Genomic DNA, 57,671 nt, shown 5'->3' with positions numbered 1-57,671 from the left:
TTGAAATGTTTGCTTGTTCGTCAATTGAATTTGTCGCTTCTTGAATTTCTTGTTGAACATCTGTTGCTGTTTCTACAATGTTTTCAATAGATGCGGTGACTTGTTCCACTCCAGCTGACATTTGTTCTGTTGCCGCAGATATTTCTTGAATTTCTTCTGAAACAATGTCTGTTTTTTGGACAATTCGTTCAAAGGTTTGAGCGGTGTTTGTAATCACTATGCTTCCTTCTTTAATATCATCAGCTCCTTGCTTCGTTACTTCCTTCACTTCTTGTACTTGGTGCTGGACATGGCTAATCAAGTCGCTCACTTGTTTCGCTGCTTCATCTGCTTGTTCAGCTAGTTTTCGAACTTCCTCTGCAACGACGGCAAATCCTCGCCCAGCTTCTCCAGCTCGTGCTGCTTCAATGGCGGCATTTAGAGCAAGTAAATTTGTTTGCGATGAGATGGCGCTAATCGCTGCAACGATATGTCCAATTTGTTCAGAATATGACGTGAGATTATTCACTTGTTTGTTAATAAGAGCGAAAGATTGTTCGATTTGCTTCATTTGTTTTACGGTTTGTTCAAGTTGCTCTTTTCCTTGTTTTGCCTCATCGGACATTTCTTTCGCTGAATCAGCTACTTCCGATGTCGACTCGGCTAGTTTTTGAACTCCAGTCGCCATCTCCTCCATCGCCCTCATACTTTCAAGCAATGCTTCAGTTTGTGACGCCGTTCGTTCTGTAATTTCACTCATTACCTCATGCACATATGTGCTTGCTTCACTATTTTGTTTTGCGTTTGTCGCGATATGGCTGGCTTCGTTTGATAATTGGTTGCTTTCATCAGACAATGTTCTAATTTGCTCGCGAAGTTGATTTACCATTGTTTTCATCGCTTTTGTTAATGTGCCGATTTCATCGTTATTCGGTAATGCTTCGATTTGAATATTTAACCGACCTTGAGCGATTTGTTCCGCCATATGTGCAGCATGACGTACAGGAAGCAAAATACGACGTAGTGTGAAAATGATAAAGAGCGCGAGTAGTAAAATTAAAGCTGAAATTCCAATTGCTCCGTCCACGAATAGTTTTTCAATACGTTGAAATGCAGTGCTAGATGGAACGGATAAAACGAGCGCCCAATCCTTTTCAAACAAAGATAATTCGATAGGTGCAAAAGCGCGCAACATATCGTCTTGAAGAAGTTGTGAGTAAATTTCATCAGTAAAATGCTCCCCACTTGCGATGCGCTTCAGCACAGTTTTTCCTTTATCAAGTGTAATGGTTTTTCCGATGAACTTTTCTCCTGCGCCACTTGCAATAATCGTGCCATCACCAGTGATAAAGTTTAAAAACCCGCCGAGTGGTTTTTCTTTGCTTACGAGTTGTTGTAAAAACGACACTTCAAAGTCGACCCCGACAATACCTAAAAACTGATTTGTTTCAGGGTCAATGAGAGGGAGAACGAGCGATGTGAGCAACACGCTTTTTCCGTTCACTTCATATGTGTACGGTTCAAGCAATAACGGTTTTTTAGTATTTTTTGGCGTTAAATAATAATTCCCTGGCGCCTCTTTATCATAATCACGGCTTGCTTCTACAATGATTGCTCCATCGCTACGGACAACATACGGTACAAAGCGGCCTGTTGCATCATGTCCTTCTTTATTAACGTACATCGCATCTTTTCCATCAAATGCATTTGGCTCCCACAACGTATAAATGCCGAGTAATTGCTCATTACGCTCAAGTAAATGGTGCATATGTTCCAATATTTGTTCGCGGTTGAGACCATGTCTTTTTGCAAAAAGCATATACTCCCCAAACGATTGTACAACTTTTTGCGCTCCATTAAATATTCCTTCAACTTTATGAGCGTATGAAGCCGTTTTTTCTACGGCAACCGCTTTTGTAAGCTCTTTTTCCTCTTTTAAAACTTGGTATAGCATTGTGCCTGTAGCGGTAATAGATATAATTGCAACAATTATTGAAAGTAAAAAAGCTGTTCGAAAAATAAGACTGCGGTCTTTCCATCTTTTCATATGATATACCCCCCCCATATAGATCCAAAGTTCTATTCTTTCACATAGTAATATAGTATTATACAGCAAGTCATCGTACAAGAGTAAAAGAGGCTATTTCGCCTCTTTTACAATTTCTTTATAAACTTTCTCTTTATCAAACCCTTTTTCGCCCATGCCGAATGTGTCGATGACGCGGTTGTTTTCGTCTAAAAAGTATGTGAGTGTTGTATGAATAAGCATGCCGTTTCCAGGATCGCGATATAGGAAGTTAAACGCGTCCGCTACTTTTTTTGTATCTTCTTCACTACCTCGTAAAAAAATCCATCCTTCATTATCACTTTCTACTCCGAACATGTTCGCATACGTTTGCATCACTTGTTGTGTGTCGCGTTTTGGATCGATCGTAATTGTAATAAATTCGACTTTCTTTTTAAATAAACCGTCTTTTTCAAGCTGTTCTTTTAACTGTTTCATTTGAAATGACGTACTTGGACAAATGTCCGGACAGTTTGTGTACACAAACTCGAGTAGACGTACTTTCGGTTCCATGTTATTGAATGAATACGGTTTTCCCCACGCGGTTTCCATCGTCACGTCTTTTGGAAACTCCATTTGATCTTGGCGGTAGTAAGAAAAATAAAAGATGCCTATACCAATACAAATCGCAAGTAAACTAAAAAAGCCGATATATAGTTTTTTCAACGTGCATCCCTCCCACTTTCATCATACATAATCAACGTGTTAATGAGGAGAACGGGGCGTGACAATTATTTGAATTTTTTTCGTTGTTCTAAATGGCGAATGAAAAACTAAACTAATAGTAACGATGGACAAGGGGGAAGGGGCAATGAGAAAAATCGCTTTTTGGACGTTATTCCTTTATGCAATGTACGCGCTCTTTTTTGCGTTTTATTTATTTCAATGGACGGACTCATCCATTCCAGCACAATATAAAGGAACGAGCGCTGATCCTGCGACGTTTTTAACGAAAAAAGAACTGATGCTTGCTGAACAGTTTTCGGAAGTAAAAAACTTTTTATTTTTTTTATCCGTTCCATATGAGTGGGTCATTTATATTTTTGTGTTGCTGTTTGGTTTATCGGCGCGCTTTCAACAGTGGGCGGAGGCGACGACGAAACGGAGGTTTATGCAAACGGCGATTTACGTCTTTTGGTTATCGCTTCTTGTACAAGTCGTGACGTTTCCGCTTAGCTATGCAAGTTACTACATGGCGAAAATGTATCATATTTCAACCCAAACGTTTTCGAGTTGGATGCGTGATGAACTGATTGATTTTTGGGTGAACTATGCGATCATGGTTGTCATTGTGTATGTATTATATGCGCTTATGCAAAAATTCGAAAAACGATGGTGGATATACGCGTGGCTTTGTTCCATTCCGTTTACGCTTTTTTTAACGTTTATTCAACCTGTGTTTATTGATCCGCTTTATAACGATTTTTATCCGCTGAAAAATAAACAGCTAGAAGCAAAAATTTTAGCGCTAGCGGAGAAAGCAAACATTCCAGCCGACCACGTATTTGAAGTGAACATGTCGGAAAAAACGAATGCGTTAAATGCTTATGTAACGGGTATTGGAGGCAACTCGCGCATTGTATTATGGGATACAACGCTTGAGCGGTTAAACGAAGATGAAATTTTATTTATTATGGCGCATGAAATGGCGCATTACGTCATGAAACATATTTATTGGGGAATTGGATTATATATTGTTGTTACATTTATCGGATTGCTGTTGACGAATCGATGGATGAAACGAATGATTGGACGTTTTGGCGCGCTTTGTCGCATTGAAAAATGGAACGAACTTGCTTCTTTACCGATGTTTTTACTATTGATTTCGCTATTAAGTTTTGCGGCAAGCCCTGCGATGAATGCTATTTCCCGTTATGAAGAGCATGCGGCGGACAAGTATGCGATTGAACTGACGAAAAATAAAGAAGCAGCGATCTCGACGTTTCAACAGTTGACTCGCTCTAGTTTAAGCCAAGTGCATCCACCTTATCTTGTCAAACTGTTTCGTTACAGTCATCCGACCATTTTAGAGCGCATTATTTCTTTAGAACAAAAGTAGGAAAGGCAAATTTTTTTTGAAAAAAATTCATAAAAATACTTTCTTTTCTGAAAATTGTGTTATATAATAAAAACGTCAAAAGGAAAAAGTGTATTATAACAAGAAGGGTGGGAGATGTATCAAAGCTCGTACATAGAGAAAAGAGCGTCATAACTTTTTGGGGGTCATGTGCACGGTTTGAACAACGGGTTTTTATTCAATACAAGGGGGAGAATATATATGGGGAAATTTGAAGAACGTGTAAAACAATTAGAAGAAAGTTGGCAATTGGATGAACGGTGGAAGGGCATTACGCGCCCGTATAGCGCAGAGGATGTCATTAAATTGCGTGGTTCGCTTGACATCGAGTATACGCTAGCGCGTCGCGGAGCGGAAAAGCTTTGGAACTTATTAAATACGGAAGACTACGTTCATGCGCTTGGGGCGTTAACAGGAAATCAAGCGGTGCAACAAGCAAAAGCTGGTTTAAAAGCGATTTATTTAAGCGGTTGGCAAGTCGCAGCCGATGCGAACTTAGCAGGTCATATGTATCCTGACCAAAGCTTATATCCAGCAAACAGCGTGCCGCACGTTGTGAAACGCATTAATCAAGCGCTTCAACGGGCTGACCAAATTCAATATGTGGAAGGAAAAGAAGATATCGACTATTTCTTGCCGATCGTTGCCGATGCAGAAGCAGGATTTGGGGGTCAATTGAACGTCTTCGAACTGATGAAAGCGATGATTGAAGCAGGAGCAGCAGGCGTCCACTTTGAAGACCAATTGTCTTCTGAGAAAAAGTGCGGCCATTTAGGTGGAAAAGTGTTGCTTCCGACACAAACAGCGATTCGCAACTTAATTGCGGCGCGACTTGCGGCAGATGTCATGGGCGTCCCAACCGTATTAATTGCGCGCACAGATGCAAACGCAGCGGATTTAATTACAAGCGACATCGATCCGCGCGATCAAGAATTTATTACAGGTGAGCGTACGCCAGAAGGCTTCTTCCGTACGCGTGCCGGATTAGACCAAGCGATTGCGCGCGGATTGGCATATGCACCGTATGCTGATTTAATTTGGTGCGAAACGAGCGAACCGAACTTAGAAGAAGCGCGTCGTTTTGCGGAAGCGATTCATGAAAAATTCCCAGGCAAATTGCTTGCGTACAACTGCTCGCCTTCCTTCAACTGGAAGAAAAAGTTGGACGACGAAACGATCGCCAACTTCCAAGTGGAGCTCGGAAAAATGGGCTACAAATTCCAATTCGTTACGTTGGCTGGTTTCCACGCCCTCAACTACAGCATGTTTATGTTAGCACATGGCTATCGCGATCGCGGCATGGCTGCTTACTCCGAATTGCAACAAGCGGAGTTTGAGGCAGAAAAATATGGCTACACAGCTACACGCCATCAACGTGAAGTCGGAACAGGTTACTTTGACGAAGTATCGCTTGTCATTACGGGCGGTCAAGCATCAACTGTGGCGCTAAAAGGCTCGACAGAAGAAGAACAATTTACAGGTGCATAAAATAACATCCCCTCGAAAAAAACGAGGGGATTTTTCATGAAAATTTCGTATATTTATGGTATAATATTGTCGAAATATGTATATAAGGGAGGGAGCGGTATGCTCATCGTCGAGTATCTGTATTTGACGCGCTATACGATGGGGCTTTTTCCGTTTTTTCACGATAAGCAAATGTGGACGAAAGTGTTAGAGGAAGATGGAGAAATTATCGTCAAACAAAAGCCAATGGAAATTATTGAGCAAAGTTGTTTGTATTATGGCGCAAGTTTAAGAGGAAGAAAAGATGGAGCGAGACATATTATCGGTACTTCGCATAAAGCACCGATTGCAATCGAACCAACGAACGAAATTTTCTTTTTTCCAACGATCTCCCCAATGAATCCTCAATGTGTATGGCTGTCGCATTTACATATTCGTCATCATGAGCATGTTCAAGGTGGAAAAACGCGCATTACGTTTTCAAATGGTAAAAGCTTAGAGGTATGTATTTCGCATCATTCATTCGTGAACCAACTACATCGCACCGCTCAGTTGCGAACAAAAATGAACGAACGAATCGAAGCACGCGAAAGGAAAATGATGTATTTATTATATTTACGGGAAAAGGAATTGTCGTAGTAGTTTTCTCTTTTCCTCTAAACTTGTACAATATAAACATCAGCATGTGGCAAAGGGGTTACAGTATGAGTTTAGAGGAATTAAAGCAATGGCTCACAGTAAAACATATGCTCGACATGTTAGTACAATATCGTTCGCTCGGCGTTATTCCAGGTATCGTGCTACCAATGTCAGAGGCGTTTTTGCCGTTTTTGCCGCTCTTTGTTTTTGTGATGGCGAACGCAGCGGCATTTGGGCTTTGGAAAGGATTTTTCATTTCATGGCTTGGAACGAGCGCAGGTTCGCTTCTCGTCTTTTTCCTTGTTCGAAAAATCGGGAGGCAACGATTTTTCTCCTTTTTACATCGCCATCCGACGATTCGTCGCATGATGCATTGGATTGAGCGACGTGGCTTCGGTCCGCTCTTTTTACTGCTTTGTTTTCCGTTTACGCCATCTGCGGCGGTCAATGTTGTTGCAGGGCTATCGGGCATTGCGGTACAACAATATGTGCTTGCCGTGTTGCTTGGAAAAATGGTGATGGTCTTTATGATTAGTTTTATCGGCTATGACGTGGAGGCATTAATTCGCCAACCGCTCCGCGCCATTTTTGCAGCAATCGCCATTTTTCTTCTTTGGTACATCGGAAAAAAAGTCGAGCAACGTTTTGCGGTGCACGATGGAAAATAAAGAAAGGATGAACGATATGGCTGTACGCTTCATGATCGGGCGCTCTGGAAGCGGAAAAACGACAATGTGTTTAAAAGAAATGATCGATCAACTCGCACAAAAACCAGATGGCGATCCGATTATTTATCTCGTTCCTGAACAAATGACGTTTCAATCGGAGTACGCGTTAATAAACGGTAGCCTCAAAGGAATGATTCGAGCACAAGTATTTAGTTTCACGCGCCTTGCTTGGCGTATTTTTCAAGAGACAGGCGGCATGAGCCGCCATCATTTAACGCAAACAGGCGTACATATGTTGCTAAGGAAAATTGTTGAACAGCAAAAAGAGCAGTTAACGTTGTTTCGGAAAGCGGCGGATAAACGCGGCTTTATTGAACAACTTGAACAAATGTTGACAGAATATAAACGGTATTGTGTGACGCCAGCGACGTTAAAACAAACGGAAGAGCAGCTGCGCCGCCATGCGACCGCAAATGAAACCGTGCTTGCCGATAAATTAAAAGATACAGCGATGATTTTTGAGCAATTTGAACAACAGATGGCGCATCATTACGTCGATTCGGAAGATTATTTACGGTTGCTTGCCGAAAAAATTCGCCATTCTTCTTATATGAAACGCGCGCACATTTACATGGACGGTTTTTATGAATTTACGCCGCAAGAATATATGGTCATCGAACAATTATTTATTCATTGCCCGCATGTGACCGTTGCACTCACGTTAGATGCCCCGTATGAGCAACTGCCGGATGATTTGCATGTCTTTCGCAGTACGTGGCGGACGTATGCGCAATTGCGCGATATCGCATTGCAAAATGGGGTACCGATTGAAAAAGTAGAACAACTTCGTCACAACGTCCGCCATAAACATGAAGAACTCTGTCATCTTGAAGCACATTACGATGATCGACCTGTCTGTAAGTGGGAAAAACAAACGGAAACGATCGTCATTGGAGAAGCGACTACACGCCGAGCGGAAATGGAAGGCATTGCACGTGAAATCATTCGACTTGTACGAGATGAAAAGTATCGCTATCGTGACATCGCTTTATTGATTCGTAACGTAGGAGATTATCGCAACGTGTTAAAAACAGTGTTTGCCGACTATCGCATTCCGTATTTTATTGACGAAAAAGAACCGATGCTCGATCATCCGTTTATTGAATGGTTGCGCGCAAGTATGGAAGCGGTGCGGACAAATTTTCGTTATGAAGCGGTGTTTCGTGCTGTGAAAACAGATTTCTTTTTTCACCTCGATCAGTCTGTACATGATATGCGCATGGCGATGGATCAACTTGAAAACTATGTGCTTGCTTCTGGCATCCAAGGGGATAAGTGGACGGAGCATTGGACGTATCGTAAATATAAAGGGCTAGAAGGTGTGCATGCACCTCAAACTGATGAAGAAAAACGATATGAACAACAATTAAACGAATGGCGGAAACTTGTCATTTCACCATTATTGGTTTTACAACAGCGGTTAAAACAAGCAAAAACGGGGCGTGAGCAATGTGAAGCGCTATATGCATATGCAGAACACCTTCAAATTCCGCAAAAATTAGAACGGTTGCGCGATGAAGCGGAAGAAAGAGGTGATCTGTCCGCAGCTCGCCACCATGAACAAGTGTGGCAAGCGTTTATTGACTTGCTCGATCAATACGTTGAAATATTAGGGGATGAAACGCTTTCGCTTGAAACATTTTTAACGATTATCGAAACGGGATTTGAAAGTTTGCAGTTTTCTCTCGTGCCACCGGCAACGGATCAAGTATTAATTGCGCATTTCGATCGTTCGCGCCTTTCGAATATTCGTTGTACGTTTCTTGTAGGGGTAAATGAAGGCGTCATTCCGATGCGTAAAAATGATGACGGCATGTTGTCGGAAACGGATCGTGAATTGTTGCATCATTATTCTTTACATGTTGCTCCGGCAAGCCGTGAGCGGTTGCTTGATGAGCCGTTTTTGCTTTATTTAGCGCTTGTTAGTCCGTCTGAACGTTTATATGTGACGTATGCGCTTTCTGACGAGCAAGAAAAAACGTTGTTGCCATCGATGTTCATAAAACGGCTGACCGATATGTTCCCGAACGTGACAAAAATGCAATGGGGGACGGATCCGTTTTTACTCCCACTACAACAACAGCTGACGTATGTGACAAACGATGTGGCAACGCTCGGTCCGCTCGTGCAACAACTTGAAGCGTGGAAGCGACAATATGCCATTGAGCCGATATGGTGGGATGTATACAATGCCTATGTACAACATGAACAATGGAAAGAACGAATGGCGGTCGTTGTACGTGCGTTATTTTATGAAAATCGCGCGAAACGTTTAAATAAGCAGCTTGCGAAAGCGTTATATGGAAAAAAAGTGAAAGCGAGCATTTCACGTATGGAGACGTTTAACCGTTGTCCGTTCGCTCATTTTGCGGCGCACGGCTTAAAGTTAAAAGAACGGACGGTTTTTCAATTGAAGGCGCCAGACATGGGACAGTTGTTTCATCAGGCGTTAAAAGTGATCGCCGATCGTTTGCGTCAAGAGCAACTTCCGTGGAGTCAATTATCAAAACAGCAATGTGAACAGTTGTCGTACGAGGCGGTGGAGCAAATTGCCCCGTACATTCAACAAGAAGTGTTGTTAAGCACACACCGCTACCGATATATGAAGAAAAAGTTACAGACGATTATGACGAAAGCGACGACCGTATTAAGCGAGCACGCCAAGCGAAGCGGCTTTGTGCCGATTGGTGTAGAATTAGGGTTTGGTGATGGAGAACCGCTCCCACCGCTTACATTTACATTGTCGGACGGAACCGTATTGCAGTTTGTCGGTCGCATTGATCGCGTCGACCAAGCAACGAGCGAACAAGGGGTGCTTCTCCGCATTATTGACTATAAATCAAGGCAAAAGACGCTCGATTTAACGGAAGTGTATTACGGTTTAGCGTTGCAAATGTTGGCCTATTTAGATATTGTGCTTGAGTATGCGGAAAAGCTCGTTGGTACATCGGCGTTTCCAGCTGGAGTGTTATACTTCCCGATTCATAATCCGACGATAAAAGTGAATGAATGGCTCGATGAACATGAGTTAGAGAAAAAGTTTTTAGAACAGTTTAAAATGGGCGGATATGTATTAGCAGATGAAAAAACGGTTCGCTTAATGGATGAGCATGTAGAGCCGGGGACAAGCTCTCTTATCGTTCCTGTCCGTTTAAATAAAAATGGAACGTTTGCGCAACATTCAAAAGTGTTAACAGAGCAACAATTTACGATGTTACGGCAACATGTACGTCGCTTTATTGTTGATGTTGGCGAACAAATGATCGAAGGTGTGACGCATATTGCACCGTACAAACAAAAAAATAAAACCGCATGTCAATATTGTGAGTTTCGCGATGTATGCCAATTTGACGAAGGGATTGATGCGGAACAATATCGCGTATTAACACCGAAACAGATTGATGAATGGTTAAAGGAGTGATTGTGTGATTCCGCCAAAACCACGAGAAAGTCAATGGACGGATGAACAATGGCAAGCGATTTACGCCACAGGCCAGCATACGCTCGTTGCCGCGGCAGCAGGATCAGGAAAAACCGCGGTGCTCGTTGAACGCATCATTCAAAAAATATTGCATACGACACAGCCGATCGATGTCGATCGATTGCTTGTCGTCACGTTTACAAATGCAGCGGCGGCGGAAATGCGCCAACGCATCGGGGAAGCGTTAGAGCGAGCGCTTGAAAAAGAACCACATTCGCTTCATTTACGGAGACAACTCAGCCTTTTGCAAAAGGCGTCCATTTCCACGATTCACTCGTTTTGTTTAGATGTCATTCGCAAATATTATTACGTCATTGGCATCGACCCGGTGTTTCGCATCGCGGATGAGGGAGAGATGGCGTTATTAAAAGAAGAAGTGTTAGAAGCGTTATTTGAACAATATTACGCAGAAAACGACGAAGCATTTTTAGCTGTTGTTGATCGCTATACCAGCGATCGCACAGATGTGGATTTACAGACGCTTATTTTGCGATTATACGAGTTTTCACGTTCGCATCCAAACCCAAGTGGATGGTTGCAACAAATCGTTCATATGTATGACGTGGAAGAAGGTGCGCGCATCGATGACTTACCGTATGCCCATTACCTTTTTCAAGCGGTTGATTTGGCGCTTGAAGCAGCAGAATATCGCTTAGCGCAGGCGTTGCAAAAAACGAAAGAGCCGGGCGGTCCCGCTTATTTATACGATACGCTCGCAAGCGACGAACAAGTCATTGCAAAGCTAAAAGAAGCGCGCCATGAGTCGTGGCAAAAGCTACATGAAGCAATGAAAAACGTGTCGTTTACAACGGCAAAAAGAAAGCCGAAAGACGGCGCATATGATGAACAGCTTGTGGAAGATGTAAAAAAATTGCGCGATCAAGTGAAAAAAGAAATAAGCAGCTTAACAGAGGAATTGTTTTCGTTTCAACCTGCGACATACGTGCGTCATTTGCGTGAAATGAAGCCGATTGTGGCAACGATCGTACAAATGGTGCAACGGTTTGCTGATTTGCTGCAAGCGAAAAAAGATGAAAAAGGCATCGTCGATTTTTCTGACTTAGAACATTACTGTTTACGCATTTTACGCGCTCCGTCTCTCGGGCATGAGCTAAAGCCGTCGGAAGCGGCTCTTTATTATCGAGCACAATTTGCGGAAGTGCTCGTTGACGAATATCAAGATACAAATATGGTGCAAGAGTCGATTTTACGGCTCGTATCGAACGATGATGAAGCAACGGGCAACATGTTTATGGTGGGAGACGTAAAACAATCGATTTACGGTTTTCGTCTTGCGGAACCGTCGCTTTTTTTACAAAAATATAATCGGTTTACGAAAGATGGCGACGGTGGACTTCGCATCGATTTAGCGAAAAACTTTCGCAGCCGAAAAGAAATATTGGACGGCACAAATTTTATTTTTCGACAACTGATGACCGAAACGGTCGGCGATATGCGTTATGATGACGATGCTGCGCTTCGCTTTGGTGCGCAGGATTATCCTGACAAACAAGTACCGGTTGAATGCGTATGGATAAATGAAGCAAAAGAAGAAAGCGATGAAGAAGAACAAGAGGACGTGACGGCCATTCAGCTTGAAGCTCGCTGGATCGCTAAAAAAATTAAGCAGTTGCTTGCTGAGCCGTTTTTCGTTTACGATCGTCGTTTAAAAGGAGAACGGCGCTTAATGTATCGCGACATCGTTATTTTATGCCGTTCGATGTCATCAGCTTCAGCGATGTTAGAAGAATTTCGTAAGCAAAACGTCCCTGTATACGCCGAGTTATCGAGCGGTTACTTTTCTGCGACGGAAGTGTCGGTCATGTTGTCGCTTTTAAAAGTCATTGACAATCCGTATCAAGACATTCCGCTTGCGGCGGTACTTCGCTCTCCGATTGTTGGCTTAGACGAAGAAGCGTTGGCGCGCATTCGTTTGGCGAAAAAAGACGGGGCTTTTTATGAGGCGTTGCGTGCTTTTGTCGAGCATCCTCAAGATGATGAAGCGCTCGGTGAAAAAATGAAACGGTGGTTGACAAAGTTATCCGAATGGCGCACAGCGGCGAGACAAAAACCGCTTGCGGATTTGATTTGGCAATTGTATCGAGAAACGAATTTTTACGATTACGTCGGTGGGATGCCTGGCGGAAAACAGCGACAAGCCAATTTGCGCGCGTTATACGATCGGGCCAAACAATATGAACAAACGTCGTTTCGCGGCATTTTCCGCTTTTTACGGTTTATTGAGCGGCTAAAAGAGCGAGAAGACGATTTCGGTGCTGCACGATCGTTGACAGAACAAGAAGACGTTGTACGCATGATGACGATTCATAAAAGTAAAGGGCTTGAGTTTCCGGTCGTCTTTTTAGCAGGTGCAGCAAAATCGTTTAATATGCAAGATTTGCGCAGCGACTATATATTAGATAAAGATTTCGGACTAGGGATGCGCTTCGTTCATCCGACGTGGCGAGCAAGCTACCCGACGGTTGCACAATTGGCGATAAAGAAAAAAATGAAATGGCAACTGCTAGCGGAAGAAATGCGTATTTTATATGTTGCGTTAACGCGAGCAAAAGAAAAATTGTACATCGTCTGTACCGCAAAAGATATGGAAGCGAAAAAGAAAAAATGGCAAGAAGTTGCTTATATACAAACGTGGGAATTGCCAGCTTATGTGATTGAAAAGGCGAAAAGCTATGCGGATTGGATCGGTTATGCATTAGCCCGTCACCCACAAGGAATATGTTCGTCTTCAACGGTGCTTCATGATCCATCATTGTGGGATATTCACATCGTGCCAGCGCATGCGCTTGAGCAAGAAGATGAGCAAGCGAATGAACATCGAGACATTGTCGAGGCGATTCAACAACTGCAACCTGTACCAATGAAAAGCGAATATGAACAAGAAGTAAAGCGTCGTCTTTTTTGGACGTATACGTATGCCGATGCAACGGTGTTAAGGGCAAAACAAAGCGTATCGGAGTTAAAGCGGCAGCGCGACATATACGGTGGGCATGCAGAACAGCCGTTTCGAAAAGAGCTTGTTGACCGTCCGCGCTTTTTGCAAGCGAAAATGATGACGCCAGCGGAGCGAGGAACGATGATGCACCTTGTGATGCAACATGTTGATGTCACAAAAGAAGTGACGGTTGATACGGTGCGGGAGCAAATCGCGCGCATGGTGAACGGTGAATGGCTAACGGAAGAACAGGCAACGGTTATTGATGTAGAAAGCATCGTTGCTTTTTTCCACACTCCGATTGGTAAACGAATGCAACGGGCGACTCGGCTTGAACGGGAAGTGCCGTTTTATTTGGCGCACGAAATGGAAGGCGAGACAGTTGTCGTTCAAGGGGTTATTGATTGCGTGTTTGAAGATGAACATGGGCTCGTTTTAATTGACTATAAAACCGATCGCGTGTCATGGATGAGCGATCCGAAAGAACAATTAAAGCGACGATATAAAGGGCAATTGGCGTTATATCAGGAAGCGATTGAAGCGATTTGGGGAAAGAAAGTAACAGAAACGTATGTGTACGCTTTTGATGGTGCGCTACTTGTAGCGATGGGGGGAAATTAATTTGCGTATTTTACATACAGCTGATTGGCATTTAGGAAAAACACTTGAAGGACGGAGCCGCTTACTCGAGCAAGAAGCGGTCATCGATGAAATGGTCGAAATCGTACAAAAAGAAAACATTGATGTCGTATTGCTTGCAGGCGATGCGTTCGATACAGTCAATCCGCCTGCTGATGCGGAAAAGCTTTTTTACGAAGCGCTTTCGCGGTTAAGCGATTACGGTAAGCGCCACGTTGTCGTCATTGCAGGAAATCACGATCATCCGGGGCGTTTAAGCGCTGCCGCTCCGATTGCAAATATGCACGCTATTACGTTGCTAGGTTTTCCGACCGATCGTGTGCAACAAATTTACGTTCCATCAAGCGACGAGACGTTAATGGTCGGAGCGCTTCCCTATCCGTCAGAGGCGCGACTGAATGAATTGTTGGCGGAGGAGTGCGACGAGGCGTTGTTGCGCGCACGATATGATGAACGCATTCGAGCCATTTTTGCGAAAATGAACGAATCGTTTCGAGAGGATGCGGTGAATATTGCGATGAGCCATTTATATGTTGCAGGCGGGGCAACGTGCGACTCCGAGCGTCCGATTGAGCTCGGTGGGGCGTATACGGTGTCGCCGGCAAGCTTTCCTGCGCAGGCGCAATATGTCGCGCTCGGTCATTTGCATCGTCCGCAAGATGTAAAACATGCGGTCATGCCGGCGCGCTATTCCGGTTCACCGCTTGCTTACAGTTTTTCTGAAGCAGGATACAGCAAGTCTGTCACGATCATTGATGTACAGCCACGTTGCACACCGATCATTTCAGAATATTTATTGTCAAAAGGACGTCCGCTTGTCAGATGGAAAGCGACAGAAGGGCTTGCGCAAGTGTATCGTTGGATTGAGGAAGGGCGCGATCGCGGCGCGTGGATTGATTTAGAAATTGATGTCGAGCAATCGTTAACGTTAGAAGAAACACATCGACTACGCAAATTGTATGATGGATTTGTTCATATTCGCCCGAACTACTTAAAGAAAGAAGAAGTTACTCGTGAAGTGCATACCGATGTGCCAATTGAAACGTTGTTTACGCGTTTTTATGAACGACAAACAGGTGGAGGGAAACCGTCCGAAGAGATCGTTCAACTATTTTTACAGCTCGTTGCCGAGGAGGACGAACAATGAAGCCGATTCGTTTAACAATCGCAGGATTGCATAGTTTTCGTCAAAAAGAAACGATTGACTTTGAAAAACTATGCGAAGGGGGATTATTTGGTATTTTCGGACCGACAGGAAGCGGGAAGTCATCGATTTTAGATGCAATGACGCTCGCTTTATACGGAAATGTAGAGCGTGCGTCCAATCAAACGAACGGAATTATGAATCATGCCGAAAATGAGTTATTCGTTTCGTTTACGTTTGAATTGCAAAATGCAAGTGGGGCTAAACGATATACCGTTGAGCGCTCGTTTAAGCGTGCGGATGCGTTGCGTATTCGTTCCGTCGTCAGCCGCCTAATTGAAGAAGGAGCGGAACGAGTCGTCATTGCAGATAAAACACGGCTTGTCGATGAGCAAGTAAAACAATTGCTCGGTTTAGAAATGAAAGACTTTACACGAGCCGTTGTGTTACCACAAGGAAAATTTGCGGAATTTTTATCGCTTAAAGGGTCAGAGCGCCGCCAAATGTTGCAGCGGTTGTTTCATCTCGAACGGTATGGAGACGAATTAAATAAAAAATTAAAAAATAAATTAGCCGAGGCGTCAGCAAAACTCGAAGCGATTAAAGGGGAACAGGCAGGGCTTGGCGATGCGTCAAAAGAACAAGTCGAGAAACAAAAGCAAGCATTAGCAGAAAAAAAAGAGGAGTTAGAGAGAGCGAAAAGCAAGTTGCGTCACATCCATGAACAATACGAAAAAGAAAAGCAATTATGGCAATGGCAATGTGAAAAAGAAAAAGTTGAACATGAACTAAACAAATGGCGCGAACAAGAAGAACAGATGAAACAGCTTGCGCAAACGTATGAGCGAAGCAAAGAGGCGGAGCGACTTGTGCCGTATATGGAACAAGCGGAACGAAGCGCACAAGAAGTTGTAAGTTGGCAAAAAAAAGCAAGTGAACTAGCTTCCCAATTACAACAAACAAGCGTGATGTATGAACAAGCAAGTAAACAATATGAACAATGTCGTGTGAAAAAGAACGAAGAAGAACCGAAAGCGTTGCAAAAACAAGAGCAGTTGAAACAAGCGTTGCAAACGTTGGCGCTTATGCGATCGCTCGAACAACAACAAGCCAAGCTACGCGCGAGCTTGCGAGAGATCGAGCAAAAAGAACAACAAGCGCTCCAAATGGTTGAAACGTGCACGAAAGAATATACGACATGGAGTGCGAAACAAGCAGAGTTAAAAAAACAATGGGAAGAAAAAAGAGTAGACGTACATGTCAAAGAGCGATTGGAACAAGCGTACGAGATAAAAAAGCGAATTCAATTGCAGCAACAACAGCTTGAAGAGTTAGAAAGGGAAAAAGAAAACAAACAAAAAGTGTACGAAACGTTGAAACAAACGTACGACGAAGTAATGAAACAAATGAAAGAAAACGAAGCGCGATTCGTTGCAACGTTTCGTTATGTCGAATCGTTGTATCATCGTGTATGTGAGCGCGAAAGGCAAGTCGCGGTACTCGTTTATCAAAAGAAAGAAGAAAGAAAGCAAATGGAAGCGGCGCGGTTACATGATTTAGCGGCAACGTTAGCCGAACGTTTGCGTGATGGCGAGGCTTGTCCTGTTTGTGGTTCGACGCATCATCCGAATCGAGCAAAAAGAAAAGAAACGGCGCTCGAGGAAGAAGCGATGAAACGAATGGAGCATTCCATTCAACATGGGGAACAGCTCATGATCGCTATGCAACAAATCAAAGTGCAAGTGGAGCAATTGGCCGAACTGATGGCGCGTCAACCGTTGCCGCAGCATGTTGATGTCGAAAAAGTGAAACGAGAAGTTGAAGAAACACCGCTTTGTTCGTTACAAGAGGCGGAAGTCGAACAAAAGGCGCTGTATCAAGATTACGTGGAATGTCGGGAACGTGTGCGTCACTACATGGAACAATGGAACGAACAAAAACAAAAACAACAGCAATATGCATACCAAATGGAAACGATCGGCCAACAAATTCGTGAATGGGAAGAAAAATGTTTAGAAAAACGTGCGCGAGTTGAAGAAGAAAAAAAGATGTGGCATGAGGCGTATCCAGATGTATCGTTCGAACAAGTAGATGCGATGCTTTCTGAGCTTCGCGAACGGGAACGCGAAGCTCAACAGCTACAACAGCGTATTGAAAAAAGCGTCATCGTGCTAGATGATAAACGAGCTGAATTGGAGCGATGGAAAGAAACATATCAAGACATGACGAAACAAAAAGCACAATGTATGACCGAATGGAATATGCACAAGCAGCAATACGAACAATATAAACGAACGCTACCTGAAGAGATAGACGAGGAGCGTGTGCAACAACAGATCGTTTTTATGGAACAAGCGCTACAACGTATGAAAAGAGAAGAAGAAGAAGCGTATGCGCGCTGGATGAACTTACAACAACAATTGCGAACGTTACAAGCCGATAAACAAGCAGCAGATGTCGCTTTACAAGAAGCAGAAAAAAGAAAAAAAGAAGCAGAATATGCTTTGGCTGAACAATTGCAGACTAGCTCTTTTACAGCGGTCGATGACGTACGCGCTTCTCGTTTAGATGAACAAACGAAACAACAAATCGCTCAACGCATTCAACAATATAACGATGTGCTCACGAAGTTGCAAAACGAATGGCAAAGATTACGTGAAGCGATGAATGGGGCGGTTATAACGAAACAGCAATGGGAAGAGACGGTGTACGCATACGAACAAGTGAAGCAACAAGTAGACGAACATATGCGTCAACTCGGTTCGCTCGAAGCAATCGTCGCCGATTTGGAAACGAAACATGTGCGCTTTGTGCAATTGCAACAAGAGCGAACGCAACTAGAGAAGGTCGTTGGTCAGTATGAAGAATTGCAAAAAGTGTTGCGCGGCAACAGCTTCGTTGAATTTATTGCCGAGGAACAGCTCGTTCATGTGGCGCGCTATGCTTCCGAGCGACTTGGCGAATTAACGAGACAGCGCTATGCGATTGAATTAGACTCCGAAGGCGGTTTTGTTATTCGTGATGACGCAAACGGTGGTGTACGTCGTCCGGTGACAACGCTGTCTGGCGGAGAGACGTTTTTAACATCTTTATCGTTAGCGTTAGCGTTATCGGCGCAAATTCAGTTGCGCGGAGAATATCCGCTTCAATTTTTCTTTTTAGATGAAGGATTCGGTACGCTTGACCAAGAGTTGTTAGATGTCGTTATGACGGCGCTCGAACGTTTACGGGCAGAAAAGATGGCGATTGGCGTCATTAGCCACGTGCAAGAGTTGCATGCACGCATGCCGAAACGGCTCATTGTGAAGCCAGCAGAACCGTCTGGAAAAGGAACGACCGTTTATCTTGAAGTGATGTAAAAGGGGATTTGCAATGAAAGGGATGTGCGAACTTTGCGGAAGAGAAGGTGTTGTATTAACTGCTCACCATTTAACCCCAAAAGAGTACGGTGGCACAGAAACAGCAAGGTTATGCATCCCGTGCCATAAACAAATTCACGCCCTATATACAAACGAGGAGCTAGCCAGTCGACTATACACAATGGAACAGATGCAACATGATGAACAAATTGCGTCATTTGTTCGCTGGATTCGCAAACAACCCGCTGAGCGGATACCGAAAATAAAAAAAGCAAAGCGGCAAAAGCGTTAAGCATTGCCGACAACGTTTTGATCGGATGCATCAAAGTCGAGCGTGTTCGTTAAGCTAATGCCATTGTTTGCCATAATAAAGTTTCCTGTGTTAAACGCACCGGCACCAGCGAACGTTCTAGAGGTGATTTTCGGTGATACATATAACGTATCCCCGACTTGCATGACGGCGCCGCTAGCGACGAGATTAATTTTAATCGGACCGACGAGTGCTGGCATACGGCTTCCCCCCTTATAGTTGACGAATATGTTTGACACGTGAATTTGCCTCTACTGTTTTTGTTGAACCGATATGCACGACGGATGTAGAAGAAACCCCGATAATGCGCATAGAATGAACAGCGATGAGCGGACAATCGTGCAACGTATGGCGACAAAGCGGTTCAGCATCGATTGGTGGAGTGGGAATCGGTTTTGCAAAAATCGGAAAAGTAAGTGGAAATTCCCTACTATCCACATATTCGAGCTGTCGCTGAACAGCAAGTGCTCGCGCAGAAAGACGAATTTCTTGGCTATCCCCAATTTGTACAACGGAACTAAAGGAGACAGCGTTTGCTCGCAGAAAGTGGACGACGGAAAGGCGACTCATCGCTTTTCCTCATTTTTTTTATTGCTTTGTTTTTGTGGAAACGGACCGATAATTAACGATTCCGGCGGCGTATCAAATGCGGAAGCTAATTGAATCGTTTCGCTGTCGCCGATTAATACGAGCGATGAACTTGCAACCCCACCAATCGAAATATGACCGACGGAAAGATGATGGTTGACAACCGTCATATTCATTCGTTCATCCCCTCTCGAGGTAAATGTTTTAAAAACGTTTCAATGGAATACTCGATATCTCGCTTTAAATATGCGATAATGTTTTGTTGTCGCTCATCGTTTTCTTGTTCGTTTTCTCCATGTTGGCGTAAATAAAAATGAATGCGGTCATCAATTTGTCGAGCAATATCTTCCAATATAAATTGGCGATACGTTGGATCGAGCGAACGGTTATACGTTTGTTCCATACGGGCGATAATATTTTCGCCTTCTTCTTGTAAATATGAATGAACAGCCGTTTGAATGCTACGAAAAAGTGGTGTTGGTTGCGGAATGATTGTTTGACTTTGGGGAACGGCGAAATTTTCGATCGTATCTTCTCCAAACGTGGCAGGATTTAAACCGATATTTAACGTTCCTTCTAACGTTTCCACTTTTAATTGATCAAAATGATATTCAATTTTTTCGATCGTTGTATGCGGCTTTTTTTTTAATTGTTCATATTGCTGTTGTAAAGCGTTTACTGCTTGTTCAAGCGATTGCATTTTTTGTTGTTGCCATTTTAAATACGTTTCGAGCTGTTTAAAGTAATCATGCCACATGTATGATGCCTCCTTCTTTGCCGACCTTTTTACTTTCTAATGTATGGCCGAGCAAAAAGAAGTATCACAGTTTTATACAGGAGACTGAAGTGGAACGAGCGGTCCTCCTTGAATATTCATTTTTGATTCCGGAGCAGGTTGTGTAAATTGACCGGTATTGCTTAATGTGGCGAGCGGTTGTACTTTTCCAGTTGTTCCGATTTGCAGTACAGATGAGTTAGTAAGCGAACCGATTTTTAATTGATGAATAGAAATCGTTTGTTGAACGTACACATTCATCGTCCCACCTCGCTAGACGTTTCCAACGACATTGCTATCGGCAATATCGCGGTCGTTTGTATTTGTGTTGCTATATTGATTGTAAATATGCAAGCCGTCCCCCGTATTAAATGAACCAGCACCAGCAAACGTTTTAGCAACGCTATACGGAGAGATGGCAAATACATCGCCGATATGAAACACACCGCCACCTCCGATGCTGTTAATTTGGACCGCTCCAACAATGGCTGGCATCGGCTATCCCTTGCTTTTTACGTTGCCATCGACGATGTCGGGGTCGATTGTATTTGTAAAGCTAATGAATGTATTTGTTTGTAAAAAATCTCCTGTATTTCCACCACCAGCACCTGCGAGCGATTTTGATGAACTTTTTGGTGCAATTTGCAACGTATCACCGAAATTCACTGTCCCGTCGCTGCTGACGTTCGTAATTTTTATTGGACCAGCGATATAAGAAGGCATGGCCATCGTCCTTTCTTTCGTTCTTTCCCCTACACAATCATATGAAAACAATGAAAGAAATGTGCTCTACAAAAAGAAAGATATGTTATAATATTTCTGAAAAATAATAATTTTTAGATATAAAAGTGGGGGATGGGAATCATACCCGTCAAGTTAGCGGTATAAAATTTTTTAGGATGATACGCATGTTCGAAAAATCAATGTTTTTGGCGCTGAAAAAAGATCAAATTCTTAACTTGATGGCTATGGGGTGTCCGGAAGCGAAGCATGTGGTCGATTATTTTCATGTGATTCAATTGTTTACAGAAGCGTTGGATCGATGCCGCCAATCCTTCGGAAAAGTGAACAAGAAACACGGGCATGTTCGGTATGTTTGCCGCTGATTGACCCAGTGTCCCGAGAAGCTCACCGAGGAGGAGCGCCAAACGGTGCGAAAGTGGCAGAAAGAGAGCGATTCCTTGCAGGCTGTCTATCAATCCCTTCAACATTTTCGTTATGTATCCAAAAGCCAAAGCGAGCGACAAGCGAAACGTCGTTTGAATGCCTGGGTTCATGACAGGTGCAAGTACAACTTTTGGTGATGAACCTTTCTATAAATATTTATTGAATTTACGAAAAAAAATAATAGAGAATATTGAATTTACAAAAAAAAATGATAGAATATTATCTAAATATTATATATAGTCTAAAATTTATTAATACTAACAAAAGGGAGAAGGACACATTGGCAAAGCAAACGTTACTGGAAATTGAGGGGCTGCGAGTCTCTTTCCGCATCGGTGATGACTATTATGCGGCGGTCGACGACGTTTCGCTGGCGATCGGAGAGAACGAAGTCGTCGCTCTCGTCGGGGAGTCGGGTTGCGGCAAAAGCGCACTCGCTTTGTCGATCATGGGTCTCCACCCGCCCGAAAAGACAAAAATTGAGGGGCGCCTGCACTTTAAAGGGACAAATTTGCTGTCGCTCTCCGTTGCCGAACTCAATCGCATCCGCGGCAAAGAAATCGGGATGATCTTTCAGGATCCGTTAACGGCGCTCAATCCGCTCATGACGGTCGGCCGGCAGATCGAAGAAAGCATGGATTACCATCTGCGGCTGTCAGCAGCCGAAAAAAAGAAGCGAACGATCGTCTTGCTTCGCAAAGTCGGCATTCCGGAGCCGGAAAAGGTGTACCACCGTTATCCGCACGAGTTGTCCGGGGGGGATGCGGCAGCGGGTCGTCATCGCGATCGCCATCGCCTGCGAGCCCGCCCTGCTCATCGCCGATGAACCGACAACGGCGCTTGATGTGACGATTCAGGCGCAGATCATAGGGCTGCTCAAAGAGTTGCAGCGGCAAATGAAAACGAGCATTATTTTAATCACGCATGATTTGGGGGTGGTGGCGGAAATGGCGGACCGTGTGGCGGTCATGTATGCTGGGGAAATCGTTGAGTTAGCGGACGTCGATACCATTTTTCACCGTCCGCTTCATCCATACACCCGCTCATTGTTGCAGTCGATCCCGTCTGCGCAGACGAAAAAGGAACGACTCCACGTCATCCAAGGGATCGTTCCGCCGCTGCATAAACTGCCGCGGCGCGGCTGCCGCTTCCAGCCGCGCATCAGCTGGATTGGGGCGGATAAGCACGAATCGGATCCGAAGTTGCGGGAAGTGGAGCCGGGGCACTGGGTGCGTTGCACATGTTACCAACATTTTTATTTTCCCGATGATCAAAAGGTAGGTGGAATCGGCCATGGCGCTTCTTAACGTCAACCATTTGAAAGTATACTATCCGGTGCGCGGCGGTTTTTTTCGCCGGGTGGTCGACCATGTCCGCGCGGTGGACGATGTCAGTTTCACGCTGAACAAAGGGGAAACGTACGGGCTCGTCGGCGAGTCCGGCTGCGGCAAGACGACGACAGGGCGCACGATTATCGGTTTGATCCGCGCCACGGCCGGGGAAGTGCTGTTTGAAGGGACGGATTTGACAAAGCTTCGCCGCCGCGAGTTTCATCCGTATCGGAAAGACATCCAGATGATTTTCCAAGATCCGTATTCTTCGCTCAATCCGCGCAAACGTGTGCTCGACATTGTCGCCGAGCCGCTCCGCAATTTTGAACGCCTGTCCCCGCAAGAGGAGCGGCAGAAGGTGCAATACGTTTTAGAGCGGGTCGGCTTGAGCGCGGAGTCGATTTACAAATATCCGCATGAATTTTCCGGCGGACAGCGCCAACGCATCGGCATTGCGCGGGCGCTCACGCTCAATCCGAAGCTCATCATCGCCGATGAGCCGGTGTCGGCGCTTGATGTGTCGGTGCAGGCGCAAGTGTTGAATTTCATGAAAGAAATCCAGCAGGAGTACGGGCTGACGTATTTGTTCATCAGCCATGATTTAGGGATCATTCGGCATATGTGCGACCGCATCGGCATTATGTACCGCGGCCGGCTCGTGGAGGAAGGGACGAGCGAGGAGATTTTTACGAATCCTCAACATATTTATACGAAACGTCTGCTCTCCGCCATTCCGAACGCCGATCCGCGCGAACGCGGCCGGCAGGAGGCGCTTCGCCGCGAAGTGGAAAAAGAGTATGAGCAGTCGTATTCCCGCTATTTTGATGCAAACGGCCGGGCTCACCCGCTCAAGCCGATTTCGCCGACGCACTCGGTGGCCATTCCGTAAAGAGGGGAGGACGGGAAGATGCTGAAATTTATTTTACGGCGAATCCTCATTATGATTCCACAATTGTTTTTGCTGAGCGTCCTCATTTTCTTGCTGGCGAAGGCGATGCCGGGCGATGCGCTGACGGGGCAGCTGGCGGCCAACCCGAAAATGGATCCGCAGACGCTTGAGGAAATGCGGGAAAAACTTGGCTTGAATGATCCGGTGCATATTCAATACATACGTTGGGTGAAAAACATGCTGCAAGGGGATCTCGGCCTTTCCTATACCCACCAGCAGCCGGTCACTGATCTGCTGGCCGGACGGATCGGGAATACGGTGTTGCTGTCGGCGGCGATTTTAATTTTGACGTACCTGATTGCCATTCCGCTTGGCATCGTGTCGGGGCGATGGACAGATACATGGGCTGATAAGCTAGTCGTCGGCTACAGCTATCTCGGGTTTGCCACGCCGCTGTTCATTTTTGCTTTGGTCATGCTGTTTATTTTCGGCTTTCACCTTGGCTGGTTTCCAACCGGCGGCAGCGTGGACGTTCAGGTCGAGGAAGGGACGCTCGCTTACTATTTAAGCAAATTGAACCATCTCATGCTTCCGGCGTTGTCGGGAGCGCTCATCAACACGGTCGTTACGATTCAATATTTGCGCAGCGAAATCGTCGATACGAAAGTGAAAGATTTCGTGAAAACGGCGCGGGCGAAAGGCGTGCCGGAGCGGCACATCTATTGGCGCCATATTTTGCGCAATGCGTTTTTGCCGATCGCGGCGTTTTTAGGGTATGAGATCACCGGGCTTGTCGGCGGTTCCGTGTTTTTGGAGTCGATCTACAGCTATCCGGGGGTTGGCCAGCTGTTTTTGCAGTCGATTATGCAGCGGGATTACAGCGTCGTGACGGCGCTCGTCATGATTTCCGGCCTGGCGACGCTGGTGGGCACGCTGTTGTCGGACATCATTTTGAGTGCGGTCGACCCGCGCATCCGGATTGAGTAGGGAAGGAGGAAGGTAGCTGACATGAAAGCGGAAATCAGCGGCCCAACGCCGGCCGGAGCGAACATCGAGAAAAGCCCTTCCGCCTTTTCGATCATGTGGCGGGAGGTGGCTCGGGATCGGCTCGCGCTTGGTTCGCTCATCGTTTTAGGAATCCTTTTGTCGATCGTCTATGGCGTGTCGCTCTTTTTGGATCAAGAGGAAATCGTGAAAGTGGATTTTCTTTCCATCTATTCTCCGCCGTCAGCGGAACACTGGCTTGGCACAGACTACGGAGGGCGCGACGTGTTTGGCCAGCTCATCATCGGCGCCCGCAATTCGTTTACGATCGGGCTGGCCATTACGCTCATTACTGGGGCGATCGGCCTCATTGTCGGATTGGTGGCCGGCTATTTCGGCGGCTGGATTGACAATGTCATTATGCGCATCATCGATTTTATTCTCGTTCTGCCGTTTTTGATGCTCATTATTGTTTTTGTCGCCATTGTGCCTAAATATAATGTATTGACGTTCATTTTGATCATGAGCGCGTTTTTGTGGATGGGCAAAGCCCGGCTGATCCGCGCCAAAACGCTGGCCGAGCGCGAGCTGGATTATGTCAGCGCGTCAAAAACGCTCGGCACGCCAGATTGGAAAATCATTATTTTTCAAATTTTGCCCAACCTCAGCTCAATCATTATCGTCAATTTGACGTTAAATTTGGCGGGCAACATCGGCATCGAGTCCGGGCTCACGTATCTTGGCTTCGGGCTGCCGGAGAGCACGCCGAGCTTAGGGACGTTGGTCAGCTATGCGACCAACCCGGATGTTTTGCAAAACAAATGGTGGGTTTGGTTGCCTGCGTCATTGCTTATTTTAGTGATGATGCTGTGCATAAATTTCATCGGCCAAGCGCTGAAACGTGCGGCTGATGCAAGACAACGACTAGGATAAGGGGGAAGAAAATGTGAAGAGAAAATGGCTGGCGGCTCTCGCCGCGCTCTTGCTCGTGCTCGCCGGGTGCACGGGCAAATCCGACACAACGAGCGGAAAGGGCAACAATAACGAAAAACCGGCGGCTCAGAAGGAAGACATCAGCAAATTCCCGATGACGGTGAAAAACGACGGGAAAATCATCGATGGCGGCGTGTTGAAATACGGCCTTGTGTCCGATACGCCGTTTGAAGGGACGCTCAGCTATGCATTCTACACCGGAGCGCCCGACGCAGAGATTTTGCAATTTTTTGACGAGTCGCTTTTCCGGACGAACGGTGACTATGAAATTACAAATGATGGGGCTGCCACGTATGAGTTGTCGGATGATAAAAAGACGATGACAATCCGTATTAAAGACAATGTGAATTGGCATGACGGCCAGCCGGTGACCGCTGAAGACTTGGAGTATGCGTATTTGGTCATCGGCCATAAAGATTACACCGGCGTCCGTTATGGCGATCCGCTCATCCAAGGGATCGTCGGGATGGAAGAATATCACAGCGGCAAAGCGGATAAAATTTCCGGCATTAAAGTCATCGACAAAAAGACGTTGACGATCACATGGAAACAGGCCAATCCGTCGGTGTTGACTGGCATTTGGGCGTATCCGCTGCCGAAGCATTACTTGAAAGACATTCCGATCAAAGACTTGGCGAAATCGGATAAAATCCGGAAAAACCCGATCGGGTTCGGTCCGTTTAAAGTGAAGAAAATCGTTCCGGGCGAGTCGGTAGAGTTTGTTCGCAATGATGACTACTGGGCTGGCAAACCGAACTTGGAAGGCGTCATTTTGAAAGTCGTCAGCCCGCAAGTCGTCCTGCAAGCGCTGAAAAAAGGCGAAATTGACGTCGCTGGGTTCCCGACTGACCAATATTTGAACGCGAAAGGGACGAAAAACATTCAGTTTATCGGTAAAGTGGATTTGGCGTACAACTATATCGGCTTTAAACTCGGCCATTGGGATGCGAAAAAGCAGGAAAACGTAATGGACAATCCGAAATTCCAAAACAAAAAACTGCGCCAAGCCATGGCGTACGCCATCAACAACCAAGAGGTGGCCGACCGCCTGTATCATGGTTTGCGCTTCCCGGCGAACACGCTCATTCCGCCGTCGTTCCCGGGCTATCATGACAGTTCCATCAAAGGGTATACGTACAATCCGGAAAAAGCGAAACAATTGCTGGATGAAGCGGGATATAAAGATGTGGATGGCGATGGCCTCCGCGAAGATCCAAACGGCAAAAAATTCAAGGTCAACTTCTTGGCGATGAGCGGTGGGGACATCGCTGAACCGCTGGCCAAATTTTATATGCAATGCTGGAAAGATGTGGGTCTCGATGTTCAGCTTGTAGACGGACGCTTGGCGGAGTTCAACTCCTTCTACGATATGATCGAAAAAGACGATCCGAAAGTGGATGTCTACGCCGCCGCTTGGGGAACTGGAACGAACGTCGACCCGTACGGATTGTACGGCCGCGACGCCATGTTCAACTACTCGCGCTGGGTGAATGAGAAAAACGATGAACTGTTGGAAAAAGGCCATTCCGAACAGGCGTTTGACAAGGAGTATCGCCGGAAAATTTACAGCGAGTGGCAAAAGCTAATGAACGAAGAAGTGCCGGTCATCCCAACGTTGTATCGTTCCGCCATCTATGCGGTCAACAACCGTGTCGCCAACTTTACGGTTGACCCGAGCTCGAAGCTGACGTGGAAAGATGTCGGCGTCACGTCCGAGCAACCGGAAGTCGAACAATGACGATTGTTGCCTTTGATGATGTATGATAAGATAGAAGATAAATTGCATACGTCTTATCAAGAGTGGGCGAGAGAACGGGCTTGATGACCCCACAGCAACCTGCCGCAGGCAAGGTGCTAACACCCGCAAAGCGGTTTCGCTTTGGATGATAAGAACGGCTCATGGCCCCTTTCGCATCATTCCGAGGCGAAAGGGGTTTTTTTGTCGATGGGAGGTGAAGGAGAAACAGTGGAGGAGGCGGTTTCGCTCCGCGCTTGCATGGCCGCTCATCTCCGTGCCGCAGCGTTCGCCGTTTGTGTCATGCGCTGTGTGCAGGCGGAGCTCATCCGGTTTGACTCTAAGGCGGCGGTGCATGTCGACCGTCCGGATTTGCCGACGGAAGGAAAAGTGCACCATGTGGCGAGCGGTTGTACTTTTCCAGTTGTTCCGATTTACAGTACAGATGAGTTAGTAAGCGAGCCGATTTTTAATTGGTGAATAGAAATCGTTTGTTGAACGTACACATTAATCGTCCCACCTCGCTAGACGTTTCCAACGACATTGCTATCGGCAACATCGTGGTCGTTTGTATTTGTGCTGCTATATTGATTGTAAATATTCAGGCCGTCCCCCGTATTAAATGAACCAGCACCAGCAAACGTTTTAGCAACGCTGTACGGAGAGATGGCAAATACATCGCCGATATGAAACACACCGCCACCTCCGATACTGTTAATTTGGACCGCTCCAACAATGGCTGGCATCGGCTATCCCTTGCTTTTTATGTTGCTATCGGCGGTGTCTGGATCGAGTGTATTTGTAAAGCTAATAAACGTATTCGTTTGTAAAAAATCTCCTGTATTTCCACCACCGGCACCTGCAAGCGACCTCGATGAACTTTTTGGCGCGATTTGCAACGTATCGCCGAAATTGACGGTTGCATCGCTACTGACGTTCGTAATTTTAATTGGACCTGCAATATAGGAAGGCATGGCCATCGTCCTTTCCTTCATTCTTTCCCTTACCCAATCATATGAAAACAATGAAAGAAATGTGCTCCATAAAAAGAAAGATGTGTTATAATATTTCTGAAAAATAATAATTTTTAGACATAAAAATAAGGGGGATTGGGGATGGACGTTCCATTAGTATTAACTCATTTTTTAGATCGTGCCGTGTCGCTTTACGGAGACAAAATCGGCGTCATTAGCGAAGGAAGATCGTTTACATATCGTGAGCTCAATGAGCGCGTCAATCAATTGTCTCACGGGTTAAGTGCTTTAGGGGGAAAAAAGGGGACCGTGTCGCTTATTTAGCGCCAAATACGTTAGAAATGCTCGAAGGATTTTACGGCGTATTTCAAACAGGAGCGATCATGGTGCCGCTTAATATTCGCAAAGGTGTTTGCCCATGAAAGTCTTGTGGAATTAGAGTCAGTATCCATGCGAAGGTATGGAAGAAGCTCTATAGTACACAAGAACCCCGTGGCTTTAGCCATCGGGAGGTTCAGGATGAAATGGAAAAGGAGGGAAAAGATGCGTATTTCGACGATTGATGCGGTGCGCGGTTTTGCGTTGTTTGGCATTTTGCTTGTAAACGTTCTTGATTTTTCGCTTCCGATGTTATATGTTGATGCGTCGGTATTTGCGAAAGATGGGGTTGATCGTTTTCTGCTCGCATTTGTAGATATATTTGCGCAAGCGAGCTTTTATCCGCTTTTTTCGTTGTTGTTCGGCTGGGGAGCATGGGTGATGTTTGAAAAAGGGGGCGAACGGTTTCGAGTGACTTTTTTGCGCCGTTTGCTTGCGTTGTTGTTATTTGGCGTCATTCATGCATTTTTCATTTGGCATGGCGATATTTTAATCGGGTATGCGATCGTCGGGTTGTTTCTTTTTCCGTTTTTTCAAGCGAGCGCAAAAACGTTACGTAACTGGGCGCTTTCGCTTTGGAGCAGTTGGGCTTTCGGTTCAACGATACTCATGTGGCTGATGTGGAAAGTAAGTGGCGATGTCGATTTTTCAGAGCCAGAGCTGGCAAGGCAGGCGATCGCAAATTATCAACAAGGCACGTGGGAACAAATTTTTATGCAACGGGTAGCCGATTGGCTATACGTCAATTCGTTTACACAAACATTCATTTTTATTTTAACGATTTTGCCATTTCTTTTATTTGGAGCATATATCGCAAAAGAAAAATGGTTTCATCATGTGGCACAACATCGCGAAACGATTCAAAAATGGTGCATCGGTTCATTCGTCGTCGGCATGGCGTTTAAATTATTGCCATATATCGAAAAAAATATCGTAACCGAGTATGCCCAAGATATGATCGGGGGTCCTGCGCTCGCTTTGTTTTATTTGACCGCGTTTTCGTTTGCGACGGCGAACGTCATTCGTTTTTTTTCCCCTGTTGGTCAAATGGCGTTCACGAACTATCTCATGCAATCCGTCATTTGTACGACCATTTTTTATTCATATGGCTTCGGATTGTATGGAAAAGTAACACCAAAACAAGCGTTAGCTGTTGCGCTCGTTGTATATGTCATGCAAATATGTTGGAGCCATTGGTGGCTAAAAAAATATCGCATCGGACCGATGGAGCGCGTATGGCGATGGATGACGTACGGAAAAAAGAAAACGACATGAATGAATCATGTCGCACACGGCTTGTCCTCTTTTTCTTTATGGAAAAGCACGGCTTCTTTCAAATGTTTATTTAACAATTCATCGAGCTCTTGACTGCATTGGATCGTTTCTTTCGCCGAAAAACCGTACATTTGCGCCAATTCAATTAATTGTCTTCTTTTCTTTTCGATGAGGGAAAGAGACATAAGATTCACCAACATTTCTCACTTTAGTTAACAAGCTGTAAACAACTGTATGTATACCTGAATCCGTGATGGTTGGAAATCAACTTTGATTTTGGTGTTAGTTCTATGGATATATGATCCATACATCCCTTTTTTTGATGATTCCCTGCACCACTTTCATGTTTGAAAACGAGATAAATCCTCTTTTATGGAGATACAAACCAAAAAAGAGACAAAAAAAGTACAGGGGGGAGTGATGGATATGAGTACCCGAACATCTGTTTGTTATCTTGCCTCTTTCCATTTTTGATACACATTCAGTAGGAGTATACTGTACCCACTCCTTCGCGTCAGTTTCATCCAGATCTGTCGTGATCGGCGGACGAGTCGACCTGCCATCGTGATCACCGTCTGAATGATCGTCTTGATGCGGCGGCGTTTCACTTTATGATGTAATGGATGTCTCGGATCGCTTAATAGATCTTGTCCAATCAGGCGAAGAAGGTTGTACACGAATGCTCCCATGACTAACACGAGCGCATTCGTTTTCATCTTCCCTGATGGAAGTCGCTCTAAATCTAAGTCGCTTTTCAGTTCGCTATGAAACTGTTCGCATGTCGCATGATCGTGATACAATGCGAGCACATCACTCATTCGAACATGCTCGTATCCTTCGAGGCGCACCCAGTAGCTTTCGACTTCGTAATCAGGAACGAGCATCAGCTGTCCATTTCGTTCCATCGTTCGTTCCGTCACTTGGGTGACTTGAACGTACGTATACGTGTGTCCATCGATTGCTGCTGTCTGTGGAAGGCATAACTCATACGTTTGTACTCCTTCTGTTTGTCCATCATCGACGCGTCTGCCCTTTTGCGAAGCGATCTGGAACCAAAGCGCTTTCGATTCTCGGCGTAAGTTTCGCTTGATGACAAAGTCCACGTCTTCCTTTAGACATACGTGCACATTCGCTTCCGCATCGTTCCCTGCATCCATGCGGACAAGCAGACGAGACGAGGTCAGCGGACGAGCTCGACGGATGGCGGTAGTTAAAAACGAAGGCATGTTGTCTTGTACATGTTGTTTCCCTGGACGCAGCTCGGCATGAACGATATACCCTTCCTTCCCTGCGTACGCAAACAACGGCGTAAAACCGTCAAATCCTTTATACGTTCGACTCACTCCTTCTTTTTTCGTATCGGAGTTATCAAATGGGGAAGCATCTATATCAAGGGGAAGCCATGTCGTTTTCCCTTTCGTCCAACAAGCGGACAAGGTAGCGTGTTGTCGAACCAACAGACGCATCGATTCCTCCCAAATGATGGTTTCGGTCATCGGGAGACAAGCGAGCTGATCGAGACGCTGTCGCAACGTTGGGGAGGAAGGTACGTGCCGAATGCCCATTGATGTCGAAAAGATATCGTCCTGACGATACGCTTCGATATGATCAAAATCCGTTTTTCCTGTGGCAAGCAAGCCGATCATCGAGCGAATGACGTCGCTATGGGAAATGTGCACATCTCGACGAACCGTTGGGAGCCGAAGTGCGTTTACTCGTTTATCCAGCTTCGTTTGGTGCAGTAAGTAGCCCACGAGAGCAAGCCCAGCACTTGGAGTAATCGCTTCATCTGTCAATACAAACCGAATCGGGAAATCTTTCATCACATTCACCTACTTGATGAAGAGTCGTCAACGTCGTTTTCCCTTATCGTATCAACGGTTTGCGACCATTGTAAAGATGTTTTGTCACGGATTCAGGTATGTATAAACTATTATACATATTCTGAAGAAAAAGGAAATAGGATAATGTGTTGGAAAATGATTTTTTTCAAAGGAGTTTAGTTATAAAAAAGAGAACATAATGATGTTCGATCATACGAAAAAGGGGATGAGAACATGAAATTTGTTACAGCGCACGTCGGATCAGATGTGTTTGTTGGGGTTGTTCATGAGCAAAAAATCGTTCATTTATCGAAAGCAGATGAAACGATGCCGCATACGATGATCGAATGCATAGAACTTGGTGAATCGTTTATTGAAAAAGTGCAACGTGTGCTAGAACGTGTGCGACCGGAGTGGACGTATGCACTTCACGACGTACAACTGCTTGCGCCGATTCCGCGCCCGACAAAAAATATTTTTTGTATTGGAAAAAATTACGCAGATCATGCGCAAGAAATGGGAGGCGCGGCGGATCGCGAAAATATCATTGTATTTTCGAAAGCGCCAACGACAGTGATCGGGCATGAGGCAGCGATTTTACGCCATGCGGATGTAACCGATCAATTAGATTATGAAGGGGAACTTGCGATTGTTATTGGGAAAAAGGGAAAAGCGATTCCGAAAGAACAGGCGCTCGATTACGTGTTTGGTTATACGATCATAAACGATGTGACGGCGCGCGATTTACAAGAAAGACATAAACAATATTTGCTTGGCAAAAGTTTGGATACGTCATGTCCGATGGGACCGTGGATCGTTCATCGGTCGGCAATTGCCGAGCCGCATGCGTTACATATTCAAACGAAAGTGAATGGTGAAGTCAGACAATCGGCAACGACATCGCAATTGATTTTCGATATTCCAACGATGATTGCGACATTGTCGAAAGGGATGACGTTAGAGTCGGGGGATATCATTGCGACAGGAACGCCAGCAGGAGTTGGGAAAGGGATGAATCCACCGCGTTTTTTACAGTCGGGCGACGTCGTTGAAATTACGATCGACCAGATTGGCACGTTGCGCAACCGAGTACAATAAAAAGCTGGGGATCCCCAGCTTTTTATTGTTCAAATACTTTTTTCACTTTTTCAATTGCCCAATCGAGCTCTTCTTTTGTAATAACGAGCGGCGGGGCAAAACGGATGACTGTGTCATGCGTTTCTTTACATAATAGCCCTTCTTGTTGCAGTTTTTCGCAATACGGACGCGCAGGGACGTGTAATTCGACGCCGATAAACAATCCTCTGCCGCGCACTTCTTTAATGTCTGGATGATTGATTTCGCGCAATTTTTCTTGGAAGTATTGACCGAGCTCAAATGAGCGCTCTGGCAATTTTTCTTCGATGATAACATCAAGCGCAGCGATCGAAACGGCACAAGCAAGCGGGTTGCCACCGAACGTCGATCCGTGCGAGCCTGGATTGAATACACCAAGAATGTCGCGGTTTGCGGCTACGCATGAAATTGGGAATACGCCCCCACCGAGCGCTTTGCCGAGAATGTACATGTCTGGCTCAACTTCTTCCCAATCGCACGCAAACATTTTGCCGGAGCGGCCAAGTCCTGATTGAATTTCGTCCGCAATGTATAAAACGTTATGTTGTTTACATACGTCGTATGCGGCTTTTAAAAATCCTTCTGGCGGAATGTTAATGCCTGCTTCTCCTTGAATTGGCTCAAAAATAAATGCGGCTGTATTTGGAGTGATCGCTTGTTTTAGCGCCTCTACATCGCCGAACGGAATGACTTTGATGCCCGGAAGCATCGGACCGAATCCGCGTTTGTATTCTGGATTAGATGACATCGACACCGCTGTCATCGTCCGACCGTGAAAGTTATCTTCACAAACGATAATTTCGGCTTGATCCGCAGGAACGCCTTTTACGTCATATGCCCAGCGGCGCGCTGCTTTTACGGCTGTTTCGACCGCTTCGGCACCTGTGTTCATCGGCAAAACCATTTCTTTTTTCGTTAGCTTTGCGACTTTTTCATACCATGGACCGAGCTGGTCGTTATGAAATGCGCGCGATGTTAATGTAATTTTATTCGCTTGATCAATAAGCGCCTGCACGATGCGCGGATGGCGATGACCTTGGTTGACCGCAGAGTAAGCGCTCAACATATCCATATAACGATTGCCTTCTGGATCTTCTACCCATACTCCTTCGCCTTTAGATAAGACGACTGGAAGTGGATGATAGTTGTTTGCCCCGTATTTTTCTGTTAGCTCGATGATTTGTGTTGTTTTCAAGTTGATCCCTCCCACTTGGATGCTCACATATATAACATACTTGAAGTGAATATAGAAAGTAAATAGAAAAGGTGAGCGTTTTCCTTTTCAATTGTCCGATCACGATCGACGTGTTATGATAGATTCATATATGAAATGGATAGAGAAAGGAGAATGACGATGACACATGCACATATTACGACGTGGGTTGTTGCGCTTATTTTATTTGTCGTTGCGCTTGTTTTACAGTCGAAAGGACATGAAAAAACAAAAACGTTACACATGTTGTTGCGCCTATTTTACGTGTTCATTATTGCGACAGGAGCGTGGATTTTACATAGCATGTCCTCCTTCCCATTTCTTTATATCATTAAAGTGATCGTTGGGATATGGGTGATCGGAACGATGGAAATGATTCTCGTTCGGACAGCGAAAGGAAAAAATACGAATATTCTTTGGCTTCAGTTTTTTGTAGCGTTCGTGGTCGTACTATATCTTGGATTTAAGTTGCCGTTTGGTTTTTCATTCTTTTCTTAAAGTTGGAACATTTGCCAACTTTTATCTTTTTCTACCATATGGAAATGTGCTATAATGAAAATTAAGTGATAATCCTAAAAATATAAAGAGAAAGAAAGAGTGGGAAAAAGGGGATGAAATTATTTCAAACGGTTTGTAAAACGTTTGCAGATTGGGAACGATGGGTGAGCGACTCTCGTTTATATGAGTATGACCAACTAACGATTTTCGTTTCTTCGCTTTCTCCTTCGTTTCGCATGCAAGTCGAACGGTACGTGCAACATCATTTGCCCCAAGCACAACTGCTTCCGATGATTGGGGATGCATCGGAACATGCCATCATTTGTGCCCTCGTTTTTGACGATTATCGAGCAAATATGGACGAGATGCGTCAAAAAATGAAGCTATCTGAACAATATTACCGCTCTTTATTTGAACATAATCCAGACATTGTATATTCCACCGATTTAGAAGGCAATTTCACAAGCGTCAATCCTGCGTTTGAGCGCGTGTTTGGGTATAAGGCAGACGAAATTTTGCATACAAACTCGCTTGATTACATTAAAAAAGAAGATATTCCGCGCGTGCGCCGCTATTTTTATCGCGCGTTAAAAGGAAAGGTGCAACAATACAATTTAGAAATTCCATCGAAATCAGGAGAAGTGTATTTATTACAAATTAAAAATGTTCCGATTATCGTTGACGGAAAAAAGGTTGGCATTTATGGGATCGGACGCGACATTACCGAACAAAAGCGCGCAGAAGAACATATCAAATATATCGCATATCACGATAGCGACACGGGGCTACCGAATCGGCTGCAATTTACAAATATCGTGAAAAACGCAATTGACAAAGCGAAAGAAACAGGCAGTACACTTGCTGTTTTATTTATTGATATGGATCGTTTTAAAATGGTAAACGGTACGATCGGTCATTACGGTGGGGATGAAATATTAAAGCAAATGGCGGAGCGAATAAAAAACATATTGCCATCTGGCGCGCATTTAGGCCGTTTTGGCGGAGATAAGTTTAGCTTATTGTTGACAAAACAAACGGATGTGCAAACGGTCGTTGAATGGGCGAAAAAACTGCTCCAACATATCGCTTCGCCAATTGTGTACGAAGAAAAAGAGTTTTTCTTAACCGCAAGTGTCGGTGTAAGCTTTTATCCAACGGATGGGGTCGATGCGCAGTCGTTATTAAAAAATGCGGATACAGCGGTCAATCGGGCGAAACAAAAAGGCGGCAACAGCGTGAAGTTATACGCCACAAAAATGAACGAACAAGTGATGTATCGCGTCGAGCTTGAACGATATTTGCGAAAAGCGCTCGAAAAACAAGAATGTTTTCTCGTCTATCAGCCGCTTCTTGATTTAATGACGGGAAAAATTATCGGGAGCGAAGCGCTATTGCGCTGGAAACACCCGAAAATCGGATTTGTGTCTCCGCTTGAATTTATTCCGATTGCAGAGGAAATTGGTTTCATTCATGAGCTCGGTCGTTGGGTATTAACAGAAGCGTGCATGCAAACGAAAAAATGGCATGATCTCGGCTTTGATTCGTTAATGATTTCTGTCAACGTCTCAGCGACGCAATTTCAGCATCCGACGTTTTTTGAAGACGTCCAACAAGCGCTGAAGCAGTCGCAGCTTCCCGCTCATTGTTTACATTTAGAACTTACAGAAAGCTCGATGTTACGAAATATGTATTACAGCATTCACGTGATGAAAAAGCTTCAACAGCTTGGTGTGCAAGTGTCTATTGATGATTTTGGCACAGGTTACTCCTCTTTAAGTTATTTAAAAAATTTGCCGATCAATACGTTAAAAATTGATAGGTCGTTCATTTACCAACTCCATCAAGATCGTTCGGACATTGCGATTGTGAAATCAATCATTACGATGGGGCACGGCTTGCGCCTAAAAGTTGTCGCCGAAGGGGTAGAAACGGCTGAGCAAATGAAATTGTTAAAGCGATTAAAATGTCATTATGCGCAAGGGTATGCGATTTTTAAACCGCTTTCTGCGGAACAATTTGAACAACAAGTGTTACAAGGGAACGTGGTCATTCAATAATCGAGTTGGACACCGATCACTTTTTTCCCTGTTTGCAACGTCAGTTCAAAGCGATGTTGTTTTTCGTCAAAATAATGTTGGACGTTGCACATGTCAACCGAGTTATCAAATATTAAAAAATTAACCCCTTTTTCAGCAAACAACATATAGTTATAACAATACAAACAGTCATATACGGAAAAATGCCACTCGTTAACTAAGTGAATAAAATGAAAAAACGCGTGATCGGGTAGCTGAGAAAGCCATTGTTCGTATGCGTGCGGCAACGGCTTTACGTAGCGGAGACGGTCACCGTTTTTTAATGCGTACCGTTCGGTCATATACACGTCCCCATCTTCCCCAAGCCATCCTTTTATCCATTGACCGAAACGGAAAAGTTCGACTTCCTTCGGTAAACTTGTTAATTCATGCGCATCGTCATCTTCATCAAAAAATATCCATTCACCGTTCACTTGTTCAACAACGCCGTATATGTAAGCTCGTTTTTGTGCGCGCAATGATGCAAGGCGATCCATTTATTTCACTCCTTTTTTGTCAATTCCCTTCGTACGCCATTATAGACAACTCATCATTTATATAAACGATGCATAAAATAAAAGCATGCTTCATACTTGTTCACAACAGAAGGGAATGATTGACGTGTGCGGAATTACCGGATGGGTTCATTTTGAGCGTCAGTTGCGCCAAGAAAGAGATGTTGTTCTCAACATGGCCAATACGCTTTCATTTAGAGGACCGGATGATACAAATGTTTGGATGGACGATCATGTCGCATTTGGGCATAAGCGGCTTGTCGTTGTCGACCCAGCAGGCGGCGTCCAGCCGATGACGCGAATAAAAAACGGTTATGCCTATACGATTTGTTATAATGGCGAACTGTATAATACAGAAGATATTCGCAAACAGTTATTGCAAAAAGGATATACGTTTCAAGGGCATTCCGATACAGAAGTGTTGCTTACCGCATACATGGAATGGCGTGAACAATGTGTCGATCATTTAAACGGCATTTTTGCATTTGCGGTTTGGGATGGTGAGCGCCGTCATTTGTTTTTAGCGCGCGATCGTTTAGGAGTGAAGCCGCTCTTTTATCGTCATGAACAAGGAGAGTTTTTATTCGCTTCGGAAATTAAAGCGATTTTAGCGCATCCAAACGTTCGAGCGGAAATTGATCGCGAAAGTTTATGCGAAATTTTAGCGCTCGGTCCGTCACGCACTCCGGGACATGGCGTATTTCGAACGATTCACGAACTGCGCCCGGCTCATGCGATGATCGTGAATAAAGAGGGGATACGGCAATGGCGATACTGGAACGTGAAAAGCGCCCCACACGTTCATTCGTTTGACGAAACAGTCGAGCATATTCGCACGTTGCTTATTGATGCCGTTACGCGCCAACTCGTTTCAGACGTCCCTGTGTGTACGTTTTTATCGGGTGGGGTCGATTCAAGCGCCATTACAGCGATTGCGGCGCAGTCGTTTGAACGAGAAGGAAAAGGACCGCTTCATACGTATTCCATTGATTACGAAGAAAATGAACAATATTTTACTGCGAACGCCTTTCAGCCGAATAGCGATGGTCCTTGGATTAAACAAATGTCTGATGCGTTTCAAACCGTTCATCATACGTGTGTCATTTCGCAACAACAGCTAGCCGACTATTTGACGGAAGCGATGATTGCGCGCGACTTACCGGGGATGGCTGATATTGATTCGTCGCTTCTTTGGTTTTGTCGCCAAATTAAGCAACAGTTTGTTGTGAGTCTATCTGGAGAATGTGCCGACGAAATTTTTGGAGGCTATCCATGGTTCCATAGAAAAGAAGACTTTGAGCGAGACGGATTTCCGTGGATGCGTTCATTGCATGAACGATTCGATCTTCTCAATGAAACGTGGCGTGAAAAACTGCCGCTTCATGAGTATGCCGATATGCGCTATAAAGAAACGCTTCGTGAAGTTCCTCACGCGGACGGAGAAAGCGGAGAAGAAAAACGTCGCCGCGAACTATTTTACTTAAATATGATTTGGTTTATGACGACGCTTTTAGATCGGAAAGACCGAATGAGCATGGCGGCGAGTTTAGAAGTGCGCGTCCCGTTTGCGGACCATCGCCTTGTCGAGTACGTATGGAACATTCCGTGGGAGATGAAAATGCATAACAATCGCGAAAAGGGGATTTTGCGTAAGGCGTTAGAAGGCATGTTGCCTGATGACGTATTGTATCGGAAAAAAAGTCCGTATCCGAAAACGCATCATCCGCGCTATACAGACATCGTAGCGGAACGACTAGAGACCATTTTAGCGAATCGCTCGTCCGTTTTATATGAACTGTTTGATGCAAAGAAGTTAAAGGAATTAGTAGAGACGAAAGGACAGTCGTTTCGCATTCCATGGTTCGGGCAATTGATGTCCGGTCCGCAACTTTTGGCGTATTTTATTCAGTTTCATGAATGGTTTGAGCATTATAACATTCATTTAAAAGAAAACTGAGAAAACCCGAACAACGTCGTCGTTGTTCGGGTTTTTAAGCTGTCGCTTCCTTTTTGACGAACGATTTTGTGCGCCATACGTTTGATTTCCAACGCCAATAGACGAGTAAGCCACGTATCCATTCGTCTGCCGCAAAGGCGAGCCAGATGCCGACTAAACCAAGATCGAATGAAATGCCAAGGAGGTAGGCAAGCGGGATGCTTATTCCCCACATCGAAGCGACGCCGATATAGACAGGAAATTTCACATCGCCAGCAGCACGAAGGGAGTTAATAATCACAAGGTTAAACGAACGACCAGGTTCAAGAAGCATCGTCAGCAAAATGAGCGTCCCGCCTGTTTCAATCATCCATTTATTGCTTGTGAAAATGGAAAACAGTTGATCGGAAAAAAGAGAAAACAAGGCGGCTGCTGTAAACGAAATGATGACGGCGAGCCGCAAACTTTTTAAACAGCGAGCATACGCTTCGTCAAAACGTTGTGCCCCGACGAGATGCCCGACGATAATTTGCGTCCCTTGCCCGATGGCGACGCTAAATAAAAAAATGAACATCATGATGTTTTGTGTATATACTCTCGTCGTTAATGCCTCTGTGCCAAGCATTGTAATAAAATACGTGATGACAAGCTGTGACGTATTGTAAGCGACATGTTCGCCGGCAGATGGAATGCCAATTTTTAATAATTGTTTAACGTAAGCAAATGAAAACGCCTCTTTCGATAACAGTGGGAGAGGATATGGGAGACGTTTCATGATGAGCAAAAATCCAATGACAAGCCCGATCATCCGGCTGATCGTTGTTGACCAAGCGACCCCTTCAACACCTAAAACCGGTAAGCCAAACGGTCCGAACAATACGAAATAGTTGCCAATGATGTTTAATATGTTGACTCCAATCGTAATATTCATCATATCGCGTGTAAACCCGTAGCTGCGCAAAATCGCCCCGAGCGTCATAATGAGCGCTTGCACAAATGAAAAACCACCAACAATCCATAAATAAGCACGCGCATCAGCCATTAGCTCGTTTGGAACGTTCATTACTTGAAGGAGATAATCGCTTCCTATCCAAAGCGCAACGCTTAATACGACGCCAAATAATAAATTTGCCCAAATGGAAGTAGCTCCAATATAGGAAGCTGTTTTTTCATCGTTTGCCCCAGCATATTGTGCAATTAAAATCGATGTTCCTGTTGCGATAAAGCCAAACATGACAACGACCATAAACAATAACTGATTGGCCACCCCGACAGCCGCAACCGCTTCATCTGTGTAGTGACTAAGCATAAACGTATCGGCATTGCCCGTCAACATATGAAGCGTCAATTCAATAAAAATGGGCCAAGTGAGCGCAAATAAAGAAAGCTTTTTTGCCAAACAAGACAACCCCTTTACGATTTCCGACTTGCAAACTGTTTTTATTTTAATGGATTGTTATAATGAAAAAAAGAGAAAAAGACGATAACTTTTGTACATTTCCGACTTCAAGGAGGGCGCTTATGTATATATCGTTTTCCGTTCCGCCGTTTCCCGTTTTCATTAAAGGTGGTGAGGCGGTTTTTCGAAAAGGAATGAAACATTTTCGACGCACGTTTTCGGTATTTGATTTACTGTATGTGCAAAAAGGAACGTTATATATGACGGAACACGAAGAAACGTTTACCGTTCGGGAAGGAGAATACGTCATTTTATGCCCACAGTTTGAACATTATGGGCATGAACCGTGTGGTGAAGATACATATTTTATTTGGATTCATTTTTCAGTGCCACAATACGAGCTTGGTGAAAAACAGCCGTATGGATGGAGCGATATTATTGAACGAGAGGCAACGTATGTCGATTATGCGCAATATCGTTTATTTATTCCACAATACGGAAAGTTGAACAAAGTAGGAATGGAGACGATGTTGCAACATATCGTTCGTGAGCAACAAACACCGGATCATTCGTTGGCGCAACAGCTGTTATTTGCACAATGGATCGTTCAATTGCAAAAACAAACGCTTCATATTCCGACAGCTGCCGAGCATGTATGTAGAGAAGCGATGGAATATATTCATCGTCATTATGATCAATCGTTTGAAATGGAGCATCTTGCTTATGCTCTCCGACTTCATCCTAACTACATTTCACGCTGTATGCAAAAAACGATCGGAATGAGTGCGCTGCAATATGTACATGATTATCGGCTGAAAGTAGCAAAGAAAAAATTAGCCGCAACCAACGAGACGGTCGCGGCGATTGCTAAACAAGTCGGATTTGAGGATGGTGCATATTTTTCGCGTGTATTTAAAAAATTAGAAGGGATGACGCCAAGCGAGTATCGCCGTTTTATACAGCGGGCGTAGGCTGCACAAGTAACATACGAAAGCCGTACGGCTCAATTGTCATCGTTTGTTCAGTTATTTGTTCGTTCGTCCAAAGGTTGATGACCGTTTTGTCTTGAAGTGAAAATGGAACGGTCCATGTAAGCGATGCGTCTGCATTGTTTAACACGCAAACGATCGTTTCATCTTCGTACGTTTTGACGTAAGCGATATGATTCGTTTCATCGTTTGCTTCTAATACATGAAATTCGCCAAAGCGCAAGGCGCGATATTGTTTGCGCAGTGTAATAAGCGTTTGTACGTGCGTAAATAAATCGCGGTCTTGTTTTTCTTTTTCCCATACCATACATTTGCGACAAAGCGGGTCTTGTCCACCAGTTAAGCCGATTTCATCTCCGTAGTAAATGCACGGAGAGCCGCTGAAAGAAAGTTGGAACACGAACATGAGCTTTACTTTTTCTTTTCGTTCGTCGCACGTAGTTAATATGCGCGGCGTATCGTGGCTGCCGAGCAAATTAAAGGCGACTTCGTTTACGTTTTGCGGATAGTTATGCAACATGTTTACGATCGTATGGGCAAATTCGCTTGCTTTTACGTTTTCCTTCGCAAAGTAGTTGAGTGCGCCGTTCGTGAACGGATAGTTCATGACCGCATCAAATTGATCTCCTCTTAGCCATGGCATCGCATCATGCCAAATTTCACCGAGGATGTACACGTCCGGTTTGATCGCTTTCACCGCTTGGCGAAACTCGCGCCAAAATTGATGGTCGACTTCGTTCGCGACATCTAATCGCCAGCCGTCAATGTCAAATTCGCGAATCCAATATGTTGCGACGTCTAGTAAATATTGCTTCACTTTCGGGTTTTCGGTATTTAATTTCGGCATCTCTGGTACAAAAGCAAACGTATCGTAATTTGGAATCGGTTCCGTTTGAAGTGGAAATTCACGAATATGGAACCAATCTTTATACCGTGATTTCTCGCCGTTTTTTAGCACGTCTTGAAACGGGGCGAAATAATAGCCGCTATGGTTAAACACCGCATCAAGCATGACGCGAATGCCTTTTTGATGGCATGCTTCAACGAGCCGTTTAAATGTTTGTTTGTCGCCAAATTGTGGATCGATTTCAAAATAGTCGATCGTGTCGTATTTATGGTTCGATGGCGCTTTGAAAATCGGTGTAAAATAAATGCCGGTAATGCCGAGTTCGACAAGATAGTCTAATCGTTCAATAATGCCTTCGAAATCGCCGCCAAAAAAAGCTCGTCGTTGTCGGATCGATACTTCCCCACGGGAGCGTATTTGGCGGATTTAAACGTGGATTGCCGTTGGCGAAACGCTCAGGGAAAATTTGATACCAGACGGTGTCTTTTACCCAGCTCGGTGCGTCAAATACATCGATGCGATTTAAAAACGGGAAACAAAAATAGTATGCGGTATCGTCTGTTGGCGCTTCTTCGTAAAAACCTTTTTCCGTATATATGAGCATATTGCCTTGAGCATGTAACTCAAAACCGTAGCGCAGGCGGCGATACGGGGGCTGCACAGCGATGAACCAATAATCAAATAAAGCGTCACAACCGCTTTTTTGCATCGGTTGCTTGTCAAATTGCCATGCGCCATCTTCCCATACGTACGGGTCGCCAAATAACAAATAAACGGCATCGACATCGTCTTTTTTTGTCCGCAAACGAATATGTAGCGTTCGTTCGTCGTATGCATAAGCAAACGCATCTTTTGGACGATGGTAAATCGCTTCTTTTAACATGTTTCAATCTCTCCTCTCTATTTATCGCGCAATCGATTGCGCTTTTTCTCACATGCGCCTCCTCTTCTTATTGAACGGTGCACGGAAGCGTAAACAATGCTTATGTCAAGCGTAAAATGAAGCGAATAAAAAAGTCAACATTCATTCAAAAAAAGATAAAAAAAAATAGTTGTCAAAACGGAAAATGATTGTATAATAAAGATAAAGATTGTGCAATCGTTTTCACAAAACGACATAGTGAAAGCGTTTGTATATGTTTGAAAACAGGAGTGGTCGAAATGAAAAAAACGGTATCTATTTTTTCATCGCTGGCATTGCTTGCAGGTGTCATGGCAGGTTGTGGTTCACAAGATGAGGCAAAACCGAAAGAAAATGAAAATGAAGGAAAAACTGAAGTGTCAGAAGATGGCATGCCGCCGAAACCGGAAAAGCTTGTCGTTTGGGAAGACGTGGATCGCGGTGTGGCGTTAGAGCCAGCAATTAAAGCATTCGAAGAAAAGTATGGCATTAAAGTAGAGTACAAAGAAGTTGAAATGGCGACAAAACAGCGCGATCAACTTCGTTTGGACGGCCCAGCAGGAACAGGTCCTGACGTTATTACTGTTCCACACGACCAAATCGGTCAGCTCGTGACAGAAGGATTAATTCGTGAAATTCAAGTCGACCAAGCTGTATTAGATACGTTTACAGAATCTTCTATCGATGCGCAAATGTATGACGGAAAATTGTACGGACTTCCAAAAGTGGTCGAAACACCTGTGTTCATCTACAATAAAAAGTTGATGGACAAAGCGCCAGAGACGATGGATGAGCTATATCAGTTCTCAAAAGAGTTTACAAAAGGAGACAAATACGGTTTCTTAGCGCTTTGGGATAACTTCTATTTTGCGCACGGTGTCATCGCTGGTATGGGCGGCTACGTATTTAAAAACAACAACGGTACGTTAGATCGCAATGACATCGGTTTAAATAACGAAGGTGCAGTAAAAGGGGTAGAATACATTCAAAAATGGTATAAAGAATTGTTCCCGAAAGGTATTATCGGTGAAAACGGCGGTTCAGCGATGGACGGCTTATTCAACGAAGGAAAAGCAGCATCTGTCATGAACGGTCCGTGGGCGTTCCAAGGGATGCGTGATGCAGGCATCGATATCGGTGTCGCACCAATGCCGAAATTGCCAAACGGTGAGCCTGTGAAAACGTTTATGGGTGTAAAAGGATGGCACGTATCTGCGTTCTCTAAACATCCTGAATGGGCAACAAAACTAATTGAGTTTATTACAAACGAAGAAAATGCGAAAAAACGTTTCGAATTAACACGTGAAATTCCGCCTGTGAAGTCGCTCATTAACGATCCGTTAATCGCAGAAGATGAAGGAGCAAAGGCGGTTGCGATCCAATCTCAATACGCGGTTCCAATGCCAAACATTCCTGAAATGGCAGAAGTATGGGGACCAATGGCGACAGCACTTCAACTTGTGGCAAACCAAAAAGCAGAGCCAAAACAAGCGCTTGATGAAGCTGTAAAAACAATTAAAACGAACATTGAAACAAACCATCCAAGCAAGTAAGAAATGAGCGGTACCTCTCTTGTAGAGGTACTGCTTCAACTTTCTTTTATTTGTTTATTTATTCACATTCAAGTGCGCTCCTCGCCATTGTTTAGAAAGGAGACAAAATCAATGGAAACACCAATGTATCAATCGAATCATCGGAAAATCGCCCTCGGTTTATCCATTATTCCGGGATTTGGACAACTGTATAATCGTCAATACGTGAAAGGCGTCGCATTTTTTGTTTTAGCTGCTTCGTTTCTTATTGTTTTTAAAGATTTATTAAATATGGGATGGTGGGGGTTATTTACGCTCGGTGAAGTCATTGGACGTGACCATTCCATTTTCTTGCTTGTTGAAGGAATTTTAGCTGTTATCGTATCTGTTTTTGGGTTAGGATTTTATGCATTCAATTTACGCGATGCCTATAAAAATGGTCAAAAGCGCGATTTAGGGTTGAAAATTAGCTCGTTGCGCGAGCAATATCGTGTGCTCGTTGACAACGGCTTTCCATATTTAATGATTTCACCAGGATTTATTTTACTTGTGTTTGTCGTTATTTTCCCGATTATTTTCGTCGTCTTATTGGCGTTTACAAACTATGATTTATATCATTCACCGCCAGCGAAACTTGTTGACTGGGTCGGGTTTCAAAACTTCATTGACCTAGTGAAGCTCGATCTTTGGCGGAAAACGTTTATTAACGTACTTGCTTGGACGATCGTTTGGACGTTTGGGGCAACAACGTTACAAATTGCGCTCGGTATTTTCTTGGCGATTATTGTCAATCAAAAAGATTTAAAAGGAAAAGCGATCATTCGTACGATTTTCATTTTACCTTGGGCAGTTCCAGCGTTTGTAACGATTCTCGTTTTCTCAGGTATGTTTAACGAATCGTTCGGAGTGATTAATAAAACGATTTTGGCGTCGTTAGGCATCGGACCGATTGAATGGATGACCGATCCGTTTTGGACGAAAGTGGCGTTAATTCTCATTCAAACGTGGCTCGGCTTCCCGTTCGTCTTTGCGATGACGACAGGAGTATTGCAAGCTATTCCGAACGAATTGTATGAGGCGGCGACAGTAGATGGAGCTTCAAGCTGGCAAAAGTTTACGAAAATTACGCTGCCACTTGTGCTATATGCAACAGCACCGATTTTAATTACGCAATATACGTTTAACTTCAATAACTTTACCATCATTTACTTATTTAACGGCGGCGGTCCTGCGGTGTCGGGGCAAAATGCGGGAGCGACTGACATTTTAATTTCGTGGATTTATCGTTTAACGATGACATCCGCCCAATATTCGAAAGCGGCGGCAATTACGTTACTTCTTTCCCTCGCTGTCGTATCAGTAGCGCTATGGCAATTTAGAAGGTATGAGTAAAATGTTTGTGGGAGAAAAAAAGACAGGTTCCTGATTTGGTATAATAAGGAACCTGTCAGATATGTAAGCAAAATAGATGAAAAACGGGCTCTCCTCCTGGTAAGGTAGTAAGTGTGAAAAAAAAATACAACCAAAGAAAGGAGTGGAGCCCATGCAGGATTATATCACAAACGGCTTGACATTAAAAGAGATCGAACAGTCTTTATTTAGACATATGCAAAAACAATATGGTCATCTCCTTCAACAGGTGTTGGAGGAGATCGACCGCACATTGGCAGAACAGAGGGACAAGAAACGATATGCGCTCAAAGATAAGCGGACGATCCGACTCCAAACGCTATTTGGAGAGGTGGAAGTGAAGCGAAACTACTACTTTGACCGTGAAAAAAAGGTGTATACGTCTTTACTCGATGTCTTTCTCCAGTTCGATGGGGCGCATGGAGTGAGTCCGCTATTAGAGGAGACAGCGATTCATCTCGCCGTGACGGGTTCTTCGTATCGACAGGCTGCGCAGTCGCTTGAAAAGCTGGTGGGGTATGCATGTATGAGTCACGAAACGATTCGCCAGTCCATCATCGAGGCAGAGGTGGAAGGGCACCGTGCGATGGAGAAAAAAGGGCGCGTGTTTTTTATCGAAGCAGACGGGTTGTACGTGAAACGTCAACGAAGCCGCATCAAAGGAAAAGAAGAAAAGATCATCACGATTCACCAAGGATGGGAGAAAAACGGGAAACGCGTATCCTTAGTGAATCGACGGTATATGGTTCATCAAACGAATGAACCGATTTGGGAAGCTGTAGAGAATTTTCTGATGAAGGAATACAGCTATGATCCGTTTGAGGATTGGGTGGTCATCAATGGAGATGGAGCCCCATGGATTACAGCGTGTCGAGAATATTTCGGGGACAGGGGGTACTTTCAGCTTGATCGGTTCCATGTGGCAAGAGAGATTCGTCAATTGTTCCGAGGTCATGCGAGATATCGGGTGATTCGAAAGAAGTTAGCATCATGGGATGAAGAAGGTGTGTTACGAGAACTCACAAGTGCCATCGGTACGTTAGAACATGAGGAGAAGGAAAAGCAACTCGAGGCGCTTGTTCGTCGAATCGAGGAGATACCAGGATGTTTACGTGACTATCGCGTATGGTTGAAGGAAAAAGGGATTGACACGACAAACATGAGGGCGATGGGGAGTGCGGAAGGAACGATGCATGTGTTTGCGAAACGAAGTAAAAACGGTCGAAGTTGGAGGGATGCAGGGATTGAAGCGATGTTGCGAGCGATCGTCGCGATAAAAGATACGTTACTCATTCGGACACGCGATGGAGTGATGTATGGCGTGGAAGAACGAGAAGAAACGAAACGAGAAACGATCGTGAAAAAGGCACTGAAGCGCGTGCAAACGCAAATGACAGAAGTGGTACGAGATAACATCCCATACCTTCGCCAATCTTCAGGGACACCGATTTACGAGGCATTGCAAGCATTGAAAGGTTTTTAAAACGAGAGAAAACGCACATACCTACAGGATGAGAGTAAGTAAAAGCGCTTACATATAACGATTTTATAAAACCATATATAACCAAAAAAATCGGTCGAGAAAAAAATCTCCCACAAAGTCTTGACTCAAACAATATTCTTTGATTATTTCCTTTTTGAATAAAGATGTGATAATATAAGAAGGCTGTTTGTATACGAAGGTAATGGAGGCTAGCGCGATGATGTACTTAGATAATAGTTCCACAACAAAACCGTTTCCAGAAGTGCTACAATCTTTTTTAAAAGTCGCGAGCGATTATTTTGGCAATCCGTCTTCGCTACACGGACTAGGTATGCAAGCCGAGCGACTGCTCACGCAAGCGAGAGAACAAATCGCACGTTTGCTCGAGGTGAAGCCGACCGAAGTGATTTTTACATCAGGTGGGACGGAAGGAAACAATTTAGCCATTAAAGGTGCGGCTTGGCAACATCAGCAGCGCGGCCGCCACATCATTACAACAGCGATTGAACACCCATCTGTCACCGAGGCGTGCAGACAGCTAGAACAACTCGGTTTTCAAGTTACATATGTACCTGTTGATGAACGTGGTATCGTTTCTCCAACACATATTGAACAAGCGTTGCGTGATGATACAATTCTCGTTTCTGTCATGCATGTAAATAACGAAGTAGGCTCTATTCAACCGATTGAACAAATTGGTTCGATGTTGAAAAAATATCCGAAAGTGTTGTTTCACGTTGATGGAGTGCAAGGTGCAGCGAAAGTACCACTTCATTTGAAACAGGCAAACGTTGATTTATATACGATATCTGCTCATAAATTTCATGGATTAAAAGGAGCAGGAGTTTTGTACGTTCGCGAAGGTGTGCGCCTTTCTCCGCTTTTATCGGGAGGGGCACAAGAAATGCAATTGCGCTCAGGAACAGAAAATGTCGCTGCTATTGTTGCGATGGCGAAAGCGTTACGATTATCGGTGGAAAAGTATCATGAGGCATATGATCGACTTGAGAAAATGAAACGAGCGCTCATCGAACGCTTACAAACGATTGAAGGTATTCGTGTTCACACGCCATTTGAACAATCAGCTCCACATATTATTCATTTTTCACTAGAAGGAATAAAATCAGAAACGTTTGTTCATGAATTAGAAAAGCAACATATATACGTATCGACAACATCAGCTTGTTCATCCCGTAAAAAAGCGCCAAGTAAAACATTGTTAGCGATGGGAATCGAAAAAACGCGGGCGGAGCGTTCGATTCGCATAAGTTTATCATACGAACAACAAATGGAGCATGTCCCAATCATTATTGAAGCCATTGAGCAAGCATATGAACGATTAAAAATAGTAGCGAGGGGAACGAAATGACGTATGATCATATTGTAATTCGTTACGGTGAAATGTCGACAAAAGGAAAAAATCGTTTACAATTTGTACGATGTTTAAAACGAAATATAGCAAAAAAATTGAAACATTTTCCGAACCTTCAAATTGAAGCGTTGCGCGATCGGATGTACATTCGACTACATCATACACCACCGCAACCTGTCATCGAAAAATTGCAAGAAGTGTTCGGTATTCAATCGTTAAGTTTGGCATTAAAGACAGAGAACGACTTGCAAAAAATAAAAGAAGCAACATTATTTTTCGTGAAACAATTTCCATACGAAGGGAAAACATTCAAAATATCAGCAAGAAGAGCAGATAAACAATTTCCGATCACAACAAATGAATTAAACTATGAGCTCGGTAGTTATGTGCTGAAAAACACAACGGGCTTAACGGTCGACGTCCATCATCCAGACATTGACGTTCGTGTTGAAGTACGAAAGGAAGGAACGTACATTACTGCATATGACGTACCAGGAGCGGGTGGTTTACCTGTTGGAACGAGTGGGAAAGCGATGCTTATGCTTTCTGGTGGAATTGATAGTCCAGTAGCTGGATATTTGGCAATGAAGCGAGGCTTGCAAATTGAGGCTGTTCACTTTTTTAGCCCCCCATTCACAAGTGAGCGAGCAAAGCAAAAAGTGATCGACTTAGCGCAGCGTTTAACGGAATTTGGTGGTACGATTCGTCTTCATATTGTACCGTTTACGGAGTTGCAACAAGCCATTTATAAACAAGTGCCGGAAAATTATTCGTTGATCGCTACGCGGCGTGCGATGTTGCGCATTACAGATGAAATTCGTAAAAAACAAAACGGACTGGCGATCGTGACAGGAGAAAGTTTAGGACAAGTTGCTAGTCAAACACTTGAAAGTATGGTTGTTGTCAACGATGTGACAACGACACCAATTCTTCGTCCGCTTATTTCGATGGATAAAACGGAAATTATTGCGATCGCTGAGCGAATTGGTACACATCATATTTCGATTCGACCGTATGAAGATTGCTGTACAATTTTTACGCCAAAAGCACCAAAAACGAAGCCGAAAAAAGAGAAGGTAATCCAATATGAACAATTTTTACCTTTAGATGAGATGATTGCTGAAACAGTTGCTCGCGTCGAAACGATTACATTGAAACCAGATCAACCATTGGACGAGCTATTTTAACGAGGAGATGCATAGAGTCCATTTGTTTTGCACAACCTATGGTTACAAGGGGGTGAAGACAAATGGCAAATCGAAATCGATTGCTCGTCCCTGGTGTGCAACAAGCGATTGACCAAATGAAATATGAAATCGCTCAAGAGTTTGGCGTGCAGTTAGGCCCAGATACAACTGCGCGAGCAAACGGTTCTGTCGGTGGCGAGATGACGAAACGCCTCGTGAAAATGGCAGAACAACAATTGAGTAGCCAAAAATAAATGTTAGGTGACAAAACTCGGTAGTTGACCCTACCGAGTTTTTTATTTTGTAAAAATTTTTAGAAAAGTTATACAAAATTATTCGATTTTTTTGTATAATTTTTTTGTATCATACGGGGTAGCGTCAAGAATTTTGTGTAATGTAAATGGGGTAGGGTATCTCTGAAATGGATTTAGAATAGAGGGGGGATATTTCCTCTACACATAAGACTGGATATTCAGTCTCCTGTGGGGAAAGGGAGAATCCCCTTATTTTGTTTACAATATATGGTTAATTGTAACGTTCTTCAAACATTCGCTCGAGGGCTTCATGTGCTTCGGCAAATCCTCGCAACTTTCGCCCTGCCCATTTCTCATTCAGTTCTAATTTTTCCTTCACAAACTGACGAATGACACTTTCCAGTTGATTTGCCCAGTCGACATTCGGTATACTTCTTTTAGACATAGGTAGGGTACTCCTTTCTCTAAGATTTTTGGTCCAATCAGAGAATACCCTACCTTTTTTCTTTTGGTCTAGTAAAATGCTTTACACAAAATTTTATACATCATCGAATCGCTGCCTCGTTGATCAAAGAAAATGGTAAAAAGAGGCGAAATGCCTCTTTTTACAAAAATGTTCGTTTTACTTTTTCCCAAAATGAATTATCTTTTAATTTGACTGTTTTAATGACTTTTCCGCTTAATGCAATATCAATTTTTTCGATATGTTGAATACTTAACGCTTCATTATCCATCCCGATAATCGGATAATCGTTGCCATCTTGTACAACTTTTAATGTTAATTTGCGATTTCCGCTTAAAATAAATGATGAGCCGAGAGTGCGATAACGGTTATTGTTCAACGACGCTAATTCGCTTACCTGAAAGCAAGGGAGCATCGGATCGACGACTGCCCCATTAACCGATTTATTGTAGGCGGTACTTCCTGTAGGTGTAGCAATGATCATTCCATCTCCACGGAATGTTTCGAAATGCAAGTTGTCAATAAATACGTCCATCACAAACGTTTTAATAATGCTTGAACGAATCGAACATTCATTCAAACAATAAAATGATGTCGAGTCGTTGACTGTGACATAAATCGTTGGATATTTACGCACCTCAATTTGTTCTGTTGTCATTGCTTCAATCATTTTTTCTGTATCGTGAATATGAAAATCACAATACATACTTAATGTGCCTAATGTTGAAATGCCGGCATATAAGCAATCATCACGAAAACCTGTTTTTCTGACTGCTTGTAAAAACGTTCCATCTCCCCCGATGCTCACAATAATGTTTGCATGTTTTGCATCATCGACGACTTCAAATTCATACTGTTTAGCAAGGGCAATAAGTGGTTGTACTTGTTTTGTCGTTTCGTCATCATGTTTATGAAAGAAATACATGCGATTGCGGCGTTCAGTCATCGTTTTCCCTCCGTTAAAATGTCCTCACGTTTATTTTATCATTTATTTTCCATTCATTGCGAATTTATTCGTTTAATTTTGCTCGTTTTTGTCGAAAATGTCATCGGGAAGGAAGTGAAAAACCGATGATTTTTATTATTGCCATCATCTTTGTTGCCTTCTTAACGTTCATTCCTTTTTTACATGTATACATGACGATTCAATTTCAACATGCACAAGATAATGATCAATTCACCATTGATGTTCGTATCCTTCGCATATTTCATTACCGATTTGTTGTTCCGCTCATTGAAATATCGAAAAAGGAAGCTGGAGTAGTGACAGAGCAAAAAACAACGACAGGAAAAGACGAAAAAACAACGTTTACTGTCACCGACGCTCGCGAACTTCTAGCGCAATTGAAACAATGGCTAAACCAAATCGTTCATTTACATACAATCATGAAAAAGTTTTTGCAACATGTGTCGGTTTTACAGTTTCAATGGCACACACAAATAGGTGTCGGTGACGCGGCAAAAACCGCCGTGTTTGTCGGGGTCGGATGGTCGGTAAAATATTATGTGGTGGCAATGATAAGTAAATATATGAACGTTTGTATCACTCCTTCCATTTCTATCGTTCCTTTTTTTCAAGGAGCAGTATCACGTACGTCGTTTACATGTATGATCCGATTTCGAATCGGTTATGCTATATTAGCAGGACTGAAGGTCGTTAAACATTGGAAAAAAGACATGTGAGTCACAAATGATGTGGACAGTTGTTAGGAGGAATGAAAATGAGTGGACATCCAATTGAAGGATTAATGACGACAGCGATGGAAAATTTAAAAGAAATGATCGATGTCAATACAATTATTGGTGATCCTGTCGAAACACCTGATGGAAGTGTCATTTTAACTGTTTCAAAAGTCGGATTTGGCTTCGCTGCAGGCGGTAGTGAGTTTATATTAAACAATGGAAACGAACAACAAAAAGAAGCACATCCGTTTGGTGGAGGAAGTGGTGGCGGAGTATCGATCACACCGATTGCTTTTTTAATTGTTAACAGTTCCGGTGTGAAATTGTTGCATGTGGACGAAAGCACACACTTATACGAGAAAATTTTAGATTTAGCTCCACAAGCGATTGAAAAGATCCAGCATATGTTTGAGAAAAAAGAAAAGTCGAAGCAACAACATAACGGAGCGCCAGACTTTGATATTTAGTATCAATCGAAATAATTGAATTTTTCATCTAATTACGTTATGATGAGCCTGTATCTTATATAAAGAGGAGGCTTACTATGGCGAAAGTTACATTTAAAGGAAATCCTGTCACATTAGTTGGCAATGAAGTAAAAGTCGGTGATGTAGCACCGAATTTCACCGTACTTGCCAACGATTTATCACCGGTGACATTAGACGATACAAAAGGATTTGTTCGGTTAATTAGTGTTGTGCCGTCGATCGATACAGGAGTTTGTGATGCACAAACACGTCGTTTCAATGAAGAAGCAGGAAGCATTGAAGGAGTAAAAGTATTAACGATTAGCGTCGATTTGCCATTTGCTCAAAAACGTTGGTGCGCTGCAAACGGGTTAGAAAACGTTGTCACACTGTCTGATCATCGCGACGTATCGTTTGGTCAAGCATACGGTGTGCTTATTCAAGAGTTGCGTTTACTTGCTCGTGCTGTATTTGTCGTTGATCGCAATGATCGTGTGACATATGTCGAGTATGTATCTGAAGCGACGAATCATCCAAACTATGAAGCGGCCATTGAAGCGGCAAAACAAGCGGCTCAACAATAATTGTTTGAGGCTATCTCAAAAAGGGATAGCCTTTTTCGTTTATATTTTCTAAAATAAAATGTCGAACAGAAAGGAGTGAAGTGTATTGGAAAAGCTATTTACAGTCATTGATGAAACGGCGACATGGTTACAAGAAGAATTAAATTGTTCATATTTAGAAGCAGTTGCTGAAACTGGAGAGAATTTATTTCACGGGGATGTACTGCAAGAAGAAGTGAGCGAGTTGTTAAAGAAACGGTTACAAAAGGCGTATGCATCTGTTCATTTGCATGAATGGAAAAATGAACACATCCGTAAAGCGTTGCAATTAGCGATGTTGAAAGGAATGAAGGAGTACGTACAGCCACACCATCAAATGACACCAGATGCAGTATCAGTATTTATCGGTTATTTAGTTGATGAATTTACAAAAACGTATTTTTCGTTATCGCTTCTCGATCCTGCCATTGGAACAGGAAATTTAATGACGGCTGTATTAAATCAACTGACGAATAAAAAAGCAAGAAGTTACGGAGCGGATGCAGACGATTTACTATTGAAACTCGCTTATGTGAATGCAAATTTACAACAACATGAAATTCAATTATTTCATCAAGACAGCTTAAAGCCGTTGTTTATTGAGCCGGTTGATGTAGTCGTGTGCGATTTGCCGATCGGATATTATCCAGATGATGAAAATGCCAAGTCATTTCGTTTACATGCGAAAAGTGGCCATTCATACGCTCACTATTTGTTCATTGAACAAAGTATTCGTTATACGAAAGAAGGCGGGTATTTGTTTTTCTTAATTCCAAACATGCTGTTTACATCAGACGAATCAAAAGAATTGCATGCGCTCATCAAAGAAGAAACGTTTATTCAAGGCTTATTGCAGCTTCCGCTTTCGATGTTTAAAAATGAAAAGGCAGCGAAAAGTATTTTTATTTTGCAAAAAAAAGGCGCGCATGCAAAAGCACCGAAACAAGCATTGCTTGCACAGCTCCCTAGCTTTTCGAATAAGCAGGCGATGCAAGCCATGGTGCTAAAATTCGAACAATGGCTGAAAGAAAATTGTTCATAACCTTCAGAATATAACAAATATGTGAAGAAAACGTTTTCGTCCAATTTGTATACTTGAAAAGAGTGACGAACGACCCGTAAAATGAGAGACGTACCGATGAAATTCGCATATTTGCATACAATAATTGTGAACGATGTTAAAGGAGCTGTTTAATCAAATGCCAAAAGTCATTGCGATCAATGCAGGAAGTTCTTCGTTAAAATTTCAATTGTTCAACATGCCGAGCGAGGAAGTATTAACAAAAGGTGTTGTTGAGCGAATTGGTTTTGAAGATGCGATTTTTAATATTACAGTCAATGGTGAAAAAATAAAAGAAGTAACGCCAATTCCGGATCATGCGGTTGCTGTGAAAATGTTGCTCGATAAATTAATTGAGCTTGGCATTATTCAATCGTTCGATGAAATCGAAGGAATTGGTCACCGCGTTGTACATGGTGGAGAGAAATTTAGCGACTCCGTTTTAATTACAGATGAGACGTTAAAAGAAATTGAAGACTTATCTGATTTAGCGCCATTGCACAACCCAGCAAACGTTGTCGGCATTAAAGCGTTTCGTGAAGTGTTACCGAACGTACCAGCGGTTGCAGTATTTGATACAGCATTCCATCAGACGATGCCAGAACAGTCGTTTTTATATAGCTTGCCATATGAGTATTACGAAAAGTTTGGCATTCGTAAATATGGCTTCCATGGCACATCACATAAATATGTGACACAACGTGCAGCTGAATTGTTAGGCCGCCCAATTGAGCAACTTCGTCTCATTTCTTGTCATTTAGGAAATGGAGCAAGTATTGCAGCGGTAGAGGGCGGGAAATCGATCGATACGTCGATGGGCTTTACACCGCTTGCAGGTGTAGCGATGGGGACGCGCTCAGGAAACATCGACCCAGCGCTAATCCCGTACATTATGCAAAAAACAGGGAAAACAGCCGAGGAAGTCATTGATATTTTAAATAAAAAGAGCGGAATGCTCGGCTTAACTGGTTTTTCGAGCGATTTACGCGATATTGAAGAAGCGGCTTCAAAAGGCGATCGACGTGCAGAGTTGGCGCTCGAAGTGTTTGCTGGGCGCATTCATAAATACATCGGCTCATACGCAGCGCGCATGTGCGGGGTTGATGCCATTATTTTCACAGCAGGCATTGGTGAAAACAGCGATGTCGTACGCGCGAAAGTGTTGCGTGGTCTTGAATTTATGGGTGTCTACTGGGATCCAGCATTAAATAAAGTGCGCGGCAAAGAAGCGTTTATTAACTATCCGCATTCTCCAGTAAAAGTATTAGTCATCCCGACAAATGAAGAGGTTATGATCGCCCGTGATGTGATGAGATTGGCGAATTTAGCGTAAAAAAGGTGTCCGTATGGTCACCTTTTTTATTGATGTATGCGATTTGTAACGGTTTGATTCATTCGATACCAAATCCATAAATCGTTAATCATTGAAGCGAGCGAGGCGATTTCTGAATTGAGCATACATGAGAGAGCAAAATCATTTTCTTCTCCGAGTTGCCTTTGTTTTTCATTAATTTGTTGCTCTAGCTCGATAATTCGATCAGGAATTTTGCCACGAATCGTCTCCCATTCCAATAAAATTTCTGCTTGTTCTTCTTTTGTGTACATGTCCCATTCCTTCTCTAAATGTGGCAGGCGAATCCCAAGGCGTTCATCATATATAAAATGTGTACTCATATTATTCCCCCATCCTTTTTGCTTATTAATTTTTATTTTAATCAAAATAGTTATTGAAAAAAAGAAAAATAGCTGTTACATTATTAATATGCGAAATGAATAAATATTAAATTGTTAGTATTTTTATTCTTTAGGGAGGAACGATTATGGCAAATCCAAAAGTGGTGCTCGCTTATTCAGGAGGTTTAGATACATCGGTAGCGATTAAATGGCTACAAGAACAAGGATATGATGTTGTTGCTTGTTGCTTAGATGTGGGGGAAGGAAAAGACTTAGAATTTGTAAAAGAAAAAGCGCTAAAAGTTGGTGCTGTCAAGTCATACATGATTGACGCAAAAGAAGAGTTTGCGAATGAATATGCGTTAATTGCTTTACAAGCCCATGCGCTATATGAAGGAAAATACCCACTTGTCTCTGCGTTGTCCCGTCCGTTAATTTCAAAAAAGCTCGTTGAAATTGCTGAACTAGAAGGTGCTGTTGCTGTTGCGCACGGTTGCACAGGAAAAGGAAATGACCAAGTGCGCTTTGAAGTATCGATTCAAGCATTAAATCCGAATTTAAAAGTCATTGCACCTGTTCGTGAATGGAAATGGTCGCGCGAAGAAGAAATTGAATATGCGAAAAAACATCACATTCCGATTCCAATCGATTTAGATAGTCCATTTTCCATCGATCAAAACTTATGGGGAAGAAGTAACGAGTGCGGCATTTTAGAAGATCCATGGGCAGCGCCGCCAGAAGAGGCGTATGAATTGACAGCTTCACTTGAACATACACCGAATGAACCGGATATTATCGAAATTGGTTTCGAGCAAGGAGTACCAAAAACGATTAATGGAAAGGCGTACTCGCTTGCAGCGCTTATTCTTGAGCTTAATGCGTTAGCTGGAAAGCATGGCGTCGGCCGCATCGACCATGTGGAAAATCGACTTGTGGGCATTAAATCGCGCGAAGTATATGAATGCCCAGGAGCGATAACGCTCATTAAAGCGCATAAAGAGTTAGAAGATTTAACACTTGTGAAAGAAGTCGCTCACTTCAAGCCGATCATTGAACAAAAAATAGCGGAAGTCATTTACAACGGCCTTTGGTTTTCACCATTAAAAGATGCGCTCGTCGTTTTCTTAAAAGAGACACAAAAAAATGTAACAGGTGTTGTACGTGTGAAGTTATTTAAAGGTCATGCGATTGTAGAAGGACGGAAATCGCCGTTTTCGTTATACGATGAAAAACTAGCAA

General features: G+C 43.7%; 50 protein-coding genes, 5 pseudogenes and 1 riboswitch (2 of these 56 cut by a window edge). Of the genes and pseudogenes, 34 read left to right on the top strand and 21 right to left on the bottom strand.

The window, feature by feature from the left end; genetic code table 11:
• Both NST18_RS11575 and NST18_RS11570 read right to left on the bottom strand, forming a co-directional pair.
• On the bottom strand, nucleotides 1–2,026 hold the 5' portion of the coding sequence (locus NST18_RS11575) for a methyl-accepting chemotaxis protein (RefSeq protein ID WP_192949499.1). 80 nt of this gene lie to the left of the window's left edge; 2,026 of the gene's 2,106 nt are visible here — the first part of the coding sequence; the start codon lies at nucleotides 2,024–2,026; its stop codon lies off the left edge, out of view.
• A gap of 93 nt (nucleotides 2,027–2,119) precedes the next feature.
• Nucleotides 2,120–2,710, bottom strand: coding sequence for an SCO family protein (locus NST18_RS11570; RefSeq protein WP_192949498.1), 591 nt, complete (start codon nucleotides 2,708–2,710; stop codon nucleotides 2,120–2,122).
• 145 nt (nucleotides 2,711–2,855) lie between these two features.
• Here NST18_RS11570 and NST18_RS11565 point away from each other — a divergent pair, with 145 nt between their 5' ends.
• The 9 genes from NST18_RS11565 (at nucleotide 2,856) to NST18_RS11525 (ending at nucleotide 18,826) form a co-directional block, all read left to right on the top strand.
• Nucleotides 2,856–4,103: a M48 family metallopeptidase gene (locus NST18_RS11565; protein WP_340721452.1), complete on the top strand. Its 1,248-nt coding sequence runs from the start codon at nucleotides 2,856–2,858 to the stop codon at nucleotides 4,101–4,103.
• A gap of 219 nt (nucleotides 4,104–4,322) precedes the next feature.
• On the top strand, nucleotides 4,323–5,609 hold the full coding sequence (gene aceA, locus NST18_RS11560) for an isocitrate lyase (protein ID WP_004892062.1): 1,287 nt from the start codon (nucleotides 4,323–4,325) through the stop codon (nucleotides 5,607–5,609).
• Between the two features lie 99 nt (nucleotides 5,610–5,708).
• Nucleotides 5,709–6,227, top strand: a complete 519-nt coding sequence (locus NST18_RS11555) for a competence protein ComK (protein ID WP_004892059.1) — start codon at nucleotides 5,709–5,711, stop codon at nucleotides 6,225–6,227.
• A gap of 65 nt (nucleotides 6,228–6,292) precedes the next feature.
• Nucleotides 6,293–6,895, top strand: coding sequence for a TVP38/TMEM64 family protein (locus NST18_RS11550; RefSeq protein WP_004892054.1), 603 nt, complete (start codon nucleotides 6,293–6,295; stop codon nucleotides 6,893–6,895).
• 16 nt (nucleotides 6,896–6,911) lie between these two features.
• Complete coding sequence (gene addB, locus NST18_RS11545) at nucleotides 6,912–10,376, top strand: helicase-exonuclease AddAB subunit AddB (protein ID WP_080601166.1); 3,465 nt, start codon at nucleotides 6,912–6,914, stop codon at nucleotides 10,374–10,376.
• 4 nt (nucleotides 10,377–10,380) lie between these two features.
• On the top strand, nucleotides 10,381–14,013 hold the full coding sequence (gene addA / locus NST18_RS11540) for a helicase-exonuclease AddAB subunit AddA (RefSeq protein ID WP_004892050.1): 3,633 nt from the start codon (nucleotides 10,381–10,383) through the stop codon (nucleotides 14,011–14,013).
• Nucleotide 14,014: 1 nt separating this feature from the next.
• Entirely contained in the window at nucleotides 14,015–15,178 is a 1,164-nt protein-coding gene (locus NST18_RS11535; RefSeq protein ID WP_004892047.1) for an exonuclease SbcCD subunit D, read from the top strand.
• A complete protein-coding gene (locus NST18_RS11530; protein ID WP_004892046.1) occupies nucleotides 15,175–18,534 on the top strand; it encodes an AAA family ATPase in 3,360 nt (1,119 codons plus the stop codon). Before NST18_RS11535 ends, NST18_RS11530 begins: the two co-directional genes overlap by 4 nt.
• A gap of 13 nt (nucleotides 18,535–18,547) precedes the next feature.
• Complete coding sequence (locus NST18_RS11525; RefSeq protein WP_004892041.1) at nucleotides 18,548–18,826, top strand: hypothetical protein; 279 nt, start codon at nucleotides 18,548–18,550, stop codon at nucleotides 18,824–18,826.
• Here the strand turns inward: NST18_RS11525 and NST18_RS11520 are convergent.
• The 7 genes from NST18_RS11520 to NST18_RS11490 all read right to left on the bottom strand — a co-directional run bounded on the left by NST18_RS11520 (nucleotide 18,823) and on the right by NST18_RS11490 (nucleotide 20,930).
• A complete protein-coding gene (locus NST18_RS11520) occupies nucleotides 18,823–19,044 on the bottom strand; it encodes a spore germination protein (protein WP_004892038.1) in 222 nt (73 codons plus the stop codon). The genes NST18_RS11525 and NST18_RS11520 overlap by 4 nt on opposite strands.
• A 13-nt stretch (nucleotides 19,045–19,057) precedes the next feature.
• Nucleotides 19,058–19,414 carry a spore germination protein GerPE gene (locus NST18_RS11515; protein ID WP_004892035.1) on the bottom strand — a complete coding sequence of 119 codons (357 nt, stop codon included), beginning with the start codon at nucleotides 19,412–19,414 and terminating at the stop codon, nucleotides 19,058–19,060.
• On the bottom strand, nucleotides 19,411–19,608 hold the full coding sequence (locus NST18_RS11510) for a hypothetical protein (protein WP_004892032.1): 198 nt from the start codon (nucleotides 19,606–19,608) through the stop codon (nucleotides 19,411–19,413). The genes NST18_RS11515 and NST18_RS11510 overlap by 4 nt, the downstream gene beginning before the upstream one ends.
• Nucleotides 19,605–20,189: a spore germination protein GerPC gene (locus tag NST18_RS11505; RefSeq protein ID WP_004892029.1), complete on the bottom strand. Its 585-nt coding sequence runs from the start codon at nucleotides 20,187–20,189 to the stop codon at nucleotides 19,605–19,607. Before NST18_RS11505 ends, NST18_RS11510 begins: the two co-directional genes overlap by 4 nt.
• A gap of 72 nt (nucleotides 20,190–20,261) precedes the next feature.
• The gene (locus NST18_RS11500; RefSeq protein WP_004892026.1) at nucleotides 20,262–20,468 is read right to left on the bottom strand and encodes a spore germination protein GerPB; all 207 of its coding nucleotides are present in this window, start codon (nucleotides 20,466–20,468) and stop codon (nucleotides 20,262–20,264) included.
• 12 nt (nucleotides 20,469–20,480) lie between these two features.
• Nucleotides 20,481–20,702, bottom strand: a complete 222-nt coding sequence (locus tag NST18_RS11495) for a spore germination protein (protein WP_004892022.1) — start codon at nucleotides 20,700–20,702, stop codon at nucleotides 20,481–20,483.
• Between the two features lie 3 nt (nucleotides 20,703–20,705).
• Entirely contained in the window at nucleotides 20,706–20,930 is a 225-nt protein-coding gene (locus tag NST18_RS11490; protein WP_004892020.1) for a spore germination protein, read from the bottom strand.
• Between the two features lie 176 nt (nucleotides 20,931–21,106).
• Here NST18_RS11490 and NST18_RS11485 point away from each other — a divergent pair.
• From NST18_RS11485 to opp4A, 6 genes and pseudogenes are all read left to right on the top strand, one after another.
• Nucleotides 21,107–21,484, top strand: a pseudogene (locus tag NST18_RS11485) (transposase); the annotation flags it as partial.
• 170 nt (nucleotides 21,485–21,654) lie between these two features.
• A pseudogene (locus NST18_RS15200) lies at nucleotides 21,655–22,681 on the top strand (ABC transporter ATP-binding protein).
• Complete coding sequence (locus tag NST18_RS11470) at nucleotides 22,668–23,594, top strand: ABC transporter ATP-binding protein (protein ID WP_004892015.1); 927 nt, start codon at nucleotides 22,668–22,670, stop codon at nucleotides 23,592–23,594. The pseudogene NST18_RS15200 and the gene NST18_RS11470 overlap by 14 nt, the downstream one beginning before the upstream one ends.
• 18 nt (nucleotides 23,595–23,612) lie before the next feature.
• Nucleotides 23,613–24,581, top strand: coding sequence for an oligopeptide ABC transporter permease (gene opp4B, locus NST18_RS11465; protein WP_035018851.1), 969 nt, complete (start codon nucleotides 23,613–23,615; stop codon nucleotides 24,579–24,581).
• 21 nt (nucleotides 24,582–24,602) lie between these two features.
• Entirely contained in the window at nucleotides 24,603–25,511 is a 909-nt protein-coding gene (locus NST18_RS11460) for an ABC transporter permease (RefSeq protein WP_004892010.1), read from the top strand.
• A gap of 13 nt (nucleotides 25,512–25,524) precedes the next feature.
• On the top strand, nucleotides 25,525–27,309 hold the full coding sequence (opp4A, locus tag NST18_RS11455) for an oligopeptide ABC transporter substrate-binding protein (RefSeq protein ID WP_004892008.1): 1,785 nt from the start codon (nucleotides 25,525–25,527) through the stop codon (nucleotides 27,307–27,309).
• Nucleotides 27,310–27,359: 50 nt separating this feature from the next.
• A riboswitch (SAM riboswitch) is annotated at nucleotides 27,360–27,464 on the top strand.
• A 279-nt stretch (nucleotides 27,465–27,743) separates the two neighbouring features.
• Here opp4A and NST18_RS11450 read toward each other — a convergent pair.
• From NST18_RS11450 to NST18_RS11440, 3 genes and pseudogenes are all read right to left on the bottom strand, one after another.
• Nucleotides 27,744–27,818: pseudogene (locus NST18_RS11450) on the bottom strand (spore germination protein GerPB); the annotation flags it as partial.
• A 12-nt stretch (nucleotides 27,819–27,830) separates the two neighbouring features.
• Nucleotides 27,831–28,052 (bottom strand): spore germination protein, encoded by a 222-nt coding sequence (locus tag NST18_RS11445; RefSeq protein ID WP_004892003.1) that lies wholly within the window; start codon nucleotides 28,050–28,052, stop codon nucleotides 27,831–27,833.
• Between the two features lie 3 nt (nucleotides 28,053–28,055).
• Nucleotides 28,056–28,280 (bottom strand): spore germination protein, encoded by a 225-nt coding sequence (locus NST18_RS11440; RefSeq protein ID WP_004891999.1) that lies wholly within the window; start codon nucleotides 28,278–28,280, stop codon nucleotides 28,056–28,058.
• A 141-nt stretch (nucleotides 28,281–28,421) separates the two neighbouring features.
• On the opposite strand from NST18_RS11440, the pseudogene NST18_RS11435 reads away from it, so the two are divergent.
• Nucleotides 28,422–28,702, top strand: a pseudogene (locus NST18_RS11435) (AMP-binding protein).
• A 121-nt stretch (nucleotides 28,703–28,823) separates the two neighbouring features.
• Entirely contained in the window at nucleotides 28,824–29,933 is a 1,110-nt protein-coding gene (locus tag NST18_RS11430; RefSeq protein ID WP_035018848.1) for a DUF418 domain-containing protein, read from the top strand.
• A gap of 5 nt (nucleotides 29,934–29,938) precedes the next feature.
• On the opposite strand, the gene NST18_RS11425 is transcribed toward NST18_RS11430, so the two are convergent.
• Both NST18_RS11425 and NST18_RS11420 read right to left on the bottom strand, forming a co-directional pair.
• On the bottom strand, nucleotides 29,939–30,118 hold the full coding sequence (locus NST18_RS11425; RefSeq protein WP_004891991.1) for an aspartyl-phosphate phosphatase Spo0E family protein: 180 nt from the start codon (nucleotides 30,116–30,118) through the stop codon (nucleotides 29,939–29,941).
• A gap of 264 nt (nucleotides 30,119–30,382) precedes the next feature.
• Nucleotides 30,383–31,756 carry an IS1380 family transposase gene (locus NST18_RS11420; RefSeq protein ID WP_088223305.1) on the bottom strand — a complete coding sequence of 458 codons (1,374 nt, stop codon included), beginning with the start codon at nucleotides 31,754–31,756 and terminating at the stop codon, nucleotides 30,383–30,385.
• A 234-nt stretch (nucleotides 31,757–31,990) separates the two neighbouring features.
• Between NST18_RS11420 and NST18_RS11415 the strand changes: the two genes are divergently transcribed.
• Entirely contained in the window at nucleotides 31,991–32,854 is an 864-nt protein-coding gene (locus tag NST18_RS11415; RefSeq protein ID WP_004891988.1) for a fumarylacetoacetate hydrolase family protein, read from the top strand.
• A gap of 22 nt (nucleotides 32,855–32,876) precedes the next feature.
• On the opposite strand, the gene NST18_RS11410 is transcribed toward NST18_RS11415, so the two are convergent.
• A complete protein-coding gene (locus NST18_RS11410) occupies nucleotides 32,877–34,067 on the bottom strand; it encodes an ornithine--oxo-acid transaminase (protein ID WP_004891986.1) in 1,191 nt (396 codons plus the stop codon).
• 159 nt (nucleotides 34,068–34,226) lie between these two features.
• Between NST18_RS11410 and NST18_RS11405 the strand changes: the two genes are divergently transcribed.
• Both NST18_RS11405 and NST18_RS11400 read left to right on the top strand, forming a co-directional pair.
• Entirely contained in the window at nucleotides 34,227–34,583 is a 357-nt protein-coding gene (locus NST18_RS11405) for a YisL family protein (protein WP_035018846.1), read from the top strand.
• A 113-nt stretch (nucleotides 34,584–34,696) separates the two neighbouring features.
• On the top strand, nucleotides 34,697–36,640 hold the full coding sequence (locus NST18_RS11400) for a putative bifunctional diguanylate cyclase/phosphodiesterase (protein ID WP_004891981.1): 1,944 nt from the start codon (nucleotides 34,697–34,699) through the stop codon (nucleotides 36,638–36,640).
• Here NST18_RS11400 and NST18_RS11395 read toward each other — a convergent pair.
• A complete protein-coding gene (locus tag NST18_RS11395; RefSeq protein WP_004891979.1) occupies nucleotides 36,634–37,155 on the bottom strand; it encodes a DUF2777 family protein in 522 nt (173 codons plus the stop codon). The genes NST18_RS11400 and NST18_RS11395 overlap by 7 nt on opposite strands.
• Before the next feature lie 124 nt (nucleotides 37,156–37,279).
• Between NST18_RS11395 and asnB the strand changes: the two genes are divergently transcribed.
• Nucleotides 37,280–39,130, top strand: coding sequence for an asparagine synthase (glutamine-hydrolyzing) (gene asnB / locus NST18_RS11390; protein ID WP_004891976.1), 1,851 nt, complete (start codon nucleotides 37,280–37,282; stop codon nucleotides 39,128–39,130).
• Nucleotides 39,131–39,164: 34 nt separating this feature from the next.
• On the opposite strand, the gene NST18_RS11385 is transcribed toward asnB, so the two are convergent.
• A complete protein-coding gene (locus NST18_RS11385; RefSeq protein ID WP_080601165.1) occupies nucleotides 39,165–40,508 on the bottom strand; it encodes an MATE family efflux transporter in 1,344 nt (447 codons plus the stop codon).
• Between the two features lie 122 nt (nucleotides 40,509–40,630).
• On the opposite strand from NST18_RS11385, the gene NST18_RS11380 reads away from it, so the two are divergent.
• Nucleotides 40,631–41,479: a helix-turn-helix domain-containing protein gene (locus tag NST18_RS11380; RefSeq protein ID WP_004891972.1), complete on the top strand. Its 849-nt coding sequence runs from the start codon at nucleotides 40,631–40,633 to the stop codon at nucleotides 41,477–41,479.
• On the opposite strand, the pseudogene NST18_RS11375 reads toward NST18_RS11380, so the two are convergent.
• Nucleotides 41,463–43,227, bottom strand: a pseudogene (locus NST18_RS11375) (alpha-glycosidase). The gene NST18_RS11380 and the pseudogene NST18_RS11375 overlap by 17 nt on opposite strands.
• Nucleotides 43,228–43,505: 278 nt before the next feature.
• Between NST18_RS11375 and NST18_RS11370 the strand changes: the two are divergent.
• The 6 genes from NST18_RS11370 to NST18_RS11345 all read left to right on the top strand — a co-directional run bounded on the left by NST18_RS11370 (nucleotide 43,506) and on the right by NST18_RS11345 (nucleotide 50,483).
• Nucleotides 43,506–44,798 (top strand): extracellular solute-binding protein, encoded by a 1,293-nt coding sequence (locus NST18_RS11370; protein WP_088223471.1) that lies wholly within the window; start codon nucleotides 43,506–43,508, stop codon nucleotides 44,796–44,798.
• A gap of 111 nt (nucleotides 44,799–44,909) precedes the next feature.
• Nucleotides 44,910–46,169 (top strand): carbohydrate ABC transporter permease, encoded by a 1,260-nt coding sequence (locus NST18_RS11365; RefSeq protein ID WP_340721448.1) that lies wholly within the window; start codon nucleotides 44,910–44,912, stop codon nucleotides 46,167–46,169.
• Nucleotides 46,170–46,320: 151 nt separating this feature from the next.
• Complete coding sequence (locus tag NST18_RS11360; RefSeq protein ID WP_075039588.1) at nucleotides 46,321–47,670, top strand: ISLre2 family transposase; 1,350 nt, start codon at nucleotides 46,321–46,323, stop codon at nucleotides 47,668–47,670.
• A 217-nt stretch (nucleotides 47,671–47,887) separates the two neighbouring features.
• The gene (locus tag NST18_RS11355; protein ID WP_004889015.1) at nucleotides 47,888–49,039 is read left to right on the top strand and encodes a cysteine desulfurase family protein; all 1,152 of its coding nucleotides are present in this window, start codon (nucleotides 47,888–47,890) and stop codon (nucleotides 49,037–49,039) included.
• Nucleotides 49,036–50,229, top strand: a complete 1,194-nt coding sequence (thiI, locus tag NST18_RS11350; RefSeq protein WP_004889016.1) for a tRNA uracil 4-sulfurtransferase ThiI — start codon at nucleotides 49,036–49,038, stop codon at nucleotides 50,227–50,229. Before NST18_RS11355 ends, thiI begins: the two co-directional genes overlap by 4 nt.
• Before the next feature lie 62 nt (nucleotides 50,230–50,291).
• Entirely contained in the window at nucleotides 50,292–50,483 is a 192-nt protein-coding gene (locus NST18_RS11345) for an alpha/beta-type small acid-soluble spore protein (protein WP_004889017.1), read from the top strand.
• A gap of 271 nt (nucleotides 50,484–50,754) precedes the next feature.
• On the opposite strand, the gene NST18_RS11340 is transcribed toward NST18_RS11345, so the two are convergent.
• Nucleotides 50,755–50,928 carry a hypothetical protein gene (locus NST18_RS11340; protein WP_004889018.1) on the bottom strand — a complete coding sequence of 58 codons (174 nt, stop codon included), beginning with the start codon at nucleotides 50,926–50,928 and terminating at the stop codon, nucleotides 50,755–50,757.
• Between the two features lie 160 nt (nucleotides 50,929–51,088).
• A complete protein-coding gene (locus NST18_RS11335; RefSeq protein ID WP_021093760.1) occupies nucleotides 51,089–51,892 on the bottom strand; it encodes an NAD kinase in 804 nt (267 codons plus the stop codon).
• A gap of 56 nt (nucleotides 51,893–51,948) precedes the next feature.
• On the opposite strand from NST18_RS11335, the gene NST18_RS11330 reads away from it, so the two are divergent.
• The 5 genes from NST18_RS11330 (at nucleotide 51,949) to NST18_RS11310 (ending at nucleotide 56,091) form a co-directional block, all read left to right on the top strand.
• Nucleotides 51,949–52,629 (top strand): DUF2953 domain-containing protein, encoded by a 681-nt coding sequence (locus NST18_RS11330; RefSeq protein WP_340721447.1) that lies wholly within the window; start codon nucleotides 51,949–51,951, stop codon nucleotides 52,627–52,629.
• Between the two features lie 38 nt (nucleotides 52,630–52,667).
• The gene (ytfJ, locus tag NST18_RS11325; protein ID WP_064214060.1) at nucleotides 52,668–53,096 is read left to right on the top strand and encodes a GerW family sporulation protein; all 429 of its coding nucleotides are present in this window, start codon (nucleotides 52,668–52,670) and stop codon (nucleotides 53,094–53,096) included.
• A 77-nt stretch (nucleotides 53,097–53,173) separates the two neighbouring features.
• Nucleotides 53,174–53,680, top strand: coding sequence for a thiol peroxidase (tpx, locus tag NST18_RS11320; protein WP_004889023.1), 507 nt, complete (start codon nucleotides 53,174–53,176; stop codon nucleotides 53,678–53,680).
• A gap of 85 nt (nucleotides 53,681–53,765) precedes the next feature.
• Complete coding sequence (locus NST18_RS11315) at nucleotides 53,766–54,740, top strand: class I SAM-dependent methyltransferase (protein WP_064214061.1); 975 nt, start codon at nucleotides 53,766–53,768, stop codon at nucleotides 54,738–54,740.
• Between the two features lie 157 nt (nucleotides 54,741–54,897).
• Nucleotides 54,898–56,091 (top strand): acetate kinase, encoded by a 1,194-nt coding sequence (locus NST18_RS11310; protein WP_192951024.1) that lies wholly within the window; start codon nucleotides 54,898–54,900, stop codon nucleotides 56,089–56,091.
• A gap of 26 nt (nucleotides 56,092–56,117) precedes the next feature.
• On the opposite strand, the gene NST18_RS11305 is transcribed toward NST18_RS11310, so the two are convergent.
• The gene (locus NST18_RS11305) at nucleotides 56,118–56,432 is read right to left on the bottom strand and encodes a hypothetical protein (protein WP_004889049.1); all 315 of its coding nucleotides are present in this window, start codon (nucleotides 56,430–56,432) and stop codon (nucleotides 56,118–56,120) included.
• A 146-nt stretch (nucleotides 56,433–56,578) separates the two neighbouring features.
• Between NST18_RS11305 and NST18_RS11300 the strand changes: the two genes are divergently transcribed.
• Nucleotides 56,579–57,671: the 5' portion of an argininosuccinate synthase gene (locus NST18_RS11300; protein ID WP_192951023.1), read on the top strand. 116 nt of this gene lie beyond the right edge of the window; the window shows 1,093 of its 1,209 coding nt (coding positions 1–1,093); it begins with the start codon at nucleotides 56,579–56,581; the stop codon falls past the right edge of the window.

It is taken from the genome of Anoxybacillus sp. FSL W8-0104 (assembly GCF_038004465.1).
Lineage (GTDB): Bacteria > Bacillota > Bacilli > Bacillales > Anoxybacillaceae > Anoxybacillus > Anoxybacillus flavithermus_G.
The sequence above is the reverse complement of the archived record's forward strand: the minus strand, read 5'-3'. Positions and strand labels throughout refer to the sequence as shown.

Excerpts from the sequence above, each read along its gene's own strand:
- NST18_RS11380 (WP_004891972.1), top strand. The coding sequence starts at position 40,631 with ATGTATATATCGTTTTCCGTTCCGCCGTTTCCCGTTTTCATTAAAGGT.
- NST18_RS11530 (WP_004892046.1), top strand. The coding sequence starts at position 15,175 with ATGAAGCCGATTCGTTTAACAATCGCAGGATTGCATAGTTTTCGTCAA.
- aceA (WP_004892062.1), top strand. The coding sequence starts at position 4,323 with ATGGGGAAATTTGAAGAACGTGTAAAACAATTAGAAGAAAGTTGGCAA.
- NST18_RS11495 (WP_004892022.1), bottom strand. The coding sequence starts at position 20,702 with ATGCCAGCCATTGTTGGAGCGGTCCAAATTAACAGCATCGGAGGTGGC.
- NST18_RS11520 (WP_004892038.1), bottom strand. The coding sequence starts at position 19,044 with ATGCCAGCACTCGTCGGTCCGATTAAAATTAATCTCGTCGCTAGCGGC.
- addB (WP_080601166.1), top strand. The coding sequence starts at position 6,912 with ATGGCTGTACGCTTCATGATCGGGCGCTCTGGAAGCGGAAAAACGACA.
- NST18_RS11425 (WP_004891991.1), bottom strand. The coding sequence starts at position 30,118 with ATGTCTCTTTCCCTCATCGAAAAGAAAAGAAGACAATTAATTGAATTG.
- NST18_RS11440 (WP_004891999.1), bottom strand. The coding sequence starts at position 28,280 with ATGCCTTCCTATATTGCAGGTCCAATTAAAATTACGAACGTCAGTAGC.
- NST18_RS11395 (WP_004891979.1), bottom strand. The coding sequence starts at position 37,155 with ATGGATCGCCTTGCATCATTGCGCGCACAAAAACGAGCTTACATATAC.
- NST18_RS11565 (WP_340721452.1), top strand. The coding sequence starts at position 2,856 with ATGAGAAAAATCGCTTTTTGGACGTTATTCCTTTATGCAATGTACGCG.
- thiI (WP_004889016.1), top strand. The coding sequence starts at position 49,036 with ATGACGTATGATCATATTGTAATTCGTTACGGTGAAATGTCGACAAAA.
- NST18_RS11340 (WP_004889018.1), bottom strand. The coding sequence starts at position 50,928 with ATGTCTAAAAGAAGTATACCGAATGTCGACTGGGCAAATCAACTGGAA.
- NST18_RS11400 (WP_004891981.1), top strand. The coding sequence starts at position 34,697 with ATGAAATTATTTCAAACGGTTTGTAAAACGTTTGCAGATTGGGAACGA.
- NST18_RS11345 (WP_004889017.1), top strand. The coding sequence starts at position 50,292 with ATGGCAAATCGAAATCGATTGCTCGTCCCTGGTGTGCAACAAGCGATT.
- NST18_RS11335 (WP_021093760.1), bottom strand. The coding sequence starts at position 51,892 with ATGACTGAACGCCGCAATCGCATGTATTTCTTTCATAAACATGATGAC.
- opp4B (WP_035018851.1), top strand. The coding sequence starts at position 23,613 with ATGCTGAAATTTATTTTACGGCGAATCCTCATTATGATTCCACAATTG.
- NST18_RS11405 (WP_035018846.1), top strand. The coding sequence starts at position 34,227 with ATGACACATGCACATATTACGACGTGGGTTGTTGCGCTTATTTTATTT.
- NST18_RS11420 (WP_088223305.1), bottom strand. The coding sequence starts at position 31,756 with ATGAAAGATTTCCCGATTCGGTTTGTATTGACAGATGAAGCGATTACT.
- NST18_RS11310 (WP_192951024.1), top strand. The coding sequence starts at position 54,898 with ATGCCAAAAGTCATTGCGATCAATGCAGGAAGTTCTTCGTTAAAATTT.
- NST18_RS11460 (WP_004892010.1), top strand. The coding sequence starts at position 24,603 with ATGAAAGCGGAAATCAGCGGCCCAACGCCGGCCGGAGCGAACATCGAG.
- NST18_RS11490 (WP_004892020.1), bottom strand. The coding sequence starts at position 20,930 with ATGCCTTCTTATATCGCTGGTCCAATAAAAATTACGAACGTCAGCAGC.
- tpx (WP_004889023.1), top strand. The coding sequence starts at position 53,174 with ATGGCGAAAGTTACATTTAAAGGAAATCCTGTCACATTAGTTGGCAAT.
- NST18_RS11355 (WP_004889015.1), top strand. The coding sequence starts at position 47,888 with ATGATGTACTTAGATAATAGTTCCACAACAAAACCGTTTCCAGAAGTG.
- NST18_RS11515 (WP_004892035.1), bottom strand. The coding sequence starts at position 19,414 with ATGAGTCGCCTTTCCGTCGTCCACTTTCTGCGAGCAAACGCTGTCTCC.
- NST18_RS11470 (WP_004892015.1), top strand. The coding sequence starts at position 22,668 with ATGGCGCTTCTTAACGTCAACCATTTGAAAGTATACTATCCGGTGCGC.
- NST18_RS11365 (WP_340721448.1), top strand. The coding sequence starts at position 44,910 with ATGGAAACACCAATGTATCAATCGAATCATCGGAAAATCGCCCTCGGT.
- NST18_RS11550 (WP_004892054.1), top strand. The coding sequence starts at position 6,293 with ATGAGTTTAGAGGAATTAAAGCAATGGCTCACAGTAAAACATATGCTC.
- NST18_RS11360 (WP_075039588.1), top strand. The coding sequence starts at position 46,321 with ATGCAGGATTATATCACAAACGGCTTGACATTAAAAGAGATCGAACAG.
- NST18_RS11510 (WP_004892032.1), bottom strand. The coding sequence starts at position 19,608 with ATGAATATGACGGTTGTCAACCATCATCTTTCCGTCGGTCATATTTCG.
- ytfJ (WP_064214060.1), top strand. The coding sequence starts at position 52,668 with ATGAGTGGACATCCAATTGAAGGATTAATGACGACAGCGATGGAAAAT.
- NST18_RS11430 (WP_035018848.1), top strand. The coding sequence starts at position 28,824 with ATGCGTATTTCGACGATTGATGCGGTGCGCGGTTTTGCGTTGTTTGGC.
- NST18_RS11525 (WP_004892041.1), top strand. The coding sequence starts at position 18,548 with ATGAAAGGGATGTGCGAACTTTGCGGAAGAGAAGGTGTTGTATTAACT.
- NST18_RS11445 (WP_004892003.1), bottom strand. The coding sequence starts at position 28,052 with ATGCCAGCCATTGTTGGAGCGGTCCAAATTAACAGTATCGGAGGTGGC.
- NST18_RS11370 (WP_088223471.1), top strand. The coding sequence starts at position 43,506 with ATGAAAAAAACGGTATCTATTTTTTCATCGCTGGCATTGCTTGCAGGT.
- NST18_RS11305 (WP_004889049.1), bottom strand. The coding sequence starts at position 56,432 with ATGAGTACACATTTTATATATGATGAACGCCTTGGGATTCGCCTGCCA.
- NST18_RS11415 (WP_004891988.1), top strand. The coding sequence starts at position 31,991 with ATGAAATTTGTTACAGCGCACGTCGGATCAGATGTGTTTGTTGGGGTT.
- NST18_RS11500 (WP_004892026.1), bottom strand. The coding sequence starts at position 20,468 with ATGAATGTGTACGTTCAACAAACGATTTCTATTCATCAATTAAAAATC.
- NST18_RS11555 (WP_004892059.1), top strand. The coding sequence starts at position 5,709 with ATGCTCATCGTCGAGTATCTGTATTTGACGCGCTATACGATGGGGCTT.
- NST18_RS11505 (WP_004892029.1), bottom strand. The coding sequence starts at position 20,189 with ATGTGGCATGATTACTTTAAACAGCTCGAAACGTATTTAAAATGGCAA.